This window comes from Viridibacillus sp. FSL H8-0110, assembly GCF_038003565.1.
Lineage (GTDB): Bacteria > Bacillota > Bacilli > Bacillales_A > Planococcaceae > Viridibacillus > Viridibacillus arenosi.
Map to the genome: position 1 here is coordinate 3,460,289 of NZ_JBBOPJ010000001.1, position 57,671 is coordinate 3,517,959.

Consider the following 57,671-nt stretch of genomic DNA (forward strand, 5'->3'; position numbering starts at 1 on the left):
CCACATGGAGTACAAGACTACGTAACTTAGTATGCCTGCAAGTCCCCACACACCGGCAGCAAAAGATGCCATAAATAACAAAAATTCACCTACAATTAAAAGAGAGAGAGCGATTGTCAATACAAGGCTCGGTTTAAATCTACCTGTAACTGTCGGTCTTGACTTTGTCCGTTTCATTATTGGATCAATATCTTGATCAATATAATTATTCATCGCTCCAGATCCTGCAATAATGAATGCCGCACCTACTAAAGTAAAGAACATGATATTCAATTCTTGTAAAAAATGTTTATCCGTGAATTGAAAGGCCAACCAAAGTCCTGTAAAAGTAGTAACTAAATTGGAATTAACAATGCCAATTTTGATAAGTGCTAAAAAGTCTTTTACTAGAGAACTTGTTTCAGGTTCCGAGTTTCCATTAGCAGACAATATACGACCATTTGACATATTACCCCTCCTTTCGATTGGTAAGCATATTCCGTTAACCCTACTATAACGAAAAATAGCGTTGATTTCTAGACAGAAAGTGAAATTTCATGTCGAAGGGTAGATGTAACCGGTTTCTCTGACACAACATATCTATAGTAAATCATTTTCTTGTTTTAATTGTGAAGGTTCTTGTACGAAATTATGAACAATTTGTGAAATCATTTTCTCTTTAGAATGACAATACTCTATACAAGTTGTTTTTTGGTCCTATTTTCGCTATCATCAGAAAGGCAGGTACCACCTTTAAAAGGTGATTACTATATATAAAGTAGGTGGCAATTATGCAATATAGTAAATACATGAAATGGTTTGCTGTTGCTGCAACAATTGGAATGTTGCTCATTTTACTGGGCGGAGCACTCGTCACAAAAACTGATAGTGGTATGGGCTGTGGTAGAAACTGGCCTGATTGTAACGGTTCTCTAATACCAAAAGAAATTACTACAGAAGTGTTAATCGAATTTTCCCATCGTGTTGTAACTGGAGCTGTGTCATTTCTTATTTTGATTTTGACAGTTTGGGCTTGGAGAGTATTAGGACATATTCGTGAAGTGAAATTCTTATCTTTCATGGCATTATTCTTCTTAATTGCACAAGCATTAATCGGTGCTGCTCAAGTTTTATGGGGACAAGGCGATTTTATATTAGCACTTCATTTTGGTATATCACTTCTTTCATTTGCAGCAGTACTCTTACTCACATTAATTATTTTCGAAGTTGACCAAAAATTTGATGCGGACAAGGTCATTATTGGCAATACGTTAAAGAGACATACAATAGGTGTTACAATCTATTCTTATCTCGTAGTATATACAGGTGCCTTAGTACGTCATACAAATGCTAGTTTAATTTGTCCAGATTGGCCATTATGTAATAACAACAATATTGGATTACCTACTAATTTCTATGAGTGGGTTCAAATGGGGCATCGCTTTGCAGCTGGATTAATCTTTGTTTGGATTTTATTCATTGCTATTCATGCTATTAAACATTATAAAGAACAACGTGTCCTCTATTGGGGTTGGATCATTGCACTAATAATAGTTTCTCTTCAAGTGTTAGCGGGTATGGCTGTAGTACTTTCTCGCTTAAATATCTTATTAGCATTACTACATTCACTATTAATCACATTATTATTTGGTTTATTGTGCTATATGATTCTATTATTATCTAGAAGTCGACAAAATCAAAAAAGTAACTAAATATTTTAACTAAACAATATAAAACACGCCTTTGCAAATGCAAAGGCGTGTTTTTTCTAGTTATTCCATTTCGATTAGTAAATCACCCGTTGAAATTGCATCTCCAGCAGCTACATAAATTTCTTTTATCACGCCGTCCTTAGGTGCTTGAACAGTCGTTTCCATTTTCATAGCTTCTGTAATCAGCAAATGCTCACCGCGTTTTACAGGGCTACCTTTAGAAATAGCTACTTTCAATACTGTACCTGGCATTGTTGCGCCAATTTGATCTGGATTTGCAGGGTCTGCTTTCGCTTTACGATCTCCATCTACCTCAACTGTCATATCTTGAATAATAATTTCACGAGGTTGACCGTTTAATTCAAAGTAAAGGACACGTGTACCATCATATTGAGCTTCCCCAATGGATACTAGCTTAATGATAAGTGTTTTACCTTTTTCTATTTCAACTTCAATCTCTTCGCCAAGTCTTAAACCATATAAGAATGTTGGCGTATCTAATACTGATACATCTCCAAACATATCTACTGTCTTCATGTAATCTTCAAAGACTTTTGGATATAAAGCTGTCGCAAGTACTTCATGACTTGTAATCGGACGATTATATTTTTTAAATAATTCATCGCGAAGTTCTTTTAAATCTATTGGCTCTAATAATTCTCCCGGTCTTACAGTAATCGCTTCACGGTCTTTTAAAATTACTTTTTGTAATTCTTCTGGGAATCCACCATATGGCTGTCCTAAATAACCTTGGAAGAATTCAATTACTGAGTCTGGAAAATCAATTGTTTTACCACGTTCAATGACTGATTCTTCATCTAAATCATTTTGAACCATGAATAATGCCATATCACCTACTACTTTTGAAGAAGGTGTTACTTTAACAACATCTCCAAATAACAAGTTTACGCGGGAATACATACTTTTCACTTCTTCCCAACGGTCGCCAAGTCCGACACCTTTAGCTTGCTGTTGTAAGTTACTATATTGACCTCCCGGCATTTCATGAACGTATATTTCAGAATGTGGGCTATTCATGCCACTTTCAAAGTCGCTGTAATATTTTCGAATATCTTCCCAATAATAAGAAAGTTTTTCTAGTCCTTCAATGTCTGCTCTTACTTGGCGTTTGCTACCTTTCATCGCATAGTAAAGTGAATTAGCACTTGGTTGCGAAGTTAGACCTGCCATTGAGCCTAGCGCTGTATCAATAATATCAACACCAGCTTCAATTGCTTTAGCATATAAATAGATACCATTGCCACTTGTATCATGTGTATGCAAATGAATTGGTAAATCTGTCGATGCCTTTAATTCAGAAATTAACCGATAAGCTGCTTCTGGCTTTAATAAACCTGCCATATCTTTAATAGCTAAAATATGAGCTCCAGCAGCCTCTAATTCCTTCGCCATGTCTTTATAGTATTGCACTGTATATTTCGCTCTAGAGTCATCTAGAATGTCTCCTGTGTAGCAAATAGCAGCTTCTGCAATCTTACCCGACTGTCTTGTTGCATCAATGGCTATTTCCATACCTTTAATCCAGTTCAAACTGTCGAAAATACGGAATACATCAATTCCTGCATCTGCTGATTTTGAGATAAACTCTTTAATAATATTATCTGAATAGTTTTTATAACCTACTGCGTTCGCACCACGCAATAGCATTTGGAATAGCACATTTGGCATTTTCTCACGTAGTTTAATTAAACGATCCCATGGGTCCTCTTTTAAGAAACGATATGCAACGTCAAAGGTTGCACCTCCCCACATTTCTAGTGAGAAGAAATTATGCATAATTTGTGCTGTTTCATCTGCAATATTGAACATATCACGTGAGCGTACACGAGTCGCCAGCAATGATTGGTGAGCATCTCGCATAGTTGTATCTGTTAACAGTACATCATCTTGCTCTTTTATCCATTGTACAAGACCTTCTGGACCACGTTCATCTAAAATTTGTTTAGTGCCAGATGGAATTGATTGTACAATTTTAATATCTGGTTTATGGGGTTTCGAGAAAATTGGTTTCTGTTGATATTCAATACCAGGGAAGCCATTAACCGTAACATTGCCGATATAACTTAATAATTTTGTACCACGGTCTTTACGCGGTGAGAATAAAAATAGTTCTTGCGTTGTATCGATGAAACTTGTATCAAACTTACCATCTATAAAATTCGGATGACGAACAACATTTTCTAAAAACGGAATATTCGTTTTAATACCACGAATACGGAATTCTTGTAGATTTCGATCCATCTTAGCTGCTGCTTCTTTAAATGTCATTCCCCAAGTTGAAACTTTAACAAGTAATGAGTCATAATATGGTGAAATAACTGCCCCTTGGAAGCCATTTCCTGCATCTAAGCGTACTCCAAAACCTCCACTTGAACGATAAACCATCAATTTACCCGTGTCAGGCATGAAATTATTTAATGGATCTTCAGTCGTTACACGAGATTGAATAGCAAATCCAAAAAGTGGGATTTGTGATTGCTCAGGGATGCCAATTTCTTCACTATGTAAAGATAAACCCTCTGCAATTTTAATTTGTGCATGTACAATATCAATCCCTGTAACCATTTCTGTAATCGTATGCTCTACTTGGATACGAGGATTAACTTCGATGAAATAAAATTGATTACCCGCTACTAAAAATTCTACAGTCCCAGCATTTATATAGGACACATTTTTCATTAATTTTATTGCAGCTTGGCATATTTCTTCACGTAATTCAGGTGTAATTGAGTTTGAAGGTGCAATTTCAACAACCTTTTGATGACGACGTTGAATAGAACAATCACGCTCATATAAATGAACAATATTGCCTTCTTTGTCTCCTAAAATCTGTACTTCAATATGCTTTGGCTTGTCTACAAATTTCTCAACATACACTTCATCAGATCCAAATGCTGCTTTCGCTTCTGACTTGGCTCTATCATAAGCTTCTAATGCATCATCAGCAGAGTGTACAACGCGCATACCGCGTCCTCCACCACCAAGTGCAGCTTTTATCATTAATGGGAAGCCATACTCCTCACCAAACGCTAACACCTCATCAATAGATGCAACAGGTCCATCTGTTCCAGGAATCACTGGAATATTGGCTGCGACAGCTTGTTCACGAGCTTTTACTTTGTCACCAAACATATCTAAATGATTAGAAGTTGGACCGATGAAAATAACGCCCTCTTCTTCACAACGTTTTGCAAAATCTAAGTTTTCAGATAAAAATCCATAACCGGGGTGGATTGCGTCTACTCCTGCATCTTTTGCTATTGCTAAAATTCCTTCTATATCTAAGTATGCATCTATAGGTTTCTTACCATCACCAACAAGATATGCTTCATCAGCTTTGTAACGGTGATACGAGCCACTATCCTCTCTCGAATAGATTGCTACTGTTGTTATATTTAGTTCCGTACACGCTCGAAACACGCGAATCGCTATTTCACCACGGTTTGCCACTAGAATTTTTTTAATTGCCATTTCCCTTACCCCCTAGACTTTATTCCTTTCCCTTTTAACAAACATGGAGACGTTTATGAGAATCCCCATAGCTAAAGATAACAAAATTATCGAAGTTCCGCCATAACTAATAAAGGGCAGCGGTACACCAGTTAACGGTATAATCCCTGTTAATCCACCGACATTTATAAACGTTTGAAACCCTATCATACTAGCAATACCAGCTGCTATCATTCTTGCCATTGGATCCTTTGTTCGTAAGGCAATAAGCAATGCTCGAATTACAATAAAGCCTAAACCACCTAACACAATCGCGACCCCGAATGTGCCCAATTCTTCTGCAATAATCGCTAAAATAAAATCTGTTTGCGGTTCTGGTAAATAACCCATTTTTTGTACAGATTGACCTAAACCTAGCCCCTTAATGCCTCCAGCACCTATCGCTAAGTAACCATTAACCATTTGATAGCCAAAAACTTGTTCATCTTCAAAGGGATTAAAATAAGCTTGAATACGCCCCATACGTTTTTCAGTAAAAATACTATCTCTTATAAAGAAAATACCAATCGAAGCAATTGCCATACATCCTATTAAAACGCCTAAAATTTTATTGAAGGTTTTTAATTTGATCCCACTCGCCGCAATAACCGATACACCAATAAATAGAATGATCAGTAGCGTACCTAAATCCGGTTCAATAAAGACAAGGAAAGACGCGGCAAATAATACAAGAATAGGCGGTATGATAGATTCATTAATATTATCTATCTTTCCCTTTTCATATTTCTTTGCAAATACAGCTGAGAAATAAAGGATGATAATAATCTTTACAAATTCTGATGGTTGTAAATTAGCAAACCCAAGTTTTAGCCAACTTTTCGCTCCTGAATTACCAGGACTAAAACCAAAAAAGTAAACGGCTAATAACAAAGCGAACATGACACTTAACATAAATACTATCATCTTATTTTCTTTATAAATCTTGTAGGGAATAAACGCCCCTACAACAAATGCTACAGAACCAAGACATAGATTCGTAATTTGCTTTTTATAAAAATAATCTGCACTGTAACCTAGTTTACTTGCTGACCAGACCATACTGGCACTATAAATCATTACTAGCCCAAAAAGGCATAGTAATAAATATGTAAAAAACAGTGGATAATCGAAATTCCTTGCATATCTTTTTAAGTATGTTTTCATGCGAATACCTCTTTTACTCATCTTGTAGCAAAAAAACCCAAACAACAGCGTGTTTGAGTTTTTTACTTATTTCTCTGTAAATGCATCATGCAACACAGATAATTCTTTTTCCAGTGAATCAAGAATCTCTCTTCCCTTTTCACGTTCAAGCAAGCCTAACTTAACTGCAAAATCAATTTCGCGTGATAAGCCAAACATTTGTGTATCTAAAACCTCTTCGTATAGTGGGCATTGTGGCATTGTTAAATGCTCCATCTGCACTCTAATAAGCTTAGCAATTTTATCTGCGTCAGCAATAAGGAGTTCCAATGCCTTCTCCTGATATGAACTTTGCGATTTTGTATCCATGAGGACGCCCCCATTACCTGATATTTCTTCTATTCTATCTTAATAAAGTTTATCTTTTGCGCAGTAAAATTGCAAGTATATAACTAAGTAAACCGTGTAACCAATTTTATTTCTTTATTAACTACATAAATTAGCTGTATACTGAGATATGGAATGTACTATTCAAGGAGGAATTAACATGGAATCTATCATTCAAATTAAAGGTGCCGTGAATTTTGCTATCACATTAGATCCAACCGTTTGGATTTTTGATGATCGTAAATTAGATCTAGACACATATTTTACTGAAGAACGAGTAATTGTAAACGCTGACGAAGAATACATGGAAAAAGCAGGTAAGCACTGGTCACGTGAAATTATGGAGGGCGCCACATTTCCACCAACTTTAAAATCCGAACGGAAATTCGAGAAAAAACACATGATGACCGGCACATTTGGTATCATATTAAAACCTTTCCTTAACAATGCAGAAATTAAAGATGGTGCAACTTCAGTTATTCTAGAATGCCGAGATGGCTCTGAATATAACTTCTCCATAGAAGATGCTGAGTCCCTTATCTTAAAATATAGCCAAGACGGTAAAATGCTAACTGATAACGGTCCTGTTTATGTAATCAACGGTGACGGTTCAAATGTAGAGAACCCAATTAAAGGTCTTGTAGCGATTCGAGTAGAATAGGAGGGACTTAAACGATGCGAGTTAAGTGTGTCATTTGCGATTCTATTAATGAATTACCCGATTATTCACCAGAAGCAAAAAAATTGCGAAATCGTCCTATCCATACGTATATGTGTCCTATATGTCATGATCGGATTTCAGAAAGAACAAATGCCCGTATAGCAACTGGTCGATTTATCTTTAGAAAAAAACACTCGCTTGTCGAAGATGAATTCTAGTTATTCTATGTAATGTTGGTTAAATAAAATATAAAAAGAGCAATTGAGATTCAGCTATTAGCTTGTCCTCAATTGCTCTTTTTTATGTGATTTACTAGACCATTATTGTACTGTTTGTGCTTTTTTATCTCTATGCAAACCAATTTTATACATGATTAGCACAAGTGCGATAATCAATAATCCTTCTACTACAGGTAAATAAGTTGCAAAGAATGTCAAAAAGATACAGCCAACAAACAAGAAGAAATAAATAACGATATTTTGCCAAAACTTAAGTTTTTTCGCAAACCCTAGATTGTAAACAACAATCGATAATGCAAAAATAACCACTAACAAAATATTACTAGCAACACTAAAATCAGATGCAGTTTGATAAACATACTTGGCTACCGGATACATTTTATCAAATACAAATGCATCTTTATTTGATACATCAGGTGCGGCAAGTTGAATAAAATTCAGTTCACTTAAAAAACCGGATTTAATATCCAAGACTTTCCTTCCTTTCGTTTAGCGAATGATTACTCAGCGCTACGTGATTTCTTAGCTGCTTTTTCGCGTTCGTTTTTATTTAGAATTTGTTTACGAAGGCGAATAGATTCTGGTGTTACTTCACAGTACTCATCATCAGCCAAGTATTCTAATGCTTCTTCAAGAGTTAAAATACGAGGTTTTTTAATAACATTCGTTTGGTCTTTGTTAGCTGAACGGATGTTTGTTTTTTGCTTCATTTTGATGATATTAACAGTAATGTCTGCATCACGTGTATTTTCACCAACAATCATACCTTCATAAATATCAGTACCTGGTTCAACAAATAGTGTACCACGGTCTTCAATTTGCATCATACCATAAGTAGTTGATTTACCTGTTTCCATAGAAACAAGTACGCCTTGACGACGTCCACCAATTTTACCAGATAGTAATGGTTGATAGCTATCGAATGTGTGGTTGATAATACCGAAACCTTTTGTTAAAGACATAAATTCAGTTGTGTAACCAATTAATCCACGAGCAGGTACCATGAAGATTAAACGAACTTGGCCACTACCATTGTTCACCATATCTAACATTTCACCTTTACGTAAACCTAATGATTCAATAATTGAACCTACAGCATCTTCAGGTACATCAATTTGTACACGTTCAAATGGTTCACATTTTACACCATCGATTTCTTTAATGATAACTTTTGGTTTAGATACTTGTAATTCATAACCTTCACGACGCATGTTTTCGATCAGAATCGATAGGTGAAGTTCACCACGACCTGAAACAGTCCAAGCATCTGGAGAATTAGTATCTTCTACACGTAAACTTACATCTGTTTGTAATTGAGCGCGTAAACGTTCTTCAATTTTACGTGATGTTACCCATTTACCTTCGCGACCTGCAAAAGGTGAGTTATTTACTAAGAAAGTCATTTGTAATGTTGGTTCATCGATACGTAATGGTGTTAAAGCTTCTTGGTGTTCAGTTGGACAAACAGTTTCACCTACGTTAATGTCTTCCATACCTGAAACAGCAATTAAATCACCTGAGTATGCTTCTTCAACTTCTTCACGTTTTAATCCGAAGAAACCAAAGATTTTAGTTACACGGAAATTTTTCACAGTGCCATCAAGTTTCATAAGTGCAACTTGTTGTCCAACATGGATTTTACCGCGGAATACACGACCGATACCGATACGGCCAACATAGTCATTATAATCAAGTAATGCTACTTGGAATTGTAAAGGTTCATCACGAGTATCAGCTGGTGCTGGGATGTGACTAATAATTTCCTCAAATAAGCATTTCATATTATCTTCTTGTTTAGCTGGGTCTGAATCAAGTGATGCAGTACCATTTACACCAGAAGCAAATACGACTGGGAATTCTAATTGATCTTCATCAGCACCTAATTCGATTAATAAATCGATTACTTCATCCACTACTTCTGTAGGACGTGCTGAATCTTTATCGACTTTGTTTACTACTACGATTGGTGTTAATTTTTGTTCTAATGCTTTTTTCAACACAAAACGAGTTTGAGGCATACAACCTTCATATGCATCTACAACTAAAAGTACACCGTCAACCATTTTCAGGATACGTTCAACTTCTCCACCGAAATCGGCATGTCCTGGTGTATCTAGAATATTGATACGAGTACCTTCGTAGTTTACTGCTGTATTCTTCGCTAAAATTGTAATACCACGTTCACGTTCGATGTCGTTCGAGTCCATTGCTCTTTCTGCGACATTTTCGTTTGAACGAAAAGTACCAGATTGTTGTAATAATTGGTCAACCAATGTCGTTTTACCATGGTCAACGTGAGCTATAATTGCAATATTTCTAATGTCTTGACGTAAATTTGTCATTATTCCACTCCACATTCTATTTTCGAGTCCATAACTGTGTTATTATAACACAAGAGATGTTTTTTGTCTTTTCTTAACAACTAGTATTTCAAATTTTTTTATTATTTCACAGTATAATTATTAGTTCGACATTAAGTTATAATCACTTATAAGTCAAACAAATTCATCAACTGGAGGATTTAAAATGAAAAATGCTAAAGTCGTTATGGCTTTTTTTGCGTTAGCAGCAGTGCTAGCTATGTGTTCAATAGGAATTGCAGTTGCCTTTAAAAGCGTAATTGGTATCTTTGGTGCCATTTTATTAGTTTGTGCTATTATGGGCTATGGCTTCAAAACTAAACGTCAATTTCGCGATAAAGGTTTACTGTAACTCTTCTCAAATAAAAAGAATGAACTGGCAATTTGCGAGTTCATTCTTTTTATTTATATCTATATTCTATTTCAAATGAACGTATTGTTCAATGATTGTCTTATGAATTTTAGGATTTGCAATAATAAATGTATCTTGTTCTTCCAAATTAATCGCTTCATTTCCTAAGTTTGACACAATCGCACCGACTTCATTAGCAATCACTGCACCACCAGCAATATCCCAAGGTGATAATCGCATGGACATATAAGCATCCATCCGTCCACATACTACTGAAGCAATCTCTAAAGTGGCAGAGCCGTAAGATCTTGTCCCTCTAACATGATGAACAAGGTCAATAATCTTATTGTGGTCAATGTAGCGATTTGGTGTAACCCAAGTAGCGTTTATTCCAATAATTGCTTCATGTAACGGTAACGATTGCAGTCGCTCTAACTGACGATCATTCATATATGCTCCTTGTCCTTCGACAGCATAATACAAATCATTGCGCATTACATCGTATATGTACCCAAGTTTTCCAATGCCATCAACATAAATGCCAATTGAAATCGCAAAATTACGATGTTGTCGTATGAAATTCATCGTCCCATCAATCGGATCAATTATCCATACGACACCATCCAATGATTCAAGGGGTTCCCCCATCCCTTCCTCACCGAGAATTTTAAATGCAGGATCATAAGCATGAATTTGTTCAATAAAAAATAATTCTGTTTCACGATCAATATTCGTTACAAGATCATTCGCATTAGCCTTTGTCTCGATTTCTAACTTTTCAGAAAGTGATTGACGAATTCGTTCGCCTGCTTCATGAATAATTTTAACTGTAAATTCATGTATTGCTGTAATTTCCACCATAGCCCCACCTTTCGAAGCAAAAAAAACATCATTTCTATAAGTACAAGTTAATGTTTTTTGCCTATCTCTATTATAGCAAAAAAACATCTGCTTCTCATTTGATTAGCAGATGTTCACCGGCGAATTTTGATTCTCTCTTTAGGCAAAAGCATGAAATGCCTCCAATTCCAAATGAAGTTCAGAAAGGCGAATTTTGCTTAATTCAATTTGTTTTACATCCTCATCTTGCAGAGCGTCAAATAATGTTGCTAGTTCATAATCCATTTCTAATTGCAGACCCTTCACATATTGCTTTTCATAATCAACTTTGCGAATAATGTGTACTACTTGTTTCATACTAACCAGCTCCTTTTTATTTTGTTTGTGCAAGCTAGGACTTAAAGTGTCTTACTACATTATATGCATGATGTGAAAAATGATAAGTCCTTCTAGAAGATTTTTTCCCAAATTTCTAATAAAATAAACATAAACTTTCAAAAGGAGTTAAATTATTTATGCCAAAAACAAAATGGACACAAAAGGATTTCGACGTTTTCTCCATCGATGGTTTAGAACCACGAATGGAAGCACTTATCAATACCGTAAGACCAAAATTCGAAGAATTAGGTACGGCATTTTCTACATATTTCTCCGCAAAAACTGCAGATGAATTTTACCCACATGTAGCAAAACATGCACGTCGTAAAGTAAACCCACCAAAAGATAGCTGGGTCGCATTTGCTCCTTACAAACGCGGCTATAAATCAATTCCTCACTTTCAGCTTGGCTTATTTGGTACTCATCTATTCATAATTCTTTGCGTTATTTATGAAGCACCAAGTAAAGTTGAAATTGCTGATCGTTTGCTAAAAAAACAGAATTCATTTAAAAAGCTTCCAAAAAACTTTTATGTTTCAGGTGATCATTTTTCACCAGAAGGCATTAATATTAAAGATGCTTTGAATGATGGTCAGCTAGTCGGTTTACTTGAACGTTTACGTGATGTAAAAAAAGGAGAATTTATAGTTGGTCTACAAATTCCAAAAGAGGATGCGGTCCAATTAACTGCAGAGGAATTTGAGAAATTAACTGAAGAAACATTCGATGCACTACTCCCTATTTATAATACTATGGTCAACAAAAAGTAAAAGAACAGGCATAAGCCTGTTCTTTTACTTTCTTTTTCTTGATTCACCTTTAATTTTTGAACCAGCTGGAGCATCTTTCATTTGCTTAATAATTGAATAGCTCACATAGTCACTAACTTCTTCAAATTCGCGGAAAATGGTTTTTTCTTCAGCCATCGCTGGCACGATTTCTTTGAATCGTCTATATTTCGACATTAGATCTTCGCGTTGAACACCTGTTTCATATGCTTTTTCTATTGCTTGGAAGAACGCAATTACATCTACAATCTCTTCTGTAGACCAGTCCGTTGAGAACGGATAAGAGTATTCCATAATCTTACCTACCTTTTGATTCAGGCTAATATAGCCTTTTTATTGTTCTCCCCATTTTAAGCGTATTTCCGTTGCCTGCGCAACCATTCGCTGTATAAGTTCCTCTACAGTCGGTTCATCTTGGATTAAACCTGTTATCTGTCCAGCCCAAGCAAACCCTTCATGTTCTTTACCTTCATATATATATTTTTTATTTGCTTGACCACTTATATAATTTTTTAAAGCTTCGTATGTTGGAGTTACTTTTTCAATATCAAGAATTTGATCCGTCCAACTATTTCTAATTGCTCGTGCTGGTGCGCCTATAGTTCGTTTAATTACAGTCGTGTCTGCTACCGTGCTATTAATCAAAGCGTTTTTATACACAACAGATGCATTGATACACTCTTTCGTTGCGATAAAACGTGTCCCCATCTCAATACCTTCTGCACCTAACGCAAGGGCTGCCATCCACCCACGTCCATCACCTATACCTCCTGAAGCAATCACAGGAATAGAAACAGCATCTACAACTTGAGGTACTAATACCATTGTCCCGATATCATCCCTACCTAGATGGCCACCACCTTCTTGTCCTACAACCATAACGGCATCTGCACCTAATTCTTCAGCTTTTTGAGCTTGTCTACGCGCAGCAACTAATACCAGCTTCTTAATATCTGTTCCCTCTAATTGCTTAAAAATCGGTGCAGGATTACCACCTGTCATTGATACAACTGGCACTTTCTCTTCAATTGCTACTGCTAACATATTCTCAAATGGTCGACCATGCTGGCCAATAGCGTAATTGACACCAAATGGACGATCTGTTAATTCACGTACTTTGTGAATCTCATTTCGTAATGCTTCAGGATCATCTAAACTCATCGCTGTAATTTGACCTAATCCTCCTGCATTTGATACAGCAGCGGCTAAATCTGCATAAGCTAAATAAGCAAGTCCACCTTGAATAATTGGATACTCTACACCTAATAATTCTGTCACTCTTGTTTTCCATTTCATTTGTTTTAACTCCCCCTTATTTTCCTATAATAAATTGGTTCGCCGAAAAATAGCAAAAACCTTTTTTCATTATTATTTCCCAAGAAATAATAACAGCATGTGAAAAATTCAAAAGGAATTTCCACATGCTGTTTTTAAAATATAAGCATTGCAAATAAGGGACAAATAAATGCACCAATAACAGCACTTAGTGTCATTGATACAGAGCCCATGGATAAGGTTTTTTCTCCGTATTCAGTAAGTTTGGAAACTCCGAATCCATGTGCCCCTCCTCCCATCGAGATTCCTCTGCTTACAGCGGTATCAATTTTACACACGCGGAAAATAAAAGGCCCCAGAATAGCGCCAGTAAACCCTGCTACCATAACAAATACCGCTGTCATTGCTGGAATACCACCTAAAGAGCCACTTACTTGCATTGCAACTGGCGTTGTAATCGATTTCGGCAGTAACGATCTCACCATTTCATCATCTAATCGTAATAACTTTGCCAAGGCAAAAACACTAATCAGTCCTGAAATCATAGCTACAACAACACCCGAAATAATTGAAAGTTTATATGTTTTAATCATATCCCGTTGCATATACAATGGATATGCTAAACTTACAACTGCAGGTCCAAGCATTGTATCAATCCATTTCCCACCAGTCATATAAGTTTCATACGAAATATTACTTAATGCTAGCATCAAAACGCCAATAATCGTTGTTGTTAAGATAGGCAGTAAAAATGGAGTCGAAAAACGAGCATATAATTTTGACATTAGATAAAAAATTAAAATAGTTATAAGAATAATGGCTACAGCTTTCATTTTACGCCCTCCTTCATTTCTTTAGATCCTACTCTTTCTTTCCCTTCTAAATATTTACATATTTTACCTGAAAAAATAATTGTGAAAATAGTACTAGCAATAACTGTGAGTAATAGCAAAATACCATTCAAGGATAATAATTCAGGATGCTTAATAACACCTACAGTTGCCGGTACAAAAAACAATGGTAAAATTGCTAACATGAAGCCTGCCCCATCTTCAATTAATGCCACTGGCATTATTTTACTAAGCAACAGAGCTAATAAAATGAGTAAACCAACAATACTACCTGGAAATTTGACACCTAATAAATTTACGATAGTCGTACCGACAAATGAAAAAATATATAGTACTACCATTTGTAAAATTATTCGCATCCATTTAATTGATTTTCGTTTTACAGTATTCATTTTCTCAGAGTATTTTTGTTTCAATTGTGTTGAATCCACTTGTGTTGTTGAGTAGTCTTTTACTTCTATTTTCTGTTCTGCAATTTCACTTATTTCAGATTCATTTACCTCTGGTTCTTTTATCCCAGACTCATTTTCAACTATTTCGCTTACTTCTGGCTCTTTTACTTCTAGCTTTTTAATAACTATCTTGTAATTGCTTGTTTTGTGTTTAACTAACTTGTAATTGCCTATTTTAGATTGCATTTCGAAACTCTCCTTTTAACACATACCTTGTTTATGAAGTAATACGAAATATTGTACGCCTATCTTTCCTAGATGTCTATGAATCTAACTGGAATAAAAAAGAAGCTATCCTTCATTAACTATGTAATGGTAGGTAGCTTCTTTCCTATTTTCATTTATTAATATTAATCGTCAAAATTTTCAGTTGCACGATTCTTTTTAAGCATTTTAGACAATAATTCATAAACAAGTGGTACGATGATTAACGTTAAAACAGTAGAACTGATTAAACCACCGATTACTGTTACGCCTAGGCCTTTTGAAATCAAGCCGCTTCCTTCTGCACCAATGGCAAGTGGAATTAAAGCACCAACTGTTGCTAGTGCAGTCATTAAAATTGGACGAAGACGTGTTGCACCGGCTTCTAATATCGCTTCACGCATTGTCATTCCTTCATGCTCCATATGAATAACACGGTCGATTAATACGATCGCATTTGTCACTACGATACCTATTAACATTAAAAGACCAATCATTGAAGATACACTGATTGTTTCGCCAGTTATCCATAGCGCTACTAAAGCACCAATTACGGTAAATGGTAGTGAGAACAGGATTGATAATGGTGCTAAACCTTCACCAAAAGTAACTACAAGGATGAAGTAAACAATCGCAATTGCTGCTACCATAGCTAAACCTAATTGAGTGAATGCTTCAGCCATATCTTCTGCTACACCGCCACTATTCACTTCAACATTGTTTGGTAAATCTAGTTTATCAATGTCTTTTTGTACAGCACTAGACGCTTTTGTAATGTCTTTAGAAGTGACTGTTGCTGTTACACTCGCAAAAAGTTTTCCTTTACTACGATTAATTTGAGATAAAGTTGTACCCTCTTTGACATCAACTACTTCTGAAAGTTTAACTTCCATACCAAGTGGTGATTTTATTTTTTGTTTCAATACATCATTAAAATCATCAGGTGATGCTGTTTCTTTATGAACAGAAACTTCTATTTTTTTGCCGTCCTTATCAATTGAAGTTAATACTTCTGATTGGACGTTTGGATTAATCGCCATAGCAATTTGTCCTGTAGTTAAACCAAGTTTTTTCACTTTATCTTGGTCGATTACTAATGTATGTTCATCATAAACTTCAGAAAGAGATGCTTTTACATCTTTTAAATCATCGCGTTTATTCATGATTTTTTCGATGTTTTTGACAACTGGTTTGATGTCTTCCATCGTATTACCATAAACTGAGTAATTTAACTCACTGCTTGAACCTGACATAGAGAAATCTTGGTTTTTCCAAGTTCCTGTTTGGTTAACTGCAACGACTTCTTCTACTAATTTAGTTTTTACATTACTAAAATCTTTTGTATCTGGATCATAGATAATGTACATTAAAGCACCATTCGAAGCACCTGGCATCATAGGATTAGCTCCACCTATTGATACTTGAACTGTTTGAACATCTTTTTTGTCCATTACCATCTTCTCTACTTCTTCAACGTCTTTAATAACGCTATCACGTGTTTCTCCTGGTTCTGGAGTATACGTTAAGTAGACCATTTTCTGTTCATCTTCTGGCATGAAACTAAATCCTACAAACGGAGCCAAGAATAGACTTGCTACTAAAATAACAATTGTACCAATTGAAGTTACTAGTTTATGGTCAAGTACCCAACTAAGTAATTTCTTATAGCTTTGTGATAACTTACCATGTTCTTCTTTTTTCGATTGTTTTTTACCATACAGCTCTTTTTTAAATAGAGAATGTGCTAAAACTGGTACAACAGTAATTGCGACAATTAACGATGCCCCTAGAGCAAATGCCATTGTTAATGCAAACGGCATAAACAATTCGCCAACCATTCCTCCTACTAATCCTAGAGGTAAGAATACAGCTACTGTAACTAGTGTTGAAGATAGAATTGGCTTGAACATTTCAATCGTTGCCTCACGAATTAAAGCACGACCATGTAATTTCTCACCTTCTAAATATATTCTTCTATAAATATTTTCAACTACTACAATAGAGTCATCAATTACACGACCAATCGCGACCGTCATAGCAGCAAGCGTCATCATATTTAATGTAATATCCATTTGTTTCAAAATTAATACAGAGATTAGTAGTGATAATGGAATTGATATAATCGATATGATTGTAGAACGAATATTACGTAAAAATAGCATGATAATAATAACGGCAAAAATAGCACCGAATAATGCTTTATCTAACATTGTTGATACAGACTTCTCAATAGGTTCACCTTGGTCCATCGTGATATCAATTTTCATGCCTTTATTATCTTTTTCAAATTGTTTTGAAGCTTCTTTTACGTCATTTACAACCTCAACCGTATTGGCTTCTTGCGATTTTACTATTTGAACCGCAATTGCCGATTCACCATTTGTACGAGAAACCGATTCTACGTCACCGATCAGTTCGATTTTAGCGAGTTTACCTAATTTCACAAACGGTTCAGCTAGAGGTTGTTGCTGAGTTAATCCAGCCCCTGCTTGAGGTTGAACAGGAATATCTAAGTTTTTCAGCTCTTTTAAAGTTGTTAATTTACCATCGACTACGACCGATTGCTCCGCATCCTTAAATTGGAACATGCCAAGAGGGACTTTAATATCCATTGCTTGAATGTATTGCTTAACCTTCGATTCATCTAGACCATATTGTGCTAATTTCTTTTGGTCATATGTTAATTGAACTTTTTCAACTTGTTGACCAGTTACTGATACTGAAGCAACACCGTCGATTGCTTCCATTTTAGGAACGAAGTAATCTTCTACTGTTTTTGTTAACTCTTCGATTGTTTCTTCTTTATCAGAAACACTTAACGCTACTACCGGGAAGGCATTAATATTAACTCGATCAATGGTTGGTACTTGTGCAGTTTCTGGAAGATCAATTTTTTCAATTGCTTCCTTTACATTGTCAACTGCTTCTTTCATATCCGCACCATATTTAAACTCAATTTGAAGACTTGAGGCGTTTTGATATGAATTTGAGTAAACAGATTTTACTGATTTTAAATTATTAACTGCCTTCTCAAAGGGAATTGAAATATCATCTGTTACTTGCTCTGGTGTAGCACCAGGATAAACTGTTGTTACTGTAACTATTGGAATTGAAATATCAGGAATTGATTCAAGCTTCATTTTCAAGCCTGCATAAACCCCCGCCACAGCTACGATAATTGTTAATAACCATACCGCTAGCTTGTTTTTTAGCATAAATTTAATTATAGAATGCACCTTTGCACCGCCTTTTTTGACTATTTGGTCACTATTCTATATAATAATGACTGATTAGTCAGTTGTCAAATGCTATGAATAGGGAGTGAGTTATTATATCTAAGCAACAATTAATTATTGAAAAGGCAGTAGAATTATTTGCGAAAAATAGTATAGCATCGACCTCTATTCAAGATATAACAGATGCATGCGGTATTTCTAAAGGAGCCTTTTATTTATCTTTCAAATCAAAAGATGAGTTATTCATTGCTATATTTGAACATTTTTTACGAGAAATTATTGGTCAATATAATGATTTATTGGAAAGTGACATACCTCCAAAAGAAAAGATTAAAAACTATTTTCTTTTCCATTTTCAACTATTTGAAGAAAAATTACCATTAATATCTATGTTTATGAAGGAACAAATGCATCCAATTAATGAACAAATTCTTCAAAGATTAAATTATTATAAAGATCTTAGTGATAAAACTACTCTAGCATTATTAACAGAAGTATATGGAAAGCGTATTGCTCCCTTTCAATATGACATTCTCATTTCTTTAAAAGGAATCATGCATGGATATTCAGAATTTATCCTTTTCCATAGACAACCATATGATTTCGTTCAATTAAGTTCTACTCTTATTGAAAAAGTAGATATTCTTGTAGAGCATTCAAAAAACACTTTCCTTACTGAACAATTATGGAACTCAAAACCACATTGTATGCAGGAGTATTCTGTGACTGCATTCGAAGTTCAAGAAGAAGTAAATCGTTGGCATGAAATTTATAAAGGACACCCTATCATTGAAGACACATTATCTTTAATAGAAGCTGAATTAAAACTTACAAATCCTCGTCCTGCTTTATTAAATGGAATGATGGCGAACCTTAAACAACATGATAACTTACAATGGCTAGCCTTATTACTAAAACAATATATAGTACACCTTTCATAAACACAAAAGAGATAGTCGTACCAATGCACGACTATCTCTTTTTATAATTTGTGAAAATCAAAATTAACACTTGTTCCAAACATTATACTCGACTTTAAAAAGATTTATGACTAGACGGTCATTATTAGAAACTATACTTTCATCTTCACTCTTAAATTCAAAGAACTTTCAATTTAAACATGTATGTTAGCTTATAATTAGCGCACTATCAGACTCCGAGTAACAGTAGTTAATTATTTCTTTCCAAAAATAAAAAGCAGTCCAAAGTATTTAAACTTTGAACTGCTTTTTCTATTATTATCTTAGTATCCCCAAATCATTGTTAACAATGAACCAAAGACTGTCACAAGACCAACTACTACAGCGTAAATGACACTTGTATATAGAGTTTTTTTATCTTCTGTTTCTCCGATATGCATGAATAACACAAGTTGTACAACAGCTTGCGCTAGTGCAGTTACACTTAAGATAATCATTGCAATACCTTTAGACATATCAAATGTAATTACACTTAGAGCAGCGATCGTTAAAATAAGGGAGCCAACAAAACCTACAACATGTTCTTTTGGAAATAATTCTTTCATCATCCCAACACTCCTTTCAGATAAACGAAGCTGAAGATGAAGATCCATACGACATCTAAGAAATGCCAGTATAACGAGAAGATAAATGCTTTGTTTGCAGTTTGAGCATTTAATCCACGTTTAACTACCTGTACGATAATCGCAATACCCCATAGTAAACCGAAAGTTACGTGAGCACCATGCGTACCTAATAGTGTCATTAATGATGACAAGAATGCGCTTGTTGTAATTGTTGCACCTTCATTAACATATGTTACGAACTCAATTACCTCAACAGTCAAGAAACCTGCGCCAAGTAGCAATGTCAAGATATAGAACACTATCATTGCTTTGACACGACCAATTCTCATCGCATGTACACCAAGTCCAATCAAGAAACTACTTGTTAATAATAAGAAAGTTTCTATTAAAACTGGTGGCATTTCGAAGATGTCAATACCAGCAGGACCTGAACCTGTGCGATCCGTTAATACAAAGTACACAGTAAATAGAGTTGCAAATAACATAATCTCAGCACCTAGGAAAATCCAAAAACCGAAAATCTTTAATCTATTTTCCTCTGTACGATATTCTAATGGAAGTGATGTGTTTTCTTTAGACATTATTTGTCACCTCTCAATTGACGTTCAGTTGCTTCAATTTCAGCCACTTCAATATAGTGACCGTGATCTTTTTCAAATGAACGGAATGCCATAAATCCAAGAGTAGCTATACCAAATACGATAACAGCTGTCCATACACTAAATACAAAGAAGAATGAGAATAGGAATAGTACGCCGGCCATCCACATTGGAGCACCACTATTATTAGGCATATGAATACGTTCATATTCGCCTGCCGTAATATCGCGACCTTCTTTTTTCGCATACCAATATTCATCCAATTGATTAACTTCTGGTACAACCGCAAAGTTATATTCAGGTACTGGACTATGTGTTGCCCATTCAAGAGAACGCGCATCCCAAGGGTCGCCGTTTTCGTCGCGTGGGCTGTGGCGGAAGCTGTAGTAAATGTTGTAACAAATAAGCGCAAATCCGACTGCCATACCTAGAGCCCCTAGGAAGGAAATCATATTTAATGTACCGTAACCAGTACTTGCAGAATAAGTGAACATACGACGTGCATAACCGTCTAAACCAAGAATGAATAACGGGAAGAATGCAACATTGAATCCAATTGCAATGCACCAGAAAGCAGCTTTCCCTAATTTTTCATTTAAGCGGAAGCCAAATATTTTCGGCCACCAGAAATGGTACCCTGCTAATACACCGAATACGGTACCCGGAATTAATACATAGTGGAAGTGGGCAACTAAGAACATCGTATTGTGATATTGATAGTCAGCACTTGCCATTGCTAGCATTACCCCTGTTACCCCACCAATAGTGAAGATTGGAATAAATGCAAGCGCATAAAGCATTGGGGTTGTAAATTGAATCTTACCATGCCTCATTGTAAGCAACCAGTTAAAGATTTTAACCCCGGTCGGTACAGCAATTAACATTGTAGAGACTGAGAAAATACTGTTTACCATAACTCCATGGCCCATTGTATAGAAATGGTGAGCCCATACCATAAATGATAGTAAAGAAATTACGATCATACTCATAACCATTGATTTATAACCAAATAAGTTTTTACGTGAGAATGTTGAGATTACCTCACTGAAAATACCGAACGCTGGTAAAATAACGATATATACTTCAGGGTGACCCCAAACCCAGAAAAGGTTAGCCCATAACATATCCATACCACCGTCAGACATGGCAAAGAATTTAGTACCAAATTGACGGTCTAATGTCATAAGCGCAAGTGCCACTGTTAAAACAGGGAAAGCAAATGTAATGATGACATTTGTAATTAATGCTGACCAAGTGAACATAGGCATTTTCATTAATTTCATACCTGGTGCACGCATTTTCATGATTGTAGTAATGAAGTTAATACCTGTCATTAACGTACCTAAACCTGATAATTGTAAAGCCCATGCATAATAGTTATTCCCAACATTTGGACTGAATTCAATACCAGCTAGTGGGAAGTATGCGGTCCAACCAGCATCTGGTGATCCACCAATGATGAAGGAAACATTTAATAATCCTGCACCTGCAGCAAATAGCCAGAAGCTAAGTGCATTTAATCGTGGAAACGCAACGTCACGTGCACCAATTTGTAATGGTACTACAACGTTCATTAACCCGATAATAAACGGCATTGCCATGAAGAGAATCATGACTAAACCATGAGTTGTAAAGATTTCATTATAGTGTTGTGCATTTAATAAGTCATTTTCAGGAACAGCAGTTTGTGCACGCATTAATAATGCGTCAATACCACCTCTAAATAGCATGACTAATGCAACAATAATATACATAACACCGATTTTTTTATGGTCAACTGTAGTTAACCAATTTTTATAGAAATAGCCCCATTTCTTGAAGTAAGTCAAACCAGCAACAATTGCAATGGCACCTACAACGATACTAACGGCCGCACCCATGATCATTGGTTCTTTCATCGGCTCAAATAATTCTTCCATGCTCATTTTTGTAACTCCTTTCAATCATCTAATCTAGCTATCTAGTGATTAGAATGGTCCATTTCTCCATCAGACATATCCATTCCATCCATTTCTCCATCAGACATATCCGATGATTTTCCATGATGCATTTCTGGAGCCGGACTGAATGTTAAATGTGTAGAAGAGAAACTTTTACGTCCTACGAAGTCTGTATCTAATAATTCATTGAATGTTTTCTCTGTTAACTCAGGCTCTTTCGCTTTTACGTCAGATACCCATTCGTCAAATTTCTGTTGAGACATTGTTTGTGCTTCAAACTCCATTTGTGCAAAACCTTGACCATTAAAGTTTGAGTTTCTACCAAAAAATGATCCTTCTACATCTGCTGCCATATGAAGTTTATTGACCATATCACTCATTGCATATTTTTGACCAGCTAATTGAGGAATCCAGAAACTTGTAATTGGACCAAATGAATATAGTCTAAATTCAATTGGACGATCTGTTGGAATGTTGACATAGTTTACCGTCTCAACGCCTTCTTCTGGATAGCTAAAATGCCATTTCCAGTTAGAAGATGATGCGTATATTACAAGAGGTTTTGTATTGTCATAACCTGTTTGTTGACTTTCAACTTTCGATGTTGTGCTAATCGTAACTATTGATAGAGCAGTTACGATAAGAATCGGAATAACTGTCCAAATAATTTCGAGTTTTGTACTACCTTCTTCATGCGGTGGTTCATAATCACTCGCAGATTTAGATGCGCGATATTTCAAAAGCATATTCGCTAATAATAGATAAACAACTAACAATATAAATGCCATCACGATAATGGATAGAATGATTGTATTCGATAAAGTCTTCGCATTTGGACCTTTTGCATCAAAAATCATTAATGGTTCACAGCCAGATAAGAATAAAGCCATGATTGACATCAACGCCGGCAAGATTAGCATTTTTTTCTTCATGTTGTACTCCCTTCAAAAAAACAACTTACTTGCTTAAATGTTTTAGAATATTAAATCGACCTTTTTAAAAATTGTCCTCCTAAAAAATAATAGTATTCCAAAACAAAAAACACATTTTGAATTCGCAAGATTATTAAAGGTTACTCCTTTTGTTTGGAACAACGATGAGACAATTCATAGTAGTCTCAATGTTTTAATAGCCTACTTAATTGAGGGAAAGCATTAAATACATTCTCACGTTTCCAATAGGAGAAATTAGGCACCCAGGTTTTCGCGCCTAAGACTCTTCAGAGGAACTTTCACATCTCTTGCTTGATTCAAATGAAATTATAACTCCTTATACTTAATAAAAAAATCAAAACCTCTCCATAAACTTAAGATTTTCACATCATTATGAACGTTCTATGTACGTTTTTTGTACAAAATGTGTACTGGCAATAATTACATTGGTCTATTTAATTCATATTTAACAACTCTTCCTTAATAAGGATTATTACATATTTACTATAACTTTAATTAAAGGAAGAATGTACTATCGTAGTTAATGAATATGCAAAATAAAAACACCACCAGGAAGTTTGTCTAAACAAAGACATCCAAGTGATGTTGTTATTTTAATATTTTAAAAGTTTTTCATTCTGAAAAACTAATTTCCTTCTACTTTAAAACATAAAATCGTATTTTTTCATAATTAAAGTACTGGCGCAGAGCCACCATCGATATTAACTGCAGTACCACTAACATAAGAAGCTGCATCTGATACTAAGAAAGTGATAACATTTGCTGCTTCCTCAGTTTCACCAATCCGACCAAGAGGAATATTTTTCCCCATTTCTTCAGAAAATGCATTCCAACTAAGTCCCGGAGCGTTTGTTTGCCATTTCCGCTCTATTTGTGAGCTACGAATTAGTCCGATACAAACAGTATTTACACGAATCTGCTCTTTCCCTAAATCTTTACTCATCGCTTTCGTTAATGCTAACCCAGCCGCACGACTTACAGACGTGGGTAATGATGATTCGGACGGTGCTTTTCCTTTTACAGCAGTAACATTCACAATTGCTCCTCCACCTACCGCCCTCATATGAGGAATCGCAAATTTAGAACAATTCACAGCACCATATAGTTTTAAATCCAGATCATCTTGCCAAAGCTCATTTTCTACAACTTCAAATGGACTAGCAGAACTTGTACCGGCATTGTTCACTAGAATATTTATTTGTCCATAATGTTCAATTGTTTCATTTATTATTCTCTCGCAATCTTCTTTTATCGATACATCCGCACACACAGTATGTACTTTCTGCCCTGTTTCCAAAAAAATCACTTTCGACGCATGTATTAAATTCTCTTCATTACGTGCACAAATTGTAACATCGGCACCCTCATTAGCAAGCTGTAAGGCTGTAGCAAGTCCGATTCCTTTACTGCTTCCTGTTACAATCGCTACTTTTCCTAGTAAACCTAAATCCATTTTTCAGCACTCCCTTGTTGTTCTGAATAAATAAATTCAATTCCGATAAAAAAGTACCTTGTCGTTCACCCCTATAAATACAGGATTATTATACCATATTTATATATAGCTACTTTGTAAATTAATTATTAATATTACATACCTATTAATCCTGCATATAATATAGAGGGAATTTTTTTGGCATTCATAATTTAAGTAACTTTTAATTCTCTCTATATTTATATTCTATTAAATTCAACTTCTTATAATGACAATACAATTGCATTGAATCTAGATATTTTCTCATAAAAAAACCTCTTGAAGTCCTAGAACTTCAAGAGGTTTACTAATTGGCAAAGCCATTTTATTTTTTAGCTACGATGTGAATTGGATTTCCAAGTAATACTTCAGCAGTTTCCATAGTGATTTCACCTAGTGTTGGATGTGCATGAATAGTCATGGCAATATCTTCTACAGTCATACCTGCTTCGATTGCTAAACCGATTTCAGCGATCATATCAGAAGCACCAGCACCAACGATTTGACCACCTAGTAATAAGCCATCAGCTTTACGAGAAACTAATTTCACGAAGCCTTCTGTTTCATTTAATGCTAATGCACGGCCGTTTGCTCCGAATGGGAATTTACCAGCTACTATTTCATAACCTTCTGCTTTTGCTTGGTCTTCTGAAAGACCTACAGTTGCCATTTCTGGATCTGTGAAGCAAACAGCAGGGATAGCTAAGTAATCTACTACTGATTTTTCACCAGCAATTGCCTCAGCAGCTACTTTACCTTCGTAAGAAGCTTTATGAGCAAGTTGTGGTCCAGCAACGATATCACCGATTGCATAAATGTTTGGTATATTTGTACGGCATTGTTTGTCGACTTTTAATAATCCACGTTCACCAAACTCAAGACCTAGTTCTTCTAAGCCAATTTCGTCAGTATTTGGACGACGACCAACAGTTACTAATACGTAATCAGCTTCAACAGTTTTTGCTTCGCCTTTTACTTCATATTTAACAGTAACGCCTGTTTCTGTTTCTTCAACGCCTTGAGCAAGTGCGCCTGTTTCGATTGTAACGCCTTTTTTCTTAAGACCTTTTTTAACAATCATTGTCATTTGTTTTTCGAAGCCAGCTAGAATATCTTTGCCACCTTCTAGAATTGTTACTTCAGAACCAAGGTTAGCAAATGCTGAACCAAGCTCAGTACCGATGTAACCTCCACCAATAACAACAAGTTTCCCAGGCACTTCTTGTAATGAAAGTGCGCCTGTAGAGTTTATTACGCGTTTAGAAAATTTGAAAGTTGGGATTTCAACAGGGCGTGAACCAGTTGCTAAAATCGCATTTTTGAATGTATACGTTTGTGCAGAGTCTTCGTTAATAACACGGATTGTGTTTGCATCTACAAAGTAAGCTTCTCCACTTACTACGTCTACGTTGTTGCCTTTTAATAAGCTTGATACGCCACCAGTTAATTTTTTAACTACGCCGTCTTTAAATTCTTGCGCTTTTTTGAAATCGATGCTAACTTCAGGAGCCACAATACCCATGTCTGCTGAGTTTTTAGCATGTTCTAAGCGGTGACCGACTGAGATTAATGCTTTTGAAGGAATACAACCAACGTTTAAGCATACGCCACCTACGTGTTCTTTTTCAACAACTGTTACTTTTTGTCCAGTTTGTGCTGCACGGATTGCTGCAACATATCCACCTGGGCCTGCGCCAATTACAAGTGTATCTGTTTCGATTGGGAAATCTCCTACTACCATTTTCTTACGCCTCCATTAATAATAATTCGGGCTCGCTTAACAAACGCTTAATATGATTTAACGCATGTTGCGCTGTAGCACCGTCGATCATTCGATGATCAAAGCTCAATGATAATGCTAACACAGGTGCCGCTACAATTTCACCATTTTTTATTACAGGTTTCTCTGCAATTCGACCAATTCCTAATATAGCTACTTCAGGATGGTTAATTACTGGCGTAAACCATTGGCCACCTGCAGAACCTATGTTTGTAATCGAACAAGATGCACCTTTCATTTCATTTGGTGCTAATTTACCGTCACGTGCTTTTGTAGCAAGCTCATTAATCTCGTCAGATACGGCAAATACCGATTTGCGATCTGCATGTTTAATAACAGGAACTAGTAAGCCTTTATCTGTATCGGCAGCTATACCGATATTATAATAGTGTTTTTGCACAATTTCTTGTGTTGCGTCATCAAGTGAACGATTAAATTCAGGGAATTCACGTAATGCGCTAACTAAAGCTTTTACTACATACGGTAAATAAGTTAGTTTGATACCTTTTTCAAGAGCTATTTCTTTGAATTTCTTGCGGTGTGCTACAAGTTCTGTTACATCCACTTCATCCATTAATGTTACGTGTGGAGCTGTTTGTTTTGAATGAACCATTGCTTTTGCAATAGCGCGACGAATACCCGACATTTTCTCACGTGTTTCAGGGAAGTCGCCTTCTAATACTGGTTGTACAGAAGCTTTATCATTAGTTTTTCCAGAAACTGTAGACTCTTCTGTAACTGGTGATTCTACAGCCTGTGATTCAGCTTGTGATGGGCCACCACTCATAAATGATTCCACATCATCTTTGACAATTCGTCCATTTTTACCTGAACCCGATAGTTGTTTAATATCAACGTCATTGTCACGTGCAAACTTACGGACTGATGGCATTGCAATAACACGTTTGTTCGGGTCAGCTTCCACAGATGGTTGTGATGCTACTGTTGTTGTTTCTGCTTTCGGAGCTTCTTCAACAGCAACTTTTGTTGGTTCTTCTTTTGTCGGTTCTTCTTCATCATGATGACCTTTTAGTTGAATATCTTCATATCCAGGAGCGTCTACTCGTAGTAAAACTGTACCAACTGTTGTAAGAACTCCTTCTTCAACAAGGACTTCTTCAACTGTACCTTCTACCGGAGAAGGGATTTCAACGACCGCTTTATCATTTTGTACTTCACAAAGCACGTCATCTTCTTGAATTTTGTCACCTGCTTTTACAAACCATTTTACAATTTCACCCTCATGGATTCCTTCACCAATATCTGGTAATCGAAATTCAAATGCCATATGTTTCACCCTTTCTGTTTCGAAAACGAATTAGAATGTTAGTACTTTTTTCGCTGTTTCAACAATATCTTTTGCATTCGGCAACCAAACTGCTTCTGCTTGTGGGAACGGGTAGATTGTATCCGGCGCTGTTACGCGTAGTACCGGCGCTTCAAGGCTAAGGATAGCGCGCTCTGTAATTTCAGCCACTACATTAGCAGCAATACCTGCTTGTTTTTGTGCTTCTTGAACAACAACCGCACGACCTGTTTTTTCGACAGAAGCAATAATTGTTTCAATATCTAATGGTTGAATAGTTCTTAAATCAACTACCTCAACTGAGTACTCTTCTTTTTCTAATAATTCAGCAGCTTTTAGTGATTCGTGCACCATTGCACCATATGCAAAGATTGATAAATCTGTTCCTTCTCGCTTTACATCAGCTTTTCCTAGCGGAATAGTATAAGACTCTTCAGGAACCTCTTCACGGAACGAGCGATATAATTTTAAATGCTCTAGGAAGATCACTGGGTCATTATCACGAATAGAAGAGATTAATAAACCTTTTGCATCATAAGGAGTTGATGGTACAACTACTTTTAATCCCGGTTGAGATGTCATTAAACCTTCTAAGCTGTCCGAGTGCATTTCTGGTGTATGTACACCACCGCCGAATGGAGAACGGATTGTAACAGGTGCACCAAGTGCTCCACCTGTACGGTAACGCATACGCGCTAATTGTCCGCTTACAGAGTCCATTACTTCATATATAAAACCAAAGAATTGTATTTCTGGAACCGGACGGAAACCTTGAAGCGCTAGACCGATTGTTAATCCACCAATTCCTGATTCTGCTAGTGGCGTATCGAAAACGCGATCTTCTCCAAATTCTTTTTGAAGACCTTCAGTTGCACGGAATACCCCTCCGTTGACACCAACGTCTTCACCGAACACTAAAACGTTTTCGTCATCTTTTAATTCGCAGCGTAGTGCGTCTGTAATTGCTTGAATCATCGTCAGTTGTGCCATCGGTTACTTCGACTCCTTCTCTTTGAAGATTTCGTATTGTTCTTGTAAATTATATGGTAAATCGCCATCATTCATATTACGGATCAGTTCTGTTACTTTTTGTTTCGGTGCCGCATCCGCTTCTTTAACAGCCGCTTTAATTTCTTCTTTAGCTTTTTCAATTACTTCTGCTTCTTTTTCTTCGCTCCATAAACCTTTTGCTTCTAAGTATTTTCGGAAACGTACAATTGGATCTTTCTTTTCCCATTGTGAATCTGTGTCAGAAGTACGGTAACGAGTTGGATCATCTCCAGCCATAGTATGTGGACCATAACGGTAACACATTGTTTCAATTAATGAAGGACCCTCACCATTTACGGCACGTTGTCGTGCATCGCGAGTTGCTACGAATACTGCAAGTGGATCCATTCCATCTACTAAGATACTAGGAATACCTGCCGCAATACCTTTTTGAGCGATTGTTTTCGCAGCTGTTTGCAATTCACGTGGTGTTGAAATAGCAAATTGGTTATTTTGAACGATGAAAATTGCTGGTGAACGAAACGCTCCTGCAAAGTTAATACCTTCGTAGAAATCCCCTTGCGACGAACCACCATCACCTGTATAAGTTACAGCTACGGATTTTTTGCCTCGTTTTTGCATACCAAGTGCAACTCCAGCTGTTTGAATATACTGAGCACCGATAATAATTTGTGGTGGTAACACATTAACATCCTCTGGAATTTGATTACCTATGAAATGTCCACGCGAGAACAAGAATGCTTTAGAAAGCGGTAGTCCGTGCCAAACGATTTGAGGCACATCGCGATATCCCGGTAAAATATAATCTTCTTTTTCAAGTGCATAGTGTGAAGCAATTTGAGAAGCTTCTTGACCAGCTGTTGGCGCATAGAATCCTAGGCGTCCTTGACGATTTAATGAGATTGAACGTTGGTCTAAAATACGCGTGAAAACCATTCGGCTCATTAACTCAACTAATTCAGTATCCGATAATTTCGGATCTGCATCTTCGTTGACAATTTCGCCTTCCTCATTCAAAATCTGAAACATTTCAAATTTTTCTTCAATCTCATGCAAGTTTGCAACTGGATCGAATTGCTTTGATTTTTGTGAAGCCATGTTACCACATCTCCTCTGTGTCTGTATTATAAATATTCTTCGTTTTAGTAATACAACGTTTCTTCATTTTCAGTATACTGAATTAAAATAAATAGGTCAATCATTGTTATGATAATGCTTACATTATTTTTTTCTTACTATTCGGAAAAAGCTGTACCATAAACCCTCAGACAACTGTATTATACAACAGATTCATTTTCCCACTCTTTACTAGAACAGACTTTTACCACGTATTATGTATTCCCAGTTGTCGTAAAGTTAAACAAATAATCTTCTAAGAATCTCTCTTTTTCATTGAACGATTGTCGTTGTACGTTATACTATGGATATAGATTTTGTATCGAAAGGAAGAAACGAAATGATTTTAATGGATAATGTAATTCGCGAAGGCCATCCAACATTACGTACCCGCGCGAAAGAATTAACTTTTCCCCTAACACCTGAGGATAAAAAATTAGGTCAAGACTTACTTGAATTCCTTATTAATAGTCAAGACCCTGTAATAAGTGAAAAATATGACTTGCGTTCTGGAATAGGTATTGCCGCTCCGCAAATAAATGAATCAAAAAGAATGTTTGCTCTTCATTTACATGATGACAATGACAATCAAATCAGCTTCGTCGCTGTAAACCCGAAAATCGTTAGTCATTCAGTTGAAAACACTTATTTAACAAACGGTGAAGGCTGTTTGTCAGTTGATCGTAACGTAGCTGGTTACGTACCACGCCATGCACGTATTACAGTTAAATACCATACACTTGATGGTGAAGAAATAAAAATGCGCTTAAAAGGCATACCCGCAATCGCGTTTCAACATGAATTAGACCATTTAAATGGTGTCATGTTCTATGATCATATCAATGAATCCAACCCATTCGCTGATGTACCAAATTCTCAACCAATTGAAAACAATTAAAAAAAAAGCCTTACTATGAATCGTAAAATCATAGTAAGGCTTTTTTATTGTTTTTTATACCAATTGTAATTTTTCCATTGCTTTTACTAATCCATCTTCATCTACATGATCAGTTACAAAACTCGCTACAGTTTTCGCTTTAACATGACCATTTCCCATTGCCACACCTGTTCCAACTGCCGTTAACATTTCAACATCATTTAAACCATCACCGAAAGCTATCGCATCTTGCATTTCAAAATTAGTATATTCAAGTAAACGTTCAATCCCATATGCTTTAGAAACACCTTTATTTAATACATCACAACAATAAGTATGCCATCGAACTAACTGCAACTCAGGAAAAGCCGCTGCATATTCTTTTTCTTCTTCGACACTTACATACAATAAAACTTGATAAATAGGATGATTTAAGTAGAAATGTTTATCCAGTCTTGGCATAGGATAGAGTAATGAAGTCAAGCTTTCCTTTATCTGATGATGCTCTGGAACAGAAGTAACCATCTCTTGATCATCTAAAAAGACTAATGGTTTATCCTGTTTCTCCACATAGTTTACAAGAGCCTTCAATTGTTCAAGTGGAACTGGCTTCAATGAGATAGGGTTCCCCTTATACACAACATATTGCCCATTAAAACAAACATAAGAGTCTACTTTTAGCGTTTCAAGAACTTCCTGAATCATAAACGGGGCTCTACCCGTAGCAATAACCACTTCATGACCATTATCTTTTGCCTTTTTGACCGCATCAATTGTTGTCTGTGGAATTTCTTTTTTCGAATTATAGAGTGTACCGTCAATATCAAAAAACAATATTTTTTTCTGCATATTAAATTACTTCCTCTCTTTTCTTGTATTCCCATTTGTTAAGCAAAAAGACTTTACAGTAATAACTTAATATTGTATAATGTCCACGAGGAGTGATATGCCATGTTTAAACGCCTTAAAAAACAATTGTTGAAACGGCTTAATGGCTTGCTCGGAAAAAAAACAATCGCTTAAGTATATTTGCCCTTCATAATTTTGGAGGGCTTTTCTTTATTTTAAGTTACTAGCGTGATAATATAAAGGAAATGCAATTATTTTGAACGTGTTAAAGGAGAGCATATTATGATTTACAAAGTTTATTATCAAGAAAATGCGCTTGAAGTACCAGTTCGCGAAAATACTCAATGCTTATATTTAGAAGCGGTAGATGAGCGTGAAGTTCGTCAAAAACTTAAAGACCGTAACTACAATATCGAATTTATTCAATTGCTTGAAGGAAACTACTTAGAGTACGAACAAGCAAGCGAACATTTCCACGTGGAGAAACTCTAAACGTATGAAGTTTGTCAAAAATGACCAAACAGCGGTTTTCGCACTCGGCGGACTGGGCGAAATCGGTAAAAATACGTATGCCGTACAATTCCAAGATGAAATTATCTTGATTGACGCAGGAATTAAATTCCCTGAGGACGATCTATTAGGTATTGACTATGTTATACCAGACTACACTTATTTAGTAAGAAATGTAGACAAGATTAAAGGTCTATTCATTACTCATGGTCATGAAGATCATATTGGTGGTATTCCTTATTTGCTTCGTCAAATTAACATTCCTGTATACGGTGGCAAGCTTGCACTAGGTTTGTTACGTAATAAATTGGACGAGCATGGTTTACTTCGCCAGACAAAAATGATTGAAATCCAAGAAGAGGACATTATTAAATTCCGTAAAACTTCTGTGAGCTTCTTTAGAACAACCCACAGTATTCCGGATGCATACGGTATTGTTGTAAAAACTCCTCCTGGTAATATCGTTCATACAGGAGATTTCAAATTCGACTTCACTCCTGTCGGTGAACCAGCAAACTTAACAAAAATGGCTGAAATCGGACGCGATGGCGTGTTATGTCTACTATCTGATAGTACAAATGCAGAAGTTCCTAATTTCACAATGTCTGAACGCAAAGTTGGAGAAAGTATTGATGAAATTCTACGCAAAGTGGAAGGTCGTCTTATTTTTGCAACATTCGCTTCAAATATTCACCGATTACAACAAGTTACGGATGCCGCTGCTAGACACGGACGTAAAATTGCTGTATTTGGTAGAAGTATGGATAACGCTATTACAATTGGCCGTGAATTGGGCTATATCACTGCACCAAAAGAAACTTTTGTTGATTCACAAACGTTAAATCGTTTGCCAGCTAACGAAGTATTAATTCTTTGTACAGGTAGCCAAGGTGAACCAATGGCAGCACTTTCTCGTATTGCCAATGGGACTCACCGTCAAATCCAAATTCAACCTGGTGATACTGTTGTATTTTCATCTTCACCAATCCCAGGGAACACAATTAGCGTTAATAAAACAATTAACTCATTATTCCGTGCAGGTGCAGAAGTTATTCATGGTTCATTGAATAATATTCATACTTCTGGTCACGGTTCTCAAGAAGAACAAAAACTAATGCTTCGTCTGATTAAACCAAAATTCTTTATGCCAATCCATGGTGAGTACCGTATGCTTCGTATGCATGCTGATCTAGCTATTGATTGTGACGTAGAACCAGACAATACGTTCATCATGGAAAATGGAGATGTCCTTGCACTTAGCCCTAATACGGCTGCTGTATCGGGCCGAATTCCTTCTGGTGATGTTTATATCGATGGTAACGGAATTGGTGATATCGGTAATATCGTTTTGCGCGATCGCCGTATCCTTTCCGAAGAAGGTCTAGTCATCGTTGTGGTTAGCGTGAATATGGAGACACAGAAAATTGTTTCCGGCCCAGATATTATCTCTCGTGGTTTCGTATATATGCGTGAATCCGGAATGATGATTAATGAAGCTCAACAAATGTTGAACCGTCACTTACAACGTACATTACAAGACAAAACACCTCAGTGGTCAGAACTGAAAAATGATATCACTGATGCATTAGGACCATACTTATTTGAAAAAACAAAGCGTCGTCCAATGATTTTACCGATTATTATGGAAGTTTGATTACAAAAGGGTAGAGATTTTAAAATCTCTACCCTTTTTATATTTTTATGGCGAAAGTCTAAAGTTCGCATAAATCTTCAAAAAAATTATTCATCACTAGCTCTCAAAATAAATAACCCCAAAGCATTATGCTCTTAATTCATCATTTTCTTCTCAAAACGACTAATATCAACATCTGCTCCGATAACAATTAAAATATCACCTTCATGAATGACCTCATCCGCTTGCGGTGAAACGATGATTTCGTGCCCTCTTTTAATCGCTACAATATTAATACCATATCTTACCCTGATGTCTAAGTTAATGATTGTATGGCCTTCTAATAAATGATTTGCCTTAATCTCCATAATTGAATGTTCATCAGATAATTCCAAGTAATCGAGTACATTATTTGACATCATATTATTCGCAATACGAATCCCCATATCACGTTCTGGATGAACAACATGATCTGCCCCTATTTTTCGTAAAACTTTTTCATGGTAATCATTTTGGGCTTTCACAGTAATCTTCTGCACCCCAATTTCTTTTAACATCAATGTAGTTAAAATACTCGATTGGATGTCGTCACCAATTGCTATGATTACATGTTCAAAGTTGCGAATCCCAAGTGATTTCAAAACTGATTCATCCGTGGTATCTGCTACGACTGCCTGCGTGGCGATTGGAGCAAATTCGTCGACTCTTTCTGGTTGTTTATCTATTGCCATTACATCAGCACCTTGTTGTATCAGCTCCGAAACGATACTGCCGCCAAAACGACCTAAACCAATGACAACAAATTCTTTTTTCATGAAAATTTCCCCCGATACTGTAAAGAATGGACATAGTGTAACACAATACATTTAAGCATACAAACACAGCTATTGCTATTTTTTCCAATAAAAAAAGAATTATCCTTATAAAAACAGGACAATTCTTATGATATTCGAAATGACTTATGCGTCAGCGTTACGAACTTCGTCTAATACACGGTTTACGCGTTTTTCAAGCATTTTCATACCGCTACCACCTGCTTGGAAATGACGAAGTTGACCTTCTTTATCAAAAACATAATAAGCAGGTACATATTGGTTATCGAAAGCGTCAGTTAACTTCATTTCACCGTCAACAAAAATTGGTTGTGTAATATCATGTTCAGCTGCAGTTTCTTTAATAACGTCCAAGTCTAAATCACTTTCAGAACGCGGCATATGCACTGCAATAACATTTAATTCTTTACTGTATTCATCACGGAATTTATTGACATCTGGCATTGCTTCTTTACATAAATGACAGCTTACAGACCAGAAATGGATTAGTGTTGGTTTATTACCGATTAAGCTCGCTTTTGATACTTTCCCGTTTAACCAAGCTGTTTCGCCTACCAATTCAGGCATTTGAGCACGTAGTTTCATGTTTAATCACCTCATAATGGAATTCGTACATAGTATATTCTCATCTTTCAAAAAAAGACCTAACATTTGTTAGGCCTTTTTGATGTTAAAAATCTAATTTAAACTTCAAGAGTTTTTTGACCTGGGCGCCAGTTAGCTGGGCAAAGACCGCCAGTTTGTAGTGCTTGTAGTACGCGAAGTGTTTCATCTACATCGCGACCAATGTTATTGTGGTTAACAACTTGATATTGAAGTTCGCCTTCTGGATTGATGATGAATAATCCGCGAAGTGCAACGCCTTCTTCTTCAATTAACACGCCATAATCACGAGATACACGTTGATTGTGGTCAGCTGCTAATGGGAATTTTAATTGACCAAGACCATTTTCAGTACGATCAGTGTTAATCCACGCTAAATGAGTGTGGATTGTATCAGTTGATACACCAATTACTTCTGCATCAAGATCTTCAAATTCATCGTAACGATCTGACATTGCAGTGATTTCAGTTGGGCATACAAATGTGAAGTCCATTGGATAGAAGAATAAAACAGTCCACTTGTCATTTTTCATGTTTTCTTCTAAATTAACTTTACCGAATTCTTTATTAGCTAATACTGCTTGCATTTCAAAGCGAGGTGCTTGATTTGCTACTAAACGTTCTGCCATGTTGAATCCCTCCAAATATTGTTATATATGCTATTGCGAAAAACTAAAATTTTCGCATTAATCCAATTCCTACAATAGCAAATCAACATTGTGAAATCAATCATTTACACTTAATAATTATTCTAATCTATCTCTTATTGTGACAAATAATCGACATTTTATTCTTCAAAGAATTAAAGAACATATCTTCAATAAGATATGATTAATTATATAAAAAAAATGATAACAAAAGAAAAAACCCCATAAATGGAGTTTAAATTCGATAGAAAATATGATAAATATAGGCTTTTTAGTCCATGTAATCGTATTATTTATGGATAAATACCCCACCTATTGATTACTGTGTATTTTTCAAAATCCATCACAAAGGTCGATTAGGCCGGCCTTGACAGTTATCGCAGGAGGGATCCTCACATACCTCTTCTCGCCATTCATTGCAATTTGCACAAAATAATGCATCATAATCATCTGAATAGCGTAATAACCCTAAACATTCAGGACAATAATCCTCTAATGCAATCGCATCGATTAAACGATTATTCGCCATTAGGAATGTACCTTCAAAAACGGGATCACTTGGGACTTTCACCGCACCCTGTCGTTCTTTAGGATCTAGATAAAAAAACAATTTCTTTCCCAATATTTCCGCCTCCTTAGACACCTAGTTTAGCATAAATCACCGCCATTTTTCTCTATAATACTTTTTATTTTTGAAGAACATTTCGGTGAACTATTGCATATGTTCATAAATTACTGACTAGTACTATTTAGACATAATATCAGGAATGTAGAATGCGGTTAAAAAAAATCGAAAAATCCACATTTCAAATACATTATCTAATCATGCATCATGCTATAAAATATTTACAACAAAAAAACTCACCAGCCTATTGTTGACTGACGAGTTTAACTTTTACTATTCGTTTTATTCTTCGTTTATGCCGATGCAGCGCTCACACTCATAAAGAGTTGATTCTACACGCTCAACAATTACGCATCCGCACTCACGACAATGTTTTTTTGCTACTTCTTGTTTCGTTGTTTTCATTGTAATCTCCTCCGTTTTTGTTATTGAATATGACTATAGCTTGGTAAAGTTAAAAATTCTTCAAATGTCGATTTTAACGTCAAGAACTTGAAGATGTCTGCCGCTTCTTCATAACGACCATTTTGAAAGTTTTCTTGACCAACTTGTTGCTCAATTTCTGCAAGTTCTTGTTGTAATATTTCAATAAATAACAGTTCATTAATATCACGACCATCATCAAGCACCCCTTGAGGATGACGAATCCATTGCCACGTTTGAGAGCGTGAAATTTCTGCTGTAGCCACATCTTCCATCATATGGTTTATCGGAGCTGCTCCATTACCCCGTAGCCATGAAGCGATATATTGTACCCCTACACTGCAATTGATTCGTAAGCCAGCCTCTGTAATTGTTCCTACAGGTACTTCTAACAAATCTTCTGCTGTTACATGCACATCTTCCCTCTTACGATCAATCTGGTTTGGTGTTTTCATATGTTCATTGAATTGCTCCATAGCTACTAAAACTAACCCTGGATGTGCAACCCAAGTTCCATCATGACCATCTGATGCTTCACGACGCTTATCTTCTCTTACCTTACCAAAAGCGATATCATTTGCCTCTGGATTATCTTTAATCGGAATTTGTGCAGCCATTCCTCCGATGGCTGGCGCATTCCTTTTATGACAAGTTTGCACACATTTCAAAGTGTACGCACGCATGAATGGCGATGTCATTGTCACTTGACCACGGTCAGGTAAAATAACTTCTGGTTGATTGCGTAATCGTTTCAAATAGCTGAAAATGTAGTCCCATCGTCCACAATTTAGACCTGCTGAATGCTCACGCAATTCATATAATATTTCATCCATTTCAAATGCAGCTGTAATCGTTTCGATTAAGACAGTCGCCTTAATTGTTCCCTGTGGAAGATCAAGTTGCTCTTGAGCATAGATAAATACGTCATTCCATAATCGTGCTTCTAAATGGCTTTCAAGTTTTGGCAAGTAAAAATATGGACCTGATCCACGGGCTACTAACTCCTTCGCATTGTGGAAGACATATAAACCGAAATCAAATAGACTTCCAGCGATTTGTTCACCGGCAATTTCTATATTCTTCTCGAGTAAGTGTAACCCTCGTGGGCGAACAAGTAAGACAGCTGGGTTGTCATTTAATTTATATGTTTTACCGTTTGATGGTTGTGTAAAGAAAATTGTTTTTCGAACTGCATCTCGCATATTCACTTGCCCTTCAATCATATTGGCCCAAGTAGGTGACGTGGCATCTTCAAAACATGCCATGAACATTTTTGCACCAGAATTAAGTGCATTAATGACCATTTTACGATTAACAGGCCCCGTAATTTCTACTCGACGATCTTGTAAATCTGCAGGAAGTGGAGCAATAGTCCACTCTCCATCACGGATTTCTTTTGTCTCTGGAAGAAAATCCAGTTTCTCGCCAGCATCGATGCGCTGTTGTCTATTTTGACGTTCTTCTAATAATTCTTTTCTTCGTTGATCAAACTGGCGGTGTAACGAAGCTATAAATTGCAAGGCTTCAGTTGTTAAAATTTCTGCGCTTGCTGCCGATTGTCTCCCTAAAATTTTTATATCTTGAGAAGTTACTTGTTGAGTCTTCATAGCCCATCCCCCTTTTGATTAAATGAATTGTGCTGTTTCTGTAGACCCCTTCATAGCAGTTGTAGAAGATGTTCCCCCTGAAATCACTTGTGAAACATCATCAAAGTAACCAGTTCCTACCTCACGTTGATGTTTTGTAGCTGTATAGCCTTTTGTTTCATTAGCAAATTCAGCTTCTTGAAGTTTAGAGTACGCAGCCATGCCATTGTCTTTATAATCATGCGCTAATTCAAACATGCTGTGGTTTAGAGCATGGAATCCTGCTAATGTTACAAATTGGAATTTGTAACCCATTTTGCCTAGTTCAACTTGATATTTAGCGATTGTTTCATCATCTAAGTTTGCTTTCCAATTGAATGAGGGAGAGCAGTTATACGCAAGCATTTTATTTGGGAATTTCGCACGAATTGCCTCAGCGAATTTTTTCGCCTCTTCTAAGTCTGGTGTAGATGTTTCGCACCAAATTAAATCTGCATAAGGCGCATAAGCTAGACCGCGTGCAATCGCTTGATCAATACCCGCTTTTGTACGGAAGAAACCTTCAGGAGTACGTTCCCCTGTGATAAACTCTGCATCTCTTGAATCGATATCACTTGTAACCATATCTGCTGCATCTGCATCAGTACGTGCAATTAAAATTGTAGGTACATCTAAAACATCAGCTGCAAGTCTAGCAGAGATTAGATTACGAATTGCATTTTGTGTTGGAAGTAAAACTTTACCACCCAAATGGCCACATTTTTTCTCCGAAGCTAATTGGTCTTCTAAGTGAACCCCTGATGCTCCTGATTCAATCATTCCTTTAACTAATTCAAATACATTTAAAGGTCCGCCAAAACCAGCTTCAGCATCTGCTACAATCGGTGCGAACCAGTCAAAGCCATCTTCTCGCCCTTCAGCATGATCAATTTGATCTGCTCGCTGTAATGCTTGGTTAATGCGCTTAACAACTGCAGGAACACTGTTAGCTGGGTATAGGCTTTGGTCAGGATACATTTGACCTGAAAGATTTGCATCTGCTGCTACTTGCCAACCACTTAGGTAGATTGCTTGTAAACCCGCTTTTACTTGTTGAACAGCTTGATTACCAGTCAATGCACCTAAAGCATTGATAAAATCTTCTTCATGTAAAGATTTCCATAAACGTTCAGCACCTTTTTTGGCTAATGTATGTTCAATAATTACTGAACCGCGTAATTTAACTACCTCTTCCGCGCTATATGGACGTTCAATTCCTAACCAACGCCCCTCTTCAGTCCAGCTCTTTTCTAATTGCTCCACTTGTTTTTGTTTCGATACCATAACAATCCACACCTTCCAATAAATTTACGTTAAAGTCTGTTTAAATTAATTGTTGCATAACAGATAACGTTGTTATAAATTAATATATAACAGTTTCTAAATTTTGTTATTATTTTGTGATAAAAAACCATTTTTTTACGATGAAAGAACGTTTTTCCAAGATGAATTGAGGGGGGCGCTTCAAATGGTTGAGGATAAAGTTGGTTTTGCAAAAGGTTTAGTTGATCAATACAAGAATTTGTTAGCGGATTGGATTCCACAGGAGGCAACGCTGGCGATTGCTATCGGAGACTCTTACATTTATTATGTGGCAGGTGCTTATGATGTACATTTAAACAATGGCAAAGGGATAAAAAAAGGGAGTATTGCTGAACGAGTCATTCAAGAAAGAAGAAAGATAGAAGCTGTTGTAGAAGAAGAGGTATTGGGTACACCCTATTATGGCATTGGATATCCCATCGACTTACATGGCCAACCTGCAGCACTACTAGTCATATTACCACCCAATCATCATCTAGCTGTAAAAGAACCTTTCCGCTTTATAACTGGTAAACAACAAGATGAATGGGCGCCCATCGCCATTGAAAAAGTTTCGCATTTCGAAAGCTTAAATAAAAAAAGCTGGTTTTATGCTAAAAGTGAACAATACAAAACGAACTTAACATTAAAAGAGTTACATAAACGATTACCTGATTGTTTTTTAAGAATTCACCGCTCTTATATAGTGAACATTCACTCCATTCAAAAAATAACGAGAGATTTCTCATCAAATTTAATGGTTGTTTTGAAAGATAATACTGAACTACCTGTCAGTAATACCTATATTAATGATGTGAAGAGAGCTCTAGAGTTTTGAGATTAATATTAGTGAAGTCTACCGAATGCGAAGATGCATTCGGTTTTTTATATTTAATAACTTCGGCTAATCAGGGACGTCAACGTCATGTTAAATATTCCTAATTTCTTTATTACTAGAACAACTTTACTAAATCATCTCCTATATAAATAGAATACTTTATCTCCATTTAGGGTATGAGTTTAAAGAGAATGCAATTTTCATCTTAAAACATCAGATATTTTCTCATAAACTTTCAATACTGCTATTATTTTTTTCTAAAAACGGTTGAAAAATGCTGTCAATTTTGTATAATAGATATCGTTTGAGTAAACTAAAAGTTTCGTTAAAGTAAACTTTCGATTCTTTAAGTTTACGAATAGTAAACAATCGAGGAGCAAGGTAGATGCAAATCGGCAAAAAGATTAAAAGACTTCGCCTAAAAAAGGGACTTACCCAAGAAGAGTTAGGTGAAAGAACAGATTTGAGCAAAGGTTACATCTCACAATTAGAAAGAGATTTAAATTCCCCTTCTATTGAAACTCTCTTCACATTACTAGAAGTTCTTGGCTCAACACCGAAAGACTTTTTTGATGATGAACAAGAAGAACAAAAGGTCGTCTACACAGATGAGGACCAAACAATCTTTACAGACGAAGATAAAAAATATCGTATTCAATGGCTTATTCCAACTTCTAATGAAAAAGAAATTGAACCTGTCATTTTAACATTTGAACAAAACGGTGAATTCAAACAATTTGAGCCTTCTCTCTCTGAAACATTTATCTATGTTTTAACTGGGCGTGTTCGACTTGTATTAGGTAAAGAAGAATATATCGCAACTGCAGGAAATGCGGTCTATTTCGATGCTTCAGATACTCATCAACTGTTTAATGCTCACGCAGGAAAAACCGAGCTTTTACTCGTCGCAACCGAATCTTATTTATAGTTTAGGAGGCCCCACATGACTGAAAACTCAATTATCCGCTTTGAAAACGTGTCGAAGTCTTATTCTGATGGCACTGTCGTATTAAAAGACATCAGTTTTGAATTAGAGAGAGGTGAATTTTACACGCTACTAGGTCCATCCGGTTGTGGTAAAACTACAATTCTCCGCCTAATCGCTGGTTTCATGGAGCCAACGAGTGGCTCGATTTATTTCAATGGGAAGAAAATCAATAATATTCCTGCAAATGAAAGACAAGTGAATACAGTATTCCAAGACTATGCCCTATTCCCACATTTAGATGTGTTTGAAAATGTAGCATTTGGATTGCGTATTAAAAAACTAAAAAATGCTGAAATAACAACTCGTGTAAATGAAGCATTAAAATTCGTTAACTTAGAAGGCTATGGCAATCGTGAAATTTCTGAAATGTCTGGTGGGCAACGTCAACGTGTCGCTATCGCTCGGGCAATCGTGAATGATCCTGAAATCATCTTATTAGATGAACCATTATCTGCATTAGATTTAAAGCTTCGTACAGAAATGCAATATGAACTGCGAGAATTACAACAACGTCTAGGTAAAACATTTGTATTCGTCACACATGACCAAGAAGAAGCGTTAGCAATGTCGGATGAAATTTTCGTTTTAAACGAAGGTACTATTCAACAAAGTGGTACACCGGTAGATATTTATGACGAACCAATTAACCGATTCGTTGCTGATTTCATCGGCGAATCAAATATAGTGCCTGGGACGATGATTGAAGATTTTGTCGTGAATTTTGCTGGCAAAACATTCGAATGTGTTGACCAAGGTTTAAATCCAAATGAAAAGATAGACATCGTAATTCGACCTGAGGATTTAGAAATTACTTCCCTAGAAAACGGTAAGCTAGAAGTAACTGTAGATACACAATTATTCCGCGGTGTACATTATGAATTATCTACCTATGATGAAGCTGGAAATGAATGGCTTGTACACTCATTAAAAAAAGCAACAGTTGGTACGAAAATCGGACTAGATTTTGATCCTGAAGCCATTCACGTTATGCGTCTAAACGAGACAGAGGAAGACTTTGACAAGCGTTTAGAATCATATGGAGATGAAGAAGATGAGAAATAACAAAAACAGTCCATTTACACTCGTTCCATATTATTTATGGATTGCTCTCTTTGTAATTGCCCCTATTATATTAGTTGTGTATTACTCACTTCTTGATTTAAATGGTAATTTTACATTCGCGAACTATCAGAACTTCTTTACGGGCGTTTATTTGAAAATGACGCTAAGTTCATTTTGGTACGCATTTCTGATTACAGTATTTTCATTATTAGTTTCTTATCCTACGGCCTATTTAATTACTAAAACAAAGCAAAAACAACTTTGGCTTATATTAATTATTATTCCATCATGGATTAACTTACTTTTAAAAACGTACGCATTTATTGGGATTTTCGGTATGAGTGGTCCTATTAATGCATTTTTGAAAACAATTGGCATTCCAGAACAACAAATCTTATTTACTGATGCTAGTTTTGTTTTTGTGTCTGTTTATATTTTCATCCCGTTTATGATTTTACCGATTTTCAATGCATTGGATAAACTAAATCCAGCACTTATTTATGCTTCTCGTGATTTAGGTGCTTCAAAACTTACTACATTCCGTCGAGTTATACTACCACTGACAATGAACGGTGTTAAATCAGGAATTCAAGCAGTGTTTATCCCTTCATTATCTCTATTTATGATTACTCGACTTATTGCAGGTAACCGCGTTATTACACTTGGGACTGCAATCGAACAACAGTTTTTGGTTACTCAAAACTGGGGAATGGGTTCGACAATCGCAGTTTTCTTAATACTATTTATGTTCATCATCATGCTACTCACTGGTCAAAAAGAGAAAGGGGCATCACAAAATGGAAAAGCTAAGTAAAGGTTCAAAGCTGTATTTAGCTTTGGTTTTTGTCGTTTTGTATGCGCCTATTCTGTTTTTAGTATTTTACTCTTTTAACAGTGGCGGAACGATGACAAATTTTGAATCATTTACGTTGGAACATTACAAAGCTGTATTTGAAGATACACGTTTGATAAACATTTTGATTAATACAGTTGTAGTAGCATTATTGTCCGCACTTATTTCCACTATGATTGGGACTCTTGGTGCGATTGGAATTGTTTCGATACGCAATCACAAACTACGTAATACTGTTCTTTCGCTTAATAATATTTTAATTGTAAGTCCAGACGTTATTATTGGGGCATCTTTCTTGATCTTATTCACAATGGTTGGGGTTAATTTAGGCTTTAGTTCTGTATTATTAGCACACGTTGCTTTTAGTATCCCAATTGTTGTCATTATGGTTTTACCTAAGTTACAAGAAATGAGTTCTTCTCTAATCGATGCCGCACTTGATCTAGGTGCATCACGTCGTGACATTCTAACTCGTGTTATTTTACCTTATATCAAACCTGGTATTTTCGCAGGATTCTTTTTAGCTTTAACTTATTCCCTAGATGATTTCGCAGTAACGTTTTTCGTTACCGGAAATGGCTTTAGTACTTTATCCGTTGAAATCTATTCGATGGCACGCGCTGGTGTGTCTTTAACTGTTAATGCTATTTCAGGCTTAGTATTCTTTGTTACGATGTTACTTGTGCTCGGCTATTACTTCATCACAAACCGTAGTAAAGGCGCTCGTGGATCGGAGGTTCCTAAATGAAGTCATTAGTACGCTATACAGTTGGCATAATTCTTGTTTGCGCAATACTGATGTATGCTGCAAGTGTAATGGACCAAACTTCCGGTAAATCAGGGAAAGATATTTTAACCATTTACAACTGGGGAGAATATATTGACCCTGACTTACTGAAACAATTTGAAAAAGAAACTGGTATTCACGTTATCTACGAAACATTTGATTCAAACGAAGCGATGATGACGAAAATTGAACAAGGTGGTACATCTTATGATATTTCGATGCCATCTGAATACACAATTGAGCAAATGAAAGAACGTGAATTATTACTTCCGATCGATTACAAACAAATTCCGAATATCAAGAACATCGATGAAGATTTTTTGAATTTGGATTTTGACCCAAAGAATAAATACTCTGTTCCATATTTTTGGGGAACTGTAGGAATTGTTTATAATTCTAAAATGTTAAAAGGACAAAATTTCGATAGCTGGGACGATCTTTGGGATCCATCTCTAAAAGGAAAAGTTATATTAGTTGATAGTGCTCGTGAAGTTTTAGGTGTTGGTTTAAACAGTATGGGAAAATCACTTAATTCTACTGATACTGATGAATTAAAGGCAGCAACTGACAAATTAATAAAAATGGCTCCGAATGTCAAAGCCATTATCGGGGATGAAGTAACACAATTAATGGTCAATGGTGATGCCTCTGTTGCTTTAACTTGGTCAGGTCAAGCTGCTGATATGATGTATGAAAATGAAGACTTAACATACAATGTGCCTTCAGAAGGTTCGAATTTATGGTTTGATAACATGGTTATTCCTAAAACGTCAAAAAACGTTGCAGGTGCGCATAAATTCATTAACTTTATGTTAGATCCTGAAGTGGCTGCTCAAAATGCAGATTATGTAGGATACTCTACACCGAATAAAGCTGCATTAAAATTAATGGATCCTGAAGTAGTAAACGACGAACGTTACTATCCATCAAAAGAAGTTCGAAATAATTTACATGTGTACAAAAATTTAGGTAAAGAAAAAATCGGTGAGTACAATGAATTTTTCTTGAAATTTAAAATGTCCATACGATAAAATAAAGAAGCTCGGTAGGTGTAAACCTCACTGAGCTTCTTTTGTTGCTTAACATCTGAACAAGCTGTATAATTCTAACAGCGACATTAATTAGCAACACGAAATACTTCTTCAAGAAAGAGAGTAATATATGAAATCCTCTAATAAATTGGCATTGATTTTATTAATGTTTAATATGTTTATCACGATGAGTGCTGTTGGTCTTATTATTCCTGTAATGCCCACATATTTAAAACTGTTTGGTGCAGCTGGACAAGTACTCGGCTTTTTAATAGCTATAATAGCTTTTGCGCAGTTTCTGTTCTCCCCTATTGCAGGTAATCTATCTGACAAAATAGGTAGAAAAAAATTAATAGTTTTTGGTCTAATTTTAAACGGTATTGCACAAATCTCTTTTGGCTTATCTACAGAACTTTGGATGCTATTCGTTTGTCGATTCTTAACAGGAGTCGGATCTGCCTTTATTGTACCGCCAATTATGGCCTATGTAGCAGATATTACAACCATTGATGAACGTGGAAAAGCAATGGGGCTAATTGGAGCAGCGATTTCACTAGGCTTTATGATTGGACCAGGAATTGGTGGCTTTTTGTCTAACGTTAGTTTACACTTTCCATTCTATTTTGCTGGTTCTGCTTCTATCATTGCAGGCGTTTTATCTCTCATCTTATTACCAGCGACAACACCTATAATACAGAATGTTGTGAAAGGTGATAACATATTCAAGCAATTAACCCGTTCATTCCATGCATCATATTTTGTACTACTTATTGTTGTCTTTGTCTTCTCATTTGGAATTTCAAATTTCCAAGCGACTCTATCAATGTTCTTAACTTATAAGTTTTCATACACAGCAACTGATATAGCTATTTTAATGACAGTTGGTGGTTTTGTAGGTGTCATTGTTCAAGGCTTTGCATTAAATAAGTTATTTAAAAAATTCGGCGAAATGAAAATTATTTTATTTGGTCTTGCAGTTGCCTCCATTAGCATGCTTGGTATATTATTCGTTAGTGGATTCTTTATCATGTTGCTTGTGGCAACAATATTCTCAACAGCAACAACTTTAATTCGTCCTGCTGTCAATACTCTAATTTCAAAAACTGCTGGCAATGAACAAGGTTTCGCTGCTGGTATGAATAATGCATACATGAGTTTAGGTAATATGATTGGTCCTGCACTTGCAGGAATATTATTTGATTGGAATATGAATAGTCCCTATGTTTTCGGAACGATTATTCTTGTTAGTTGCTTCTCTTTAACTGCGGTTTGGGCAAAGAGAAAAACAACGCTTGCTTAATTATATATAAAAAGGCGGCTCAATCTCGAGCTGCCTTTTTAACGTGTTTTTTTATTTTTTAACAGTTCGCCAACATTGAGGTGTTCTCCATGTTTGGTTTCTTTTTTTGTTCTACGAATGCCCTTTGGAATATTAAGTAATGTAGTCAAGCCGAAACGTCTTAATGTGATATCGATAAAGAACAATAACATTGCAGTTAATACCAACCATTGTACAATGCTCTGTTGGTTTGAACTCGAAGAAGTATGCTTACGAAAGGCTTCTTCCGGATCTGTTAGTTCTTTACCATTAGTTTTTGTTGATAGCTCTTTTAATAACTTCGTATTGTCTGGCTGTATTTTATATTCTGCACTATAAGGGATAGTCAGTCCCGCTTGATACATACCTTTTTCATCATTTGAAACTCTGAAGAATACTAATCCAGGTCCATGATCAAATTTCACACGTGTTTTTCCAGGCGCTAATGGTTCTTCTATGATTGATAACTCTTCACCTTTTTCATCTACAACAACTATGTCCATAAAGGCAGATTTTGCTGTCGGATCTGAAACGATAAAAGAACCGTCGCTTTGCTGTTGGATATTATAGGGTACCTCATTATAAGCAGGGAGTAGCTCTGACACGGTCGTGTTCCAAAAATCCGACCACCCTTGAAAGCGAGCCCAATCTCCACTCCACTTGCCTTCGGAATCTGATGTGAAGGCCATTGTCTTTCCTAATCCGTATTTCCATTCAGCAAGAACAGGATCATCCTTTTCACTTTCAGCAATGACATTAGCCGTTTGCTTTGCTGTAGTAGCGATGTAAGCATTCATTTTCGGTACGCCATCTTTAAATAGACTTTGCCATTTCGTCCCTCCACCTATGATGGGATAAAACGGATTGTCTTCAATATATGTGCGAGTCAACATCGACGTTTCACGAGATAATATAGACGGAATTGTTTCTTCATCCGCCACATCATAAAATCGACCTGCTCCTGCTTCAGCTAAATATTGAAGTAAACCTCGATCAGAATCTTGGCCAATTGCAACTGTAGAAAGTGTGATATTCGCTTTTTTACCTTCTTCAATTAGTTGATCATAGGAACTATTTGTGGCTGCCTGACCATCTGTTAACAATATAATATGCTTGCGCTGTAACTTTAAATCTTGCATACGTTCATAAGCTAAGCTTAATGAAGTATAAATTTCGGTTCCTCCATTTGGTGCAACAGATAAAATTTGCTCGATCACCTGCTGCTTATCTTCTAACGGAATTGGCGGTATGATTTCCCATGGACGGTCGTCAAACGCGATGAATCCAAATGTGTCGTCTTCACGCAATAATTCCACTGAGCGTGCAGCTGCTTCTTTTGCTAAATTAATTTTGTTACCACTCATACTCCCAGAACGGTCTAAGACAATTGTTAAGCCTAGAGAAGGAATTTGTTCTTTACCTTTCACTTCCATTTCAACAGGCAAAATGGTTTCAATCGGCGTTTTAAAATATCCACCGAGCCCAAAACTATTTTCCCCCCCAATCATCATAAATCCCATCCCAAAGTTTTTCACTGCCTGTTCAATCATCGCCATTTTCTTTTCTCCGACTAAATGCCCTGAGACATTATCAAAAATAATAGCATCATAGCCAATATAAGATGACTGCATTGACGGTAATTCTATCGCTGAGATGTCATCTATCTTTAACGTACTTTGGTCAATGACATTAAAAAGAGTACTTGATTTCACATCATCACCGTGTACTAATAATATATGTGGTGTTCCTTGTACTGTAGTGACACTTGTTAATTCATTATTTTCAAGGAAGGCATCTTCTGCCATTTTAAGTTGGGCCTTATATTTAATGAGACCGTCACCTTTTGCCGTATGGCGGAATGTAACTGTATTTGAGCCACTATCTAACTGTACTTTTTGTTTTTCAATTACTTTATCATTCGCCGACAATAGTAATTCACCTGTCGTATTTGTGGAAGCTTCAACTTGCACCGTTAACTGTTGCCGTTCACCTTTATATGCCACTGGTGGCGTTTCAAAAGATGTAATGGCAACATCTTGTTTTACTGGTTTATCTACTTTTACTGTATCAATTTGAATATTACTATTTTGTATCCGACTAAGTTGATCCATTGTTGAACCCGCTGTTTCTACGCCATCTGAAAATAATACAATACGAGTAGCCTTATTACTATCTACTACATTGGATACTAGCTGTAAGGCATTTGCTAAATTGGTTTGTCCACTATCTTTAATAGCTGGCCATACTGGTAAATTGATGTTATCAGCGGTTAAGCCTAGATCAGTTTGTACTCCTGAAGCAAAGCTATAGACCCCTTTAGATTGGTAGTCCTTACTACTTTCAATACTTTCTTGAATCCAACTCGCAATATCTTTTTCAGTTCCTTCCATTGAGGCAGAACGATCTACTAAAAAGACTACTTGTTCTTCCTTTACCGGCAATAAAATATAAGGGGCACTCAATGCAAAAATAAGTAAACTGATTGCTACTACACGCATGTAGAAAATAATTTTATGTTCTTTATTATAACGTTTGCTACTTTGTAGCCATGCCCACCCAAAATACATTAGAACTGGTATGAATAACAAAAGATAGAGGGGGTGATCAATGCGTAAATCCATATCGACGTTGCACCTCCCATTCAACTAGTAATAATGTGATAATCAACAATAATAATAATGGCACTAGGGGTTGCTGTACAAAATTTGTTGCTTTCTTATCCATAGTCTCTCCATATTCAAATGAAGTCCCTTTAGTAATTACTTTCTCTTGCTGCTGTAATGTAACTACGAAGCGTTTTTCCTCATTACCCGATTTCATCATATAGAGTCCTGGTTTAGTAGGTGCGATAAAACTGTTACCATCTTCAAAGCTACGAATATATTCCCCGCCTTGAGTAAATATTTCATACCCTTTTTCTCCACCACCTGTTCCGGCCAAAGAAATAATACGTCTTTCATTCGGTGAAAACGTGCCAATATCACTACCACTACTAGCGAGGCTTTCTTTTGCACTCCATAAGAATAAAGGGAATGAAGGGTGAAGCGGCCAGTCTGTCATTTGTATATCCGCTAAGACGGCAATATGTCCTACAGGTGAAATTTGAATAAATGGCGCATCTCCAATTGTTGCAATTGTTTTATAATCTCTAAACGCAGGATACAACTCATTGACGTATACATCCTTTATTGGAGCATAAGCAAAGAGGTTAGAATCCTTCGTTTTCAGTTCTCCCTTTACTTCTTTTGCTTTTTTATCATCACGCCCAATTAAAAGAACAGGTTGCTTTTTTTGTTCTAACAACCTCGTTTGGTTTGTAACAATGATTGCATCATCCTTCGAATCTCCTAATTGTAACGATGGTACTATGCTTACTGGGAAATCCATCGCCTGAAAGGCTTTTTGTACTAATTGCTGTAACCCTTGATCGACTAAAATTTTAGATATATTCTGCTGTATCAAAATGGTTATTTCGTTATCTACTTTGTAGTCATCTTCGACCTTTAACTTAGCTGTTAGAGCTGTTTGATCAGGAAGATTATCGAAGAGAACACGTTCTTCTTTATTTGCAGGGATAATAATTTTCTTATTTGTTAACACTTTACCTGTCTCATTAGTAATTGAGATTGTTACTTGTTGTTCTTTACTCGTATCATTTTTCACTTGAGTAATCGCCTTCAGCTGACCTTCTACTTTTGTGGCACCAAAACGCTGCAATGAAATGTTCTGTAGGTTATCTGGTGCCCCTTTAACAATCCATTTAACGTCTGGTAATTTCAATGGTAATTGGTCACGTTCTATTGCATCCGTGAACAAATAAATAACTGTTGATTTCTTACTAATGAATGTTTGTAAAAAGTCTAACGTTGTTGGAAACTGTTCATTAGCATATGTAACTTCTAATGATTTTACGGCGTTTTGAATAGTCTTAGTATTAGTTTCATTACGCAATATTACTTGAGGTTCTGTTCCAGTTGTTATAATCGTAACAGCTTTACCGCCAAGTCTATTTGTTAAATCTAGCATTTCTTTTTGATGTCCCTCAAATATCGTTTGCCCATCTTTTTTTGATAGCATTGTCGCTGACGTATCTACTACCCATATAATTTGATCACCAGCAATAGATTTTGTTTTCCAATACGGCTGTAATAAAGCAATAACAAGTAAAATAAGGCCAAGCATTTGCAAATAAAATAAGGTATTTCTTTGTAAATGTTGTAAATAAGGTGAAGCTTTCGTTTCTTTCATTACTTCGTCCCAAAAAAGCGTGGTGGAAATTTGTTTCTCCACATATTTTTTTCGGAAAAAATAATAAATTAATACCGTTAGAGGAATGATTGCTGTTAATAGAAACGGTAGTTGATTAAATCCCATTTACTTCACCTCACTGTAACCATTTTGCTTTGACTAGTTGATTAAATAGAACGTGTTGGAGCCCGTCTACCACTTGCACAGTTAAATGCTGTACACCATATTTTCTACATATTGTCTCAAGCTCTAATTGATGTTCCTGTTGTTTCTCTTCATATGATCGAAGTACATTTTGTGACATTGATACATTTACACTCGATGAAGTCTCAACATCAACTAATCGTACATCCCCAGAGTAAGTTGGTAATTTTTCGTCAGGTGACTGTACTTGGAGAAGTCGAACATCCTTTGCAAATCTCGGCGTTTTACTTAAAAAAGCGCTCCACTTTTCAAGTGGTTCAAGTACATCTGAAATAATTATCAATATCGTTGCATCCTTAGGCAAAGTTTGTAAAGCATGTTCAGCAAAAGATTCGGTGAAAAACGGTTCCGATAAATCTGATACCGTCTTTTCATATGCCCTTTGATAAGTTGCCCCCTTGCGACGAAATGGTGGTGTCGGCTTGTCTACATATGAAAATGATAATCGATCATCCTTATTTAACACCATAATGCCTAAAGCGGTCGTTAGCTGTCTTGCGAATAGCCATTTTGACTCCTCACCCATCGATTTCGTTGTATCAAGTACTATATGAACACGCATCTCTTGCTCATCTAAAAAGCGTTTAATAAAGAATTTCTCAGTTCTCGCAAAGACATTCCAATCCAATTGTCGAACATCGTCACCTGGATGATATTCTCTGAAATCAGAGAAATCTAGTGATGCTCCAAATCGTTGTGACCGATTCGCTCCTTTATGATGTCCACGTATTTTTGTAGCTGTATTTAAAGACAACCGGCGAATTTTACTAGCCCATTCATTTGGCAGCAAAAAATTTGATTGCATCATACAACTTGCCCTTGCTTCATTTTTTCAAGTAAAGTATTTAGTACATCGTCAACTTGTAAGCCCGCAGCCTCTCCTTCGTAATTGAGCATTATTCGATGGCGGAGAGCTGGTTTTGCTACAGTTTTTATATCTGCAATAGACACATGATAGCGACCATTAATTAGTGCACGTGCTTTTGCAAGTTTTACAATACTTTGCAATCCACGAGGACCACTACCATACTCGATAAACTGTTTCACTTCATCAATCGTATCAGGACTATCTGGATGCGTAGCGACAACTAAATCTACCGCATAAGAAAGCATATCATCAGCTATGATTACCCCTTTCACCATTTCTTGTATTTCAACAATTTCTGTATCGTTCATTATTTTTTGTAGTTTAATTGAAATGGAACCTGTCGTTCTTTTCATGATTTCCATCAGTTCTATTTTTGATGGAGTAGGGACTAGTATTTTACAAAGGAAACGGTCCATTTGCGCTTCTGGTAAAGGATAAGTTCCTTCCATTTCGATTGGATTTTGTGTAGCTAATACAAAGAATGGTTTTGCCATTTTCTTTGTATCACCAAGAACAGTTACTGTTTTTTCACCCATTGCCTCTAGTAGTGCACTTTGAGTTTTTGGCGTTGCACGATTAATTTCATCGGCTAAAACCATTTGACTGAATATAGGCCCTTTTTGGAAAGAAAAGCGCTGATTTCCATCTACTGAACGTTCAATAACACTCGTACCTGTTATATCTGTTGGCATTAAGTCTGGCGTAAATTGAATACGTGAAAACGATAAGTCAAGAACTTCAGAAATGGTTCGAATCAACATCGTTTTCCCTAACCCTGGAAGTCCTTCTAGTAAAGCATGGCCATCAGCAAGAACAGCAAACATCGTATAATCGATTGCCTCTACCTGCCCAACGATAAAGCGACCAATTTCCTCTCGAACAACTTGTAATTTTTCACTCATCGCTACATATTGCTCCGGTGTGTATGACATGGATATCCTCCTCTATTTGTTTTCAATCGTAGAAAAATAATTTTGAACAATATTCTGTAATTCTTTTGGTAATTGCAGGCGATCTGTTGTTTGGAAATACGAATCTTTATAACTTCCAACGACTTCTTCATAAGGTCGTATTGATCCTTTGTGAACTGGGCCCTTTTCTGTTTCATGAATTTCTGCAGCACTACCCTCACCCATTTTACCGGAGTCTACTGATGTTTCCCATTTACTGCCAATACGATCTGGAATTGCTAGCAAATTACGATTGCCTTGACCAATTCCTGCCCCCTGACCAGTGCTTGAACCTGAACCATCGCCTTGACCTTGACCTTGGCCTTGACCTTGACCTTGGCCTTGACCTTGGCCTTGGCCTTGACCTTGGCCTTGACCTTGACCTTGGCCTTGACCTTGGCCTTGGCCTTGGCCTTGGCCTTGACCTTGACCTTGACTTTTTCCATTCTGATTAGGACTACTTTGCGTATTTGATTGAGATGTACTACTATTTTGTGAGCTACTTCCATTTTGATTAGAACTCTGACTAGCATTGTTATTTGAAGTAGCCGATTGATTTTGATTTTGAACATTAGTTTGCTGATTTTGCAACGCCGATTGAAGGGATTGAGATAGTGGCTTTCCCTGTTGACTCATCGCAGTTTGTGCATCCTTCGCCTTATTCATCAATAAGTCATTCGCTTTTTGCAAATCGGCTAATTCTTTCATTTCCGCCTCTGATAATCCATTTCCTTTGCCCTTTTCATTGCTTTTGGCTATTTCCTTTTTCTCTATTAATTGCTGCTCTTTTAATTGTAATTCCTTTTGCTTTTTCACGAGCTCACGCAACGCTTCTTCAGATGTTTTCGTTTCTTTTAGCTTTTCCTGTAGCTTCGCTAATTCTTTTTTTACTTCTTCTGATTTTGCCTTTTTCTCAAGCTTTTTCACTTCTTTTTTCATGTCTGAAATGATCTTATTTTCTTGCTCTGCATCTTTTGCAGCTAATTGCGTTGTTGCTGGAAATAAAGTAAGAGCGAAAATCGCAACGGCTATTAAAAAACTACCTAATATGAAGGGTACGTTCAGAATTTTCTTCTCTCTTGCTTTAAATTTGAGTAACGCTGTTTCAGCATGTTCATCTGTCTGTTTCAATAAATGTTGAAACAATGGCGTCGATGTATCGTCTACCGAAAAAACTGCTCGTAATTGATTATGAGGAAAATAGCCATCAAGTGCATATATTGAATGCTCTTTTGATGGCTTCGTCCACAAAATATAAAGTACCCAAGAAACAAAAATTACGGTAGCTACTATGAATGCAATTTGTGAATAGTAAGGAAAAACAAAGAATCGAGAAACGATCATTAATATAAAACTAACACTCAATGCGACTAGTAGTCCCAACTGAATTTTAGTAAATAAATGCTCAAGAAAAAGGCTCGTTTTTGCCTTTTTCAATGCGTGTGCTAAACGACTTTGACCGTTCATCGATTACCCTCCTCATTTCGCTTTTTTCATGTTAACACGTAGTCTCTTAATTGCTATAAACAGACAGACAAAGGTTACAATTGAATAGAAAATTAAATAACCTGCCCAAATTGGAAAATGAATCTTCGTCACTTCATAGAAACTCTCCAACATTTCAGGGCTAATGAGTGTCATCATTAAAGCAATTGGATTAATCGTACCCCAAAAATAAGCAAAAATTGATGGGTTACTTGTCACACCCGTTGTGCTTGAAACATTCATCTGCACTGAGATTAAAAAGAAAAACGCCGTAACACCTGTTAAAAATAGCATCGATCCATACGTTACTATCATAGAGAGAATAGTTTTCCTAAGTATTGTCGAGAACATGACTCCAATACTTCCTATAGCAAGCATTGTCAAAATCAAAAATGCGAAGATAACAAGTAATTGTGTAGGTGAAACGCCACCAAATAAAAACACTAAACTATAAATTGGTAACCCTGCAATTAATAACAGTATTAAAAAAACGATGGATGAGCTCATTTTCCCAAAAATGATTTGGAAAGAAGATTGCGCTGTCGTTAGGAGAATATTTAACGTTTGTTTTTCACGTTCAGAACTAATTGAACCGGCTGTCATACCCGGCGTAATGAACAATGTTAAAGCTAGTTGGACAAAGGTCAACAAACTAAATAAAAGTACGCTTTCTTGCGAATTAATAAAACCACTTAAATTAAACTCCATTGATACAAAAATGAAACCAAAGACAAATATGCTAAGTGCTAGTAAATAAAACATGATGCCTGAAAAGCTTTTAAAGGCGCGGAATCTTAGCTTAAGTTCTTTTATAAGCACTGGATTAGTGAACAACGATCTCATTCTTCATCCACTCCCTTCGTAATAGCCATAAAGACATCTTCTAAATCTTTTTCTTCTTCCGCAAATGATAATATAGGAATATTTGCAAGTACTGCTTTTTTCAACAGTTCCATTTGCTCTTCATCTGAACCTCGATAACGGAAACTTAATTGCTGTTCACCTGTTTCAATTCCTGTTACAAAAGGATCTTCCTCAAAGAAACTTATAGCTTTTTCAAAACCATTTTTCAGCTTTACAGTCAATACTTTTTCACCTTGTAATCGTGTTTGAATAGCTGCGACTGATCCATGAGCTATTAATTTCCCATTATCAATAACACCAATTTCATCACACATCTCCGCAAGCTCAGGGAGGATATGCGAAGAAATTAAAATCGTCTTACCCATTGATTTTAGCTGTTTCAAAATATCCCGCATTTCTATTCGAGCACGGGGGTCTAGACCCGATGCCGGTTCATCCAAAATAAGAACTTTAGGATCATGAATAAGTGTTCTAGCTAAACAAAGACGCTGCTTCATACCGCGTGATAGTACATCTACATATTCATAACGTTTATGTGTTAAATTGACTAGTTCTAATAGTTGTGGAATTAACTTCTCACGCTCCGCTGCTGGAATACCATAACTTGAACCAAAGAAATCTAAATATTCATCTGCCTTCAATTGGTCATAGACACCAAAGAAATCCGGCATATATCCAATTAGTTTACGAATCTCCTCAGATTGTTTCGTTACACTTTTACCATTAATCCATGCATCACCAGCTGTTGGTTGCAGCAATGTTGACAAAATAGAGAATGTCGTTGACTTACCCGCCCCATTTGCTCCAACAAAACCAAATACTGTACCTTCACCAATTGAGAGATCCAGTCCTTGTAAAGCATAAAAAGAACCGTATTTTTTTGTTAACCCTTTAATTTCTATCATTCTTGGACCTCTCCTTTCAATTGCAATTCTGGTAACACAGTCCTCGGATCATTATATTTCCCTACATTCTTTATTAATTTATAAACAACTTGACCATCTTTTGAAATATATTGCGATACGTCTTTATCTACTATAGATCTTGCATCGGATACTTCTTCAAACTTATCTTTTTTCACATTATATAAATTGATTGTTAAAGTTTGCATATCGGTATTGGCTAGTTGTAATTCTGTCCATTTCACTTTCTTATCTAAAATGGAATCAGGTATTGTCCAATTCACATCATATTCGCCATCATCAAGATACCAAGAATTATTATCCTCAAAGGTTTGTTCAACGTACCCGCCCATCGTTGAATTAATCTCCTTAGTCATTGCGTTTGCAGGTAATACGAATTCACCAGATAAATTTGTTTTGGGATTAAAATTTTGGACAATTAAATTCAATGAAGATCTCTCAGCTTTTTGCGTTTTTAATTCAATTGGTAACAGCGCTTCATCTACCCATGCCACAATGGCTGGTTGATCATTATCAACTAACATTTGATAAGCTAAGTTTTGAGCACTCTGCTGTCGATTTTTTATAAGCTCTTTTTTATTTTTTGCTGGTTCTACTCCTACCATGCCCATTTGCATAGGCGGTAATAATATAGACCCATTAATTGTTTGAGTTACTTTTAATGTCTCATCTGGTTCAATATCACCTAGTTCCAACCACTTTACACCTGACCAAATTGAAACATCCTTAATTTTAAATGGGAAGTTATTTTTAACTGTACCTTTCACAGCCCCATTTTCTACGTCTAACTGGATATCTAAACGACCAATATCTTTAATTTGCGTATGACCAACCAAGCTATTTACAGCCCAATACCGGCTATTTCGAATCGTCAAGGATTGATGGTCGGCATATTGTTCCAACACCGCCTTTTGATGTACATCATTTAAGCTTTTGAAACCTGAATATGTAGTAGACATAGTCATTGATGTATCTTTTGGTGCCGTAAATTCAAAATCACCACTGCGATTTGATAACAATGCTGATGCATAGATACCTGATAAGCTATTATCCCCATTAACTTTAAATACAGCAGTTTGCTGAATTTGCGGATTTAATAGACGATCTTTTGCCCCGTACCAAAAGATGAACAATGAAGTGACAATTGCTAATACGGGAATAATCCACCATGCATGTTCTCGTTTATCTTTATTTTTTAGTAAGAAATAGAGTACTGGTCCTAAAATGAATATATAT

Annotated in this window: 54 protein-coding genes and 1 pseudogene (2 of these 55 running past the window's edge); 17 read left to right on the forward strand and 38 right to left on the reverse strand. The window is 36.2% G+C overall.

The window, feature by feature from the left end; translation table 11 throughout:
* Positions 1 to 447, reverse strand: the 5' end (the start) of a protein-coding gene (gene cyoE / locus MHH98_RS17375; protein WP_038183690.1) for a heme o synthase. Its footprint begins 471 nt before the window's first position; only the first 447 of its 918 coding nucleotides appear in the window; its start codon is at positions 445 to 447; its stop codon lies off the left edge, out of view.
* A gap of 323 nt (positions 448 to 770) precedes the next feature.
* Between cyoE and MHH98_RS17380 the strand changes: the two genes are divergently transcribed.
* Positions 771 to 1,691: a COX15/CtaA family protein gene (locus MHH98_RS17380; RefSeq protein ID WP_038183687.1), complete on the forward strand. Its 921-nt coding sequence runs from the start codon at positions 771 to 773 to the stop codon at positions 1,689 to 1,691.
* Between the two features lie 60 nt (positions 1,692 to 1,751).
* Here MHH98_RS17380 and pyc read toward each other — a convergent pair whose 3' ends face one another.
* The 3 genes from pyc to MHH98_RS17395 all read right to left on the reverse strand — a co-directional run bounded on the left by pyc (position 1,752) and on the right by MHH98_RS17395 (position 6,713).
* Entirely contained in the window at positions 1,752 to 5,183 is a 3,432-nt protein-coding gene (gene pyc / locus MHH98_RS17385) for a pyruvate carboxylase (protein ID WP_076034040.1), read from the reverse strand.
* Positions 5,184 to 5,195: 12 nt separating this feature from the next.
* A complete protein-coding gene (locus MHH98_RS17390) occupies positions 5,196 to 6,365 on the reverse strand; it encodes an FtsW/RodA/SpoVE family cell cycle protein (protein ID WP_038183681.1) in 1,170 nt (389 codons plus the stop codon).
* Positions 6,366 to 6,431: 66 nt separating this feature from the next.
* Positions 6,432 to 6,713 carry a YlaN family protein gene (locus MHH98_RS17395; protein WP_038183678.1) on the reverse strand — a complete coding sequence of 94 codons (282 nt, stop codon included), beginning with the start codon at positions 6,711 to 6,713 and terminating at the stop codon, positions 6,432 to 6,434.
* Between the two features lie 178 nt (positions 6,714 to 6,891).
* Between MHH98_RS17395 and MHH98_RS17400 the strand changes: the two genes are divergently transcribed.
* Entirely contained in the window at positions 6,892 to 7,392 is a 501-nt protein-coding gene (locus MHH98_RS17400) for a hypothetical protein (protein WP_038183675.1), read from the forward strand.
* 14 nt (positions 7,393 to 7,406) lie between these two features.
* Positions 7,407 to 7,610: a YlaI family protein gene (locus MHH98_RS17405; RefSeq protein WP_038183673.1), complete on the forward strand. Its 204-nt coding sequence runs from the start codon at positions 7,407 to 7,409 to the stop codon at positions 7,608 to 7,610.
* Positions 7,611 to 7,712: 102 nt separating this feature from the next.
* Here the strand turns inward: MHH98_RS17405 and MHH98_RS17410 are convergent, their stop codons facing one another.
* Positions 7,713 to 8,102 (reverse strand): YlaH-like family protein, encoded by a 390-nt coding sequence (locus MHH98_RS17410; protein ID WP_340713301.1) that lies wholly within the window; start codon positions 8,100 to 8,102, stop codon positions 7,713 to 7,715.
* Between the two features lie 29 nt (positions 8,103 to 8,131).
* The gene (gene typA / locus MHH98_RS17415; RefSeq protein ID WP_038183666.1) at positions 8,132 to 9,973 is read right to left on the reverse strand and encodes a translational GTPase TypA; all 1,842 of its coding nucleotides are present in this window, start codon (positions 9,971 to 9,973) and stop codon (positions 8,132 to 8,134) included.
* Positions 9,974 to 10,157: 184 nt separating this feature from the next.
* Between typA and MHH98_RS17420 the strand changes: the two genes are divergently transcribed.
* Positions 10,158 to 10,343: a DUF5325 family protein gene (locus MHH98_RS17420; protein WP_038183663.1), complete on the forward strand. Its 186-nt coding sequence runs from the start codon at positions 10,158 to 10,160 to the stop codon at positions 10,341 to 10,343.
* Positions 10,344 to 10,409: 66 nt separating this feature from the next.
* Here the strand turns inward: MHH98_RS17420 and MHH98_RS17425 are convergent, their stop codons facing one another.
* Together MHH98_RS17425 and MHH98_RS17430 are read right to left on the reverse strand one after the other, a co-directional pair.
* Positions 10,410 to 11,201, reverse strand: coding sequence for an inositol monophosphatase family protein (locus tag MHH98_RS17425; protein ID WP_038183661.1), 792 nt, complete (start codon positions 11,199 to 11,201; stop codon positions 10,410 to 10,412).
* A gap of 141 nt (positions 11,202 to 11,342) precedes the next feature.
* Complete coding sequence (locus MHH98_RS17430) at positions 11,343 to 11,540, reverse strand: hypothetical protein (protein ID WP_038183657.1); 198 nt, start codon at positions 11,538 to 11,540, stop codon at positions 11,343 to 11,345.
* A gap of 158 nt (positions 11,541 to 11,698) precedes the next feature.
* Between MHH98_RS17430 and MHH98_RS17435 the strand changes: the two genes are divergently transcribed.
* The gene (locus MHH98_RS17435; protein WP_038183655.1) at positions 11,699 to 12,331 is read left to right on the forward strand and encodes a YktB family protein; all 633 of its coding nucleotides are present in this window, start codon (positions 11,699 to 11,701) and stop codon (positions 12,329 to 12,331) included.
* A 24-nt stretch (positions 12,332 to 12,355) separates the two neighbouring features.
* Here the strand turns inward: MHH98_RS17435 and MHH98_RS17440 are convergent, their stop codons facing one another.
* From MHH98_RS17440 to MHH98_RS17460, 5 genes are all read right to left on the reverse strand, one after another.
* Positions 12,356 to 12,643: a UPF0223 family protein gene (locus tag MHH98_RS17440; RefSeq protein ID WP_038183652.1), complete on the reverse strand. Its 288-nt coding sequence runs from the start codon at positions 12,641 to 12,643 to the stop codon at positions 12,356 to 12,358.
* Between the two features lie 39 nt (positions 12,644 to 12,682).
* Entirely contained in the window at positions 12,683 to 13,645 is a 963-nt protein-coding gene (locus MHH98_RS17445; protein ID WP_340713302.1) for an NAD(P)H-dependent flavin oxidoreductase, read from the reverse strand.
* 134 nt (positions 13,646 to 13,779) lie between these two features.
* Positions 13,780 to 14,457, reverse strand: a complete 678-nt coding sequence (locus tag MHH98_RS17450; protein ID WP_038183649.1) for an LrgB family protein — start codon at positions 14,455 to 14,457, stop codon at positions 13,780 to 13,782.
* Positions 14,454 to 15,113 (reverse strand): CidA/LrgA family protein, encoded by a 660-nt coding sequence (locus MHH98_RS17455; RefSeq protein WP_235175718.1) that lies wholly within the window; start codon positions 15,111 to 15,113, stop codon positions 14,454 to 14,456. The genes MHH98_RS17450 and MHH98_RS17455 overlap by 4 nt, the downstream gene beginning before the upstream one ends.
* Positions 15,114 to 15,277: 164 nt before the next feature.
* Positions 15,278 to 18,367: an efflux RND transporter permease subunit gene (locus MHH98_RS17460; RefSeq protein WP_038183646.1), complete on the reverse strand. Its 3,090-nt coding sequence runs from the start codon at positions 18,365 to 18,367 to the stop codon at positions 15,278 to 15,280.
* A gap of 116 nt (positions 18,368 to 18,483) precedes the next feature.
* On the opposite strand from MHH98_RS17460, the pseudogene MHH98_RS22155 reads away from it, so the two are divergent.
* Positions 18,484 to 18,609, forward strand: a pseudogene (locus MHH98_RS22155) (TetR/AcrR family transcriptional regulator); the annotation flags it as partial.
* 165 nt (positions 18,610 to 18,774) lie between these two features.
* A complete protein-coding gene (locus MHH98_RS17465; protein WP_235175717.1) occupies positions 18,775 to 19,308 on the forward strand; it encodes a hypothetical protein in 534 nt (177 codons plus the stop codon).
* A gap of 302 nt (positions 19,309 to 19,610) precedes the next feature.
* Here MHH98_RS17465 and qoxD read toward each other — a convergent pair whose 3' ends face one another.
* The 9 genes from qoxD to pdhA all read right to left on the reverse strand — a co-directional run bounded on the left by qoxD (position 19,611) and on the right by pdhA (position 30,071).
* Positions 19,611 to 19,892, reverse strand: a complete 282-nt coding sequence (gene qoxD / locus MHH98_RS17470) for a cytochrome aa3 quinol oxidase subunit IV (protein ID WP_038184419.1) — start codon at positions 19,890 to 19,892, stop codon at positions 19,611 to 19,613.
* A complete protein-coding gene (gene qoxC, locus MHH98_RS17475; protein WP_038183643.1) occupies positions 19,892 to 20,494 on the reverse strand; it encodes a cytochrome aa3 quinol oxidase subunit III in 603 nt (200 codons plus the stop codon). Before qoxC ends, qoxD begins: the two co-directional genes overlap by 1 nt.
* Entirely contained in the window at positions 20,494 to 22,437 is a 1,944-nt protein-coding gene (gene qoxB / locus MHH98_RS17480) for a cytochrome aa3 quinol oxidase subunit I (protein WP_038183641.1), read from the reverse strand. Before qoxB ends, qoxC begins: the two co-directional genes overlap by 1 nt.
* A 35-nt stretch (positions 22,438 to 22,472) precedes the next feature.
* A complete protein-coding gene (gene qoxA / locus MHH98_RS17485; protein ID WP_038183638.1) occupies positions 22,473 to 23,384 on the reverse strand; it encodes a cytochrome aa3 quinol oxidase subunit II in 912 nt (303 codons plus the stop codon).
* Between the two features lie 691 nt (positions 23,385 to 24,075).
* Positions 24,076 to 24,858 (reverse strand): SDR family NAD(P)-dependent oxidoreductase, encoded by a 783-nt coding sequence (locus MHH98_RS17490; protein WP_038183635.1) that lies wholly within the window; start codon positions 24,856 to 24,858, stop codon positions 24,076 to 24,078.
* 343 nt (positions 24,859 to 25,201) lie between these two features.
* Positions 25,202 to 26,617 carry a dihydrolipoyl dehydrogenase gene (lpdA, locus tag MHH98_RS17495; RefSeq protein ID WP_038183632.1) on the reverse strand — a complete coding sequence of 472 codons (1,416 nt, stop codon included), beginning with the start codon at positions 26,615 to 26,617 and terminating at the stop codon, positions 25,202 to 25,204.
* 4 nt (positions 26,618 to 26,621) lie between these two features.
* Positions 26,622 to 27,944 (reverse strand): dihydrolipoamide acetyltransferase family protein, encoded by a 1,323-nt coding sequence (locus MHH98_RS17500; RefSeq protein WP_038183629.1) that lies wholly within the window; start codon positions 27,942 to 27,944, stop codon positions 26,622 to 26,624.
* A gap of 30 nt (positions 27,945 to 27,974) precedes the next feature.
* Positions 27,975 to 28,952: an alpha-ketoacid dehydrogenase subunit beta gene (locus MHH98_RS17505; RefSeq protein ID WP_038183626.1), complete on the reverse strand. Its 978-nt coding sequence runs from the start codon at positions 28,950 to 28,952 to the stop codon at positions 27,975 to 27,977.
* 3 nt (positions 28,953 to 28,955) lie between these two features.
* Positions 28,956 to 30,071, reverse strand: a complete 1,116-nt coding sequence (pdhA, locus tag MHH98_RS17510; RefSeq protein ID WP_038183623.1) for a pyruvate dehydrogenase (acetyl-transferring) E1 component subunit alpha — start codon at positions 30,069 to 30,071, stop codon at positions 28,956 to 28,958.
* Between the two features lie 358 nt (positions 30,072 to 30,429).
* On the opposite strand from pdhA, the gene def reads away from it, so the two are divergent.
* Complete coding sequence (def, locus tag MHH98_RS17515) at positions 30,430 to 30,987, forward strand: peptide deformylase (RefSeq protein WP_038183620.1); 558 nt, start codon at positions 30,430 to 30,432, stop codon at positions 30,985 to 30,987.
* A 54-nt stretch (positions 30,988 to 31,041) separates the two neighbouring features.
* Here def and MHH98_RS17520 read toward each other — a convergent pair whose 3' ends face one another.
* The gene (locus MHH98_RS17520; protein WP_038183618.1) at positions 31,042 to 31,815 is read right to left on the reverse strand and encodes a Cof-type HAD-IIB family hydrolase; all 774 of its coding nucleotides are present in this window, start codon (positions 31,813 to 31,815) and stop codon (positions 31,042 to 31,044) included.
* Positions 31,816 to 32,097: 282 nt separating this feature from the next.
* Here MHH98_RS17520 and MHH98_RS17525 point away from each other — a divergent pair, with 282 nt between their 5' ends.
* Positions 32,098 to 32,307, forward strand: a complete 210-nt coding sequence (locus tag MHH98_RS17525; RefSeq protein WP_038183616.1) for a DNA-dependent RNA polymerase subunit epsilon — start codon at positions 32,098 to 32,100, stop codon at positions 32,305 to 32,307.
* A 4-nt stretch (positions 32,308 to 32,311) separates the two neighbouring features.
* The gene (gene rnjA / locus MHH98_RS17530) at positions 32,312 to 33,979 is read left to right on the forward strand and encodes a ribonuclease J1 (RefSeq protein WP_038183613.1); all 1,668 of its coding nucleotides are present in this window, start codon (positions 32,312 to 32,314) and stop codon (positions 33,977 to 33,979) included.
* Positions 33,980 to 34,113: 134 nt separating this feature from the next.
* Here the strand turns inward: rnjA and MHH98_RS17535 are convergent, their stop codons facing one another.
* The 7 genes from MHH98_RS17535 to aceA all read right to left on the reverse strand — a co-directional run bounded on the left by MHH98_RS17535 (position 34,114) and on the right by aceA (position 39,998).
* Positions 34,114 to 34,773 (reverse strand): potassium channel family protein, encoded by a 660-nt coding sequence (locus MHH98_RS17535; RefSeq protein WP_038183611.1) that lies wholly within the window; start codon positions 34,771 to 34,773, stop codon positions 34,114 to 34,116.
* Between the two features lie 144 nt (positions 34,774 to 34,917).
* Positions 34,918 to 35,376, reverse strand: a complete 459-nt coding sequence (locus MHH98_RS17540) for a TlpA disulfide reductase family protein (protein WP_038183608.1) — start codon at positions 35,374 to 35,376, stop codon at positions 34,918 to 34,920.
* Between the two features lie 98 nt (positions 35,377 to 35,474).
* Positions 35,475 to 36,023, reverse strand: a complete 549-nt coding sequence (locus MHH98_RS17545; RefSeq protein ID WP_038183596.1) for a peroxiredoxin — start codon at positions 36,021 to 36,023, stop codon at positions 35,475 to 35,477.
* Positions 36,024 to 36,384: 361 nt separating this feature from the next.
* Positions 36,385 to 36,663 carry a hypothetical protein gene (locus MHH98_RS17550; RefSeq protein ID WP_038183590.1) on the reverse strand — a complete coding sequence of 93 codons (279 nt, stop codon included), beginning with the start codon at positions 36,661 to 36,663 and terminating at the stop codon, positions 36,385 to 36,387.
* 285 nt (positions 36,664 to 36,948) lie between these two features.
* On the reverse strand, positions 36,949 to 37,071 hold the full coding sequence (locus tag MHH98_RS17555) for a YhfH family protein (protein ID WP_200866437.1): 123 nt from the start codon (positions 37,069 to 37,071) through the stop codon (positions 36,949 to 36,951).
* Positions 37,072 to 37,091: 20 nt separating this feature from the next.
* The gene (aceB, locus tag MHH98_RS17560; protein WP_038183587.1) at positions 37,092 to 38,696 is read right to left on the reverse strand and encodes a malate synthase A; all 1,605 of its coding nucleotides are present in this window, start codon (positions 38,694 to 38,696) and stop codon (positions 37,092 to 37,094) included.
* Positions 38,697 to 38,714: 18 nt separating this feature from the next.
* The gene (gene aceA, locus MHH98_RS17565; protein ID WP_038183584.1) at positions 38,715 to 39,998 is read right to left on the reverse strand and encodes an isocitrate lyase; all 1,284 of its coding nucleotides are present in this window, start codon (positions 39,996 to 39,998) and stop codon (positions 38,715 to 38,717) included.
* 184 nt (positions 39,999 to 40,182) lie between these two features.
* Here aceA and MHH98_RS17570 point away from each other — a divergent pair, with 184 nt between their 5' ends.
* From MHH98_RS17570 to MHH98_RS17600, 7 genes are all read left to right on the forward strand, one after another.
* Positions 40,183 to 40,854, forward strand: coding sequence for a LytTR family DNA-binding domain-containing protein (locus MHH98_RS17570; RefSeq protein ID WP_038183581.1), 672 nt, complete (start codon positions 40,183 to 40,185; stop codon positions 40,852 to 40,854).
* Between the two features lie 385 nt (positions 40,855 to 41,239).
* Positions 41,240 to 41,782: a helix-turn-helix domain-containing protein gene (locus MHH98_RS17575; protein ID WP_038183578.1), complete on the forward strand. Its 543-nt coding sequence runs from the start codon at positions 41,240 to 41,242 to the stop codon at positions 41,780 to 41,782.
* Positions 41,783 to 41,797: 15 nt separating this feature from the next.
* Positions 41,798 to 42,904 carry an ABC transporter ATP-binding protein gene (locus tag MHH98_RS17580; RefSeq protein ID WP_340713303.1) on the forward strand — a complete coding sequence of 369 codons (1,107 nt, stop codon included), beginning with the start codon at positions 41,798 to 41,800 and terminating at the stop codon, positions 42,902 to 42,904.
* Positions 42,894 to 43,718 carry an ABC transporter permease gene (locus MHH98_RS17585; RefSeq protein WP_038183572.1) on the forward strand — a complete coding sequence of 275 codons (825 nt, stop codon included), beginning with the start codon at positions 42,894 to 42,896 and terminating at the stop codon, positions 43,716 to 43,718. The genes MHH98_RS17580 and MHH98_RS17585 overlap by 11 nt, the downstream gene beginning before the upstream one ends.
* Positions 43,702 to 44,505: an ABC transporter permease gene (locus tag MHH98_RS17590; protein WP_038183569.1), complete on the forward strand. Its 804-nt coding sequence runs from the start codon at positions 43,702 to 43,704 to the stop codon at positions 44,503 to 44,505. Before MHH98_RS17585 ends, MHH98_RS17590 begins: the two co-directional genes overlap by 17 nt.
* Positions 44,502 to 45,575, forward strand: coding sequence for an ABC transporter substrate-binding protein (locus MHH98_RS17595; RefSeq protein WP_038183565.1), 1,074 nt, complete (start codon positions 44,502 to 44,504; stop codon positions 45,573 to 45,575). Before MHH98_RS17590 ends, MHH98_RS17595 begins: the two co-directional genes overlap by 4 nt.
* A gap of 130 nt (positions 45,576 to 45,705) precedes the next feature.
* The gene (locus MHH98_RS17600; RefSeq protein ID WP_038183562.1) at positions 45,706 to 46,875 is read left to right on the forward strand and encodes an MFS transporter; all 1,170 of its coding nucleotides are present in this window, start codon (positions 45,706 to 45,708) and stop codon (positions 46,873 to 46,875) included.
* Positions 46,876 to 46,913: 38 nt separating this feature from the next.
* On the opposite strand, the gene MHH98_RS17605 is transcribed toward MHH98_RS17600, so the two are convergent.
* The 8 genes in view from MHH98_RS17605 to MHH98_RS17640 are tightly spaced (at most 12 nt apart) and all read right to left on the reverse strand, a layout consistent with a single transcriptional unit that may run on beyond the window.
* Complete coding sequence (locus tag MHH98_RS17605) at positions 46,914 to 49,514, reverse strand: VWA domain-containing protein (protein WP_340713304.1); 2,601 nt, start codon at positions 49,512 to 49,514, stop codon at positions 46,914 to 46,916.
* The gene (locus MHH98_RS17610; RefSeq protein WP_340713305.1) at positions 49,498 to 51,267 is read right to left on the reverse strand and encodes a vWA domain-containing protein; all 1,770 of its coding nucleotides are present in this window, start codon (positions 51,265 to 51,267) and stop codon (positions 49,498 to 49,500) included. The genes MHH98_RS17605 and MHH98_RS17610 overlap by 17 nt, the downstream gene beginning before the upstream one ends.
* 10 nt (positions 51,268 to 51,277) lie before the next feature.
* The gene (locus MHH98_RS17615) at positions 51,278 to 52,153 is read right to left on the reverse strand and encodes a DUF58 domain-containing protein (RefSeq protein WP_235175716.1); all 876 of its coding nucleotides are present in this window, start codon (positions 52,151 to 52,153) and stop codon (positions 51,278 to 51,280) included.
* Positions 52,150 to 53,145 carry an AAA family ATPase gene (locus MHH98_RS17620; RefSeq protein WP_038183553.1) on the reverse strand — a complete coding sequence of 332 codons (996 nt, stop codon included), beginning with the start codon at positions 53,143 to 53,145 and terminating at the stop codon, positions 52,150 to 52,152. The genes MHH98_RS17615 and MHH98_RS17620 overlap by 4 nt, the downstream gene beginning before the upstream one ends.
* Before the next feature lie 12 nt (positions 53,146 to 53,157).
* Positions 53,158 to 54,630 (reverse strand): hypothetical protein, encoded by a 1,473-nt coding sequence (locus tag MHH98_RS17625; protein ID WP_340713307.1) that lies wholly within the window; start codon positions 54,628 to 54,630, stop codon positions 53,158 to 53,160.
* Between the two features lie 12 nt (positions 54,631 to 54,642).
* Positions 54,643 to 55,491: an ABC transporter permease gene (locus MHH98_RS17630; RefSeq protein ID WP_038183546.1), complete on the reverse strand. Its 849-nt coding sequence runs from the start codon at positions 55,489 to 55,491 to the stop codon at positions 54,643 to 54,645.
* The gene (locus MHH98_RS17635; protein ID WP_038183544.1) at positions 55,488 to 56,417 is read right to left on the reverse strand and encodes an ABC transporter ATP-binding protein; all 930 of its coding nucleotides are present in this window, start codon (positions 56,415 to 56,417) and stop codon (positions 55,488 to 55,490) included. Before MHH98_RS17635 ends, MHH98_RS17630 begins: the two co-directional genes overlap by 4 nt.
* A protein-coding gene (locus tag MHH98_RS17640) for a DUF7408 domain-containing protein (protein WP_051448681.1) crosses the window boundary here: on the reverse strand, positions 56,414 to 57,671 show its 3' portion. It continues 1,127 nt past the right edge of the window; 1,258 of the gene's 2,385 nt are visible here — the last part of the coding sequence; the start codon falls outside the window, past its right edge — the gene reads right to left on this strand; its stop codon occupies positions 56,414 to 56,416. The genes MHH98_RS17635 and MHH98_RS17640 overlap by 4 nt, the downstream gene beginning before the upstream one ends.

Coding starts and splice junctions, on each gene's coding strand:
- MHH98_RS17585 (WP_038183572.1), top strand. CDS start 42,894: ATGAGAAATAACAAAAACAGTCCATTTACACTCGTTCCATATTATTTA.
- MHH98_RS17440 (WP_038183652.1), bottom strand. CDS start 12,643: ATGGAATACTCTTATCCGTTCTCAACGGACTGGTCTACAGAAGAGATT.
- pdhA (WP_038183623.1), bottom strand. CDS start 30,071: ATGGCTTCACAAAAATCAAAGCAATTCGATCCAGTTGCAAACTTGCAT.
- MHH98_RS17395 (WP_038183678.1), bottom strand. CDS start 6,713: ATGGATACAAAATCGCAAAGTTCATATCAGGAGAAGGCATTGGAACTC.
- MHH98_RS17535 (WP_038183611.1), bottom strand. CDS start 34,773: ATGAAAAAAGAATTTGTTGTCATTGGTTTAGGTCGTTTTGGCGGCAGT.
- MHH98_RS17455 (WP_235175718.1), bottom strand. CDS start 15,113: ATGCAATCTAAAATAGGCAATTACAAGTTAGTTAAACACAAAACAAGC.
- MHH98_RS17380 (WP_038183687.1), top strand. CDS start 771: ATGCAATATAGTAAATACATGAAATGGTTTGCTGTTGCTGCAACAATT.
- MHH98_RS17465 (WP_235175717.1), top strand. CDS start 18,775: ATGCATCCAATTAATGAACAAATTCTTCAAAGATTAAATTATTATAAA.
- MHH98_RS17490 (WP_038183635.1), bottom strand. CDS start 24,858: ATGGATTTAGGTTTACTAGGAAAAGTAGCGATTGTAACAGGAAGCAGT.
- MHH98_RS17610 (WP_340713305.1), bottom strand. CDS start 51,267: ATGGGATTTAATCAACTACCGTTTCTATTAACAGCAATCATTCCTCTA.
- typA (WP_038183666.1), bottom strand. CDS start 9,973: ATGACAAATTTACGTCAAGACATTAGAAATATTGCAATTATAGCTCAC.
- MHH98_RS17435 (WP_038183655.1), top strand. CDS start 11,699: ATGCCAAAAACAAAATGGACACAAAAGGATTTCGACGTTTTCTCCATC.
- MHH98_RS17590 (WP_038183569.1), top strand. CDS start 43,702: ATGGAAAAGCTAAGTAAAGGTTCAAAGCTGTATTTAGCTTTGGTTTTT.
- def (WP_038183620.1), top strand. CDS start 30,430: ATGATTTTAATGGATAATGTAATTCGCGAAGGCCATCCAACATTACGT.
- pyc (WP_076034040.1), bottom strand. CDS start 5,183: ATGGCAATTAAAAAAATTCTAGTGGCAAACCGTGGTGAAATAGCGATT.
- rnjA (WP_038183613.1), top strand. CDS start 32,312: ATGAAGTTTGTCAAAAATGACCAAACAGCGGTTTTCGCACTCGGCGGA.
- MHH98_RS17595 (WP_038183565.1), top strand. CDS start 44,502: ATGAAGTCATTAGTACGCTATACAGTTGGCATAATTCTTGTTTGCGCA.
- MHH98_RS17445 (WP_340713302.1), bottom strand. CDS start 13,645: ATGAAATGGAAAACAAGAGTGACAGAATTATTAGGTGTAGAGTATCCA.
- MHH98_RS17630 (WP_038183546.1), bottom strand. CDS start 55,491: ATGAGATCGTTGTTCACTAATCCAGTGCTTATAAAAGAACTTAAGCTA.
- MHH98_RS17390 (WP_038183681.1), bottom strand. CDS start 6,365: ATGAAAACATACTTAAAAAGATATGCAAGGAATTTCGATTATCCACTG.
- MHH98_RS17500 (WP_038183629.1), bottom strand. CDS start 27,944: ATGGCATTTGAATTTCGATTACCAGATATTGGTGAAGGAATCCATGAG.
- MHH98_RS17520 (WP_038183618.1), bottom strand. CDS start 31,815: ATGCAGAAAAAAATATTGTTTTTTGATATTGACGGTACACTCTATAAT.
- MHH98_RS17545 (WP_038183596.1), bottom strand. CDS start 36,023: ATGGCAGAACGTTTAGTAGCAAATCAAGCACCTCGCTTTGAAATGCAA.
- MHH98_RS17400 (WP_038183675.1), top strand. CDS start 6,892: ATGGAATCTATCATTCAAATTAAAGGTGCCGTGAATTTTGCTATCACA.
- MHH98_RS17635 (WP_038183544.1), bottom strand. CDS start 56,417: ATGATAGAAATTAAAGGGTTAACAAAAAAATACGGTTCTTTTTATGCT.
- MHH98_RS17570 (WP_038183581.1), top strand. CDS start 40,183: ATGGTTGAGGATAAAGTTGGTTTTGCAAAAGGTTTAGTTGATCAATAC.
- MHH98_RS17540 (WP_038183608.1), bottom strand. CDS start 35,376: ATGAAACTACGTGCTCAAATGCCTGAATTGGTAGGCGAAACAGCTTGG.
- qoxA (WP_038183638.1), bottom strand. CDS start 23,384: ATGAAGAAAAAAATGCTAATCTTGCCGGCGTTGATGTCAATCATGGCT.
- aceA (WP_038183584.1), bottom strand. CDS start 39,998: ATGGTATCGAAACAAAAACAAGTGGAGCAATTAGAAAAGAGCTGGACT.
- MHH98_RS17525 (WP_038183616.1), top strand. CDS start 32,098: ATGATTTACAAAGTTTATTATCAAGAAAATGCGCTTGAAGTACCAGTT.
- MHH98_RS17600 (WP_038183562.1), top strand. CDS start 45,706: ATGAAATCCTCTAATAAATTGGCATTGATTTTATTAATGTTTAATATG.
- qoxB (WP_038183641.1), bottom strand. CDS start 22,437: ATGAGCATGGAAGAATTATTTGAGCCGATGAAAGAACCAATGATCATG.
- MHH98_RS17430 (WP_038183657.1), bottom strand. CDS start 11,540: ATGAAACAAGTAGTACACATTATTCGCAAAGTTGATTATGAAAAGCAA.
- MHH98_RS17420 (WP_038183663.1), top strand. CDS start 10,158: ATGAAAAATGCTAAAGTCGTTATGGCTTTTTTTGCGTTAGCAGCAGTG.
- MHH98_RS17450 (WP_038183649.1), bottom strand. CDS start 14,457: ATGAAAGCTGTAGCCATTATTCTTATAACTATTTTAATTTTTTATCTA.
- qoxD (WP_038184419.1), bottom strand. CDS start 19,892: ATGAAAGAATTATTTCCAAAAGAACATGTTGTAGGTTTTGTTGGCTCC.
- MHH98_RS17580 (WP_340713303.1), top strand. CDS start 41,798: ATGACTGAAAACTCAATTATCCGCTTTGAAAACGTGTCGAAGTCTTAT.
- aceB (WP_038183587.1), bottom strand. CDS start 38,696: ATGAAGACTCAACAAGTAACTTCTCAAGATATAAAAATTTTAGGGAGA.
- lpdA (WP_038183632.1), bottom strand. CDS start 26,617: ATGGTAGTAGGAGATTTCCCAATCGAAACAGATACACTTGTAATTGGC.
- qoxC (WP_038183643.1), bottom strand. CDS start 20,494: ATGTCTAAAGAAAACACATCACTTCCATTAGAATATCGTACAGAGGAA.
- MHH98_RS17405 (WP_038183673.1), top strand. CDS start 7,407: ATGCGAGTTAAGTGTGTCATTTGCGATTCTATTAATGAATTACCCGAT.
- MHH98_RS17505 (WP_038183626.1), bottom strand. CDS start 28,952: ATGGCACAACTGACGATGATTCAAGCAATTACAGACGCACTACGCTGC.
- MHH98_RS17555 (WP_200866437.1), bottom strand. CDS start 37,071: ATGAAAACAACGAAACAAGAAGTAGCAAAAAAACATTGTCGTGAGTGC.
- MHH98_RS17625 (WP_340713307.1), bottom strand. CDS start 54,630: ATGAACGGTCAAAGTCGTTTAGCACACGCATTGAAAAAGGCAAAAACG.
- MHH98_RS17620 (WP_038183553.1), bottom strand. CDS start 53,145: ATGTCATACACACCGGAGCAATATGTAGCGATGAGTGAAAAATTACAA.
- MHH98_RS17575 (WP_038183578.1), top strand. CDS start 41,240: ATGCAAATCGGCAAAAAGATTAAAAGACTTCGCCTAAAAAAGGGACTT.
- MHH98_RS17615 (WP_235175716.1), bottom strand. CDS start 52,153: ATGATGCAATCAAATTTTTTGCTGCCAAATGAATGGGCTAGTAAAATT.
- MHH98_RS17605 (WP_340713304.1), bottom strand. CDS start 49,514: ATGGATTTACGCATTGATCACCCCCTCTATCTTTTGTTATTCATACCA.